The sequence below is a fragment of the Methylosinus sp. Ce-a6 genome (assembly GCF_009811655.1).
Taxonomy (GTDB): domain Bacteria; phylum Pseudomonadota; class Alphaproteobacteria; order Rhizobiales; family Beijerinckiaceae; genus Methylosinus.
Genome location: NZ_BGJX01000014.1, coordinates 1 through 57,671 on the forward strand (window position 1 = coordinate 1; position 57,671 = coordinate 57,671).

General features: G+C 63.7%; 48 protein-coding genes and 1 other RNA gene (1 of these 49 running past the window's edge). 22 read left to right on the forward strand and 27 right to left on the reverse strand.

All coding sequences use genetic code 11. The features are described 5' to 3' along the window. A partial coding sequence (locus Mspo_RS19705; protein WP_210252810.1) for a hypothetical protein occupies positions 1-272 on the forward strand: 272 nt, incomplete at its 5' end. Between the two features lie 46 nt (positions 273-318). Here the strand turns inward: Mspo_RS19705 and Mspo_RS10605 are convergent. The 4 genes from Mspo_RS10605 to ssrS all read right to left on the reverse strand — a co-directional run bounded on the left by Mspo_RS10605 (position 319) and on the right by ssrS (position 4,848). Then, complete coding sequence (locus tag Mspo_RS10605; protein ID WP_244613325.1) at positions 319-3,705, reverse strand: bifunctional [glutamine synthetase] adenylyltransferase/[glutamine synthetase]-adenylyl-L-tyrosine phosphorylase; 3,387 nt, start codon at positions 3,703-3,705, stop codon at positions 319-321. Positions 3,706-3,714: 9 nt separating this feature from the next. Beyond that, positions 3,715-3,984 (reverse strand): type II toxin-antitoxin system Phd/YefM family antitoxin, encoded by a 270-nt coding sequence (locus Mspo_RS10610; RefSeq protein ID WP_159729536.1) that lies wholly within the window; start codon positions 3,982-3,984, stop codon positions 3,715-3,717. Between the two features lie 88 nt (positions 3,985-4,072). Then, positions 4,073-4,666 carry a 5-formyltetrahydrofolate cyclo-ligase gene (locus tag Mspo_RS10615; protein ID WP_159729538.1) on the reverse strand — a complete coding sequence of 198 codons (594 nt, stop codon included), beginning with the start codon at positions 4,664-4,666 and terminating at the stop codon, positions 4,073-4,075. A gap of 26 nt (positions 4,667-4,692) precedes the next feature. Beyond that, positions 4,693-4,848: non-coding RNA, 6S RNA (ssrS, locus tag Mspo_RS10620), on the reverse strand. 156 nt (positions 4,849-5,004) lie between these two features. Here ssrS and Mspo_RS10625 point away from each other — a divergent pair. Together Mspo_RS10625 and Mspo_RS10630 are read left to right on the forward strand one after the other, a co-directional pair. Further along, positions 5,005-5,295 (forward strand): type II toxin-antitoxin system RelE/ParE family toxin, encoded by a 291-nt coding sequence (locus Mspo_RS10625; protein ID WP_159729539.1) that lies wholly within the window; start codon positions 5,005-5,007, stop codon positions 5,293-5,295. After that, the gene (locus tag Mspo_RS10630) at positions 5,289-5,606 is read left to right on the forward strand and encodes an XRE family transcriptional regulator (RefSeq protein WP_159729541.1); all 318 of its coding nucleotides are present in this window, start codon (positions 5,289-5,291) and stop codon (positions 5,604-5,606) included. The genes Mspo_RS10625 and Mspo_RS10630 overlap by 7 nt, the downstream gene beginning before the upstream one ends. Before the next feature lie 7 nt (positions 5,607-5,613). Here Mspo_RS10630 and Mspo_RS10635 read toward each other — a convergent pair whose 3' ends face one another. The 3 genes from Mspo_RS10635 to Mspo_RS10645 form a co-directional block, all read right to left on the reverse strand. After that, positions 5,614-6,354, reverse strand: coding sequence for a class I SAM-dependent methyltransferase (locus Mspo_RS10635; protein WP_159729543.1), 741 nt, complete (start codon positions 6,352-6,354; stop codon positions 5,614-5,616). Continuing rightward, positions 6,354-7,574 (reverse strand): tRNA 2-thiouridine(34) synthase MnmA, encoded by a 1,221-nt coding sequence (gene mnmA / locus Mspo_RS10640; RefSeq protein WP_159729545.1) that lies wholly within the window; start codon positions 7,572-7,574, stop codon positions 6,354-6,356. Before mnmA ends, Mspo_RS10635 begins: the two co-directional genes overlap by 1 nt. A 141-nt stretch (positions 7,575-7,715) precedes the next feature. Further along, the gene (locus Mspo_RS10645) at positions 7,716-8,420 is read right to left on the reverse strand and encodes a GNAT family N-acetyltransferase (protein WP_159729547.1); all 705 of its coding nucleotides are present in this window, start codon (positions 8,418-8,420) and stop codon (positions 7,716-7,718) included. A gap of 168 nt (positions 8,421-8,588) precedes the next feature. Between Mspo_RS10645 and Mspo_RS10650 the strand changes: the two genes are divergently transcribed. From Mspo_RS10650 to Mspo_RS10660, 3 genes are all read left to right on the forward strand, one after another. Continuing rightward, positions 8,589-8,801, forward strand: coding sequence for a hypothetical protein (locus Mspo_RS10650; protein WP_159729549.1), 213 nt, complete (start codon positions 8,589-8,591; stop codon positions 8,799-8,801). Positions 8,802-8,907: 106 nt separating this feature from the next. Continuing rightward, on the forward strand, positions 8,908-9,849 hold the full coding sequence (locus Mspo_RS10655; RefSeq protein ID WP_159729551.1) for a ribose-phosphate pyrophosphokinase: 942 nt from the start codon (positions 8,908-8,910) through the stop codon (positions 9,847-9,849). A 213-nt stretch (positions 9,850-10,062) separates the two neighbouring features. Further along, positions 10,063-11,571 (forward strand): acyl-CoA synthetase, encoded by a 1,509-nt coding sequence (locus tag Mspo_RS10660; RefSeq protein WP_159729553.1) that lies wholly within the window; start codon positions 10,063-10,065, stop codon positions 11,569-11,571. Positions 11,572-11,631: 60 nt separating this feature from the next. On the opposite strand, the gene Mspo_RS10665 is transcribed toward Mspo_RS10660, so the two are convergent. Next, entirely contained in the window at positions 11,632-12,681 is a 1,050-nt protein-coding gene (locus tag Mspo_RS10665) for a UDP-glucose--hexose-1-phosphate uridylyltransferase (protein WP_159729555.1), read from the reverse strand. A 14-nt stretch (positions 12,682-12,695) separates the two neighbouring features. Next, positions 12,696-13,901 carry a galactokinase gene (gene galK / locus Mspo_RS10670; RefSeq protein ID WP_244613327.1) on the reverse strand — a complete coding sequence of 402 codons (1,206 nt, stop codon included), beginning with the start codon at positions 13,899-13,901 and terminating at the stop codon, positions 12,696-12,698. A gap of 39 nt (positions 13,902-13,940) precedes the next feature. Here galK and Mspo_RS10675 point away from each other — a divergent pair, with 39 nt between their 5' ends. Continuing rightward, positions 13,941-15,917 (forward strand): beta-galactosidase, encoded by a 1,977-nt coding sequence (locus tag Mspo_RS10675; protein WP_159729557.1) that lies wholly within the window; start codon positions 13,941-13,943, stop codon positions 15,915-15,917. 210 nt (positions 15,918-16,127) lie between these two features. On the opposite strand, the gene Mspo_RS10680 is transcribed toward Mspo_RS10675, so the two are convergent. Together Mspo_RS10680 and Mspo_RS10685 are read right to left on the reverse strand one after the other, a co-directional pair. Next, entirely contained in the window at positions 16,128-17,018 is an 891-nt protein-coding gene (locus Mspo_RS10680) for an NAD(P)-dependent oxidoreductase (protein ID WP_159729559.1), read from the reverse strand. A gap of 19 nt (positions 17,019-17,037) precedes the next feature. Next, entirely contained in the window at positions 17,038-17,493 is a 456-nt protein-coding gene (locus Mspo_RS10685; RefSeq protein ID WP_244613344.1) for a dTDP-4-dehydrorhamnose 3,5-epimerase family protein, read from the reverse strand. Here Mspo_RS10685 and Mspo_RS19900 point away from each other — a divergent pair. After that, positions 17,461-17,613: a hypothetical protein gene (locus Mspo_RS19900; protein ID WP_244613346.1), complete on the forward strand. Its 153-nt coding sequence runs from the start codon at positions 17,461-17,463 to the stop codon at positions 17,611-17,613. The genes Mspo_RS10685 and Mspo_RS19900 overlap by 33 nt on opposite strands. On the opposite strand, the gene rfbH is transcribed toward Mspo_RS19900, so the two are convergent. From rfbH to Mspo_RS10715, 5 genes are all read right to left on the reverse strand, one after another. After that, the gene (gene rfbH, locus Mspo_RS10690; RefSeq protein WP_159729563.1) at positions 17,580-18,908 is read right to left on the reverse strand and encodes a lipopolysaccharide biosynthesis protein RfbH; all 1,329 of its coding nucleotides are present in this window, start codon (positions 18,906-18,908) and stop codon (positions 17,580-17,582) included. The genes Mspo_RS19900 and rfbH overlap by 34 nt on opposite strands. Beyond that, on the reverse strand, positions 18,901-19,992 hold the full coding sequence (gene rfbG, locus Mspo_RS10695) for a CDP-glucose 4,6-dehydratase (RefSeq protein ID WP_159729565.1): 1,092 nt from the start codon (positions 19,990-19,992) through the stop codon (positions 18,901-18,903). The genes rfbH and rfbG overlap by 8 nt, the downstream gene beginning before the upstream one ends. An 18-nt stretch (positions 19,993-20,010) precedes the next feature. Further along, positions 20,011-20,787, reverse strand: coding sequence for a glucose-1-phosphate cytidylyltransferase (gene rfbF, locus Mspo_RS10700; protein ID WP_159729567.1), 777 nt, complete (start codon positions 20,785-20,787; stop codon positions 20,011-20,013). 25 nt (positions 20,788-20,812) lie between these two features. Next, on the reverse strand, positions 20,813-21,805 hold the full coding sequence (locus Mspo_RS10705) for an FAD-binding oxidoreductase (RefSeq protein WP_244613329.1): 993 nt from the start codon (positions 21,803-21,805) through the stop codon (positions 20,813-20,815). A 433-nt stretch (positions 21,806-22,238) separates the two neighbouring features. Continuing rightward, positions 22,239-24,035, reverse strand: a complete 1,797-nt coding sequence (locus tag Mspo_RS10715; RefSeq protein ID WP_159729573.1) for a hypothetical protein — start codon at positions 24,033-24,035, stop codon at positions 22,239-22,241. A gap of 292 nt (positions 24,036-24,327) precedes the next feature. Between Mspo_RS10715 and Mspo_RS10720 the strand changes: the two genes are divergently transcribed. From Mspo_RS10720 to Mspo_RS10750, 7 genes are all read left to right on the forward strand, one after another. Continuing rightward, positions 24,328-24,747, forward strand: a complete 420-nt coding sequence (locus Mspo_RS10720) for a hypothetical protein (RefSeq protein ID WP_159729575.1) — start codon at positions 24,328-24,330, stop codon at positions 24,745-24,747. Between the two features lie 44 nt (positions 24,748-24,791). Further along, positions 24,792-25,751: a GDP-mannose 4,6-dehydratase gene (locus Mspo_RS10725; RefSeq protein ID WP_159729577.1), complete on the forward strand. Its 960-nt coding sequence runs from the start codon at positions 24,792-24,794 to the stop codon at positions 25,749-25,751. Positions 25,752-25,798: 47 nt separating this feature from the next. Next, entirely contained in the window at positions 25,799-26,827 is a 1,029-nt protein-coding gene (locus tag Mspo_RS10730) for a GHMP kinase (RefSeq protein WP_201281681.1), read from the forward strand. Between the two features lie 29 nt (positions 26,828-26,856). Further along, positions 26,857-27,420, forward strand: a complete 564-nt coding sequence (locus Mspo_RS10735) for an SIS domain-containing protein (protein ID WP_305847249.1) — start codon at positions 26,857-26,859, stop codon at positions 27,418-27,420. Next, entirely contained in the window at positions 27,417-28,643 is a 1,227-nt protein-coding gene (locus tag Mspo_RS10740; protein WP_201281682.1) for an HAD-IIIA family hydrolase, read from the forward strand. Before Mspo_RS10735 ends, Mspo_RS10740 begins: the two co-directional genes overlap by 4 nt. 84 nt (positions 28,644-28,727) lie before the next feature. After that, the gene (locus Mspo_RS10745; protein WP_244613331.1) at positions 28,728-32,621 is read left to right on the forward strand and encodes a glycosyltransferase; all 3,894 of its coding nucleotides are present in this window, start codon (positions 28,728-28,730) and stop codon (positions 32,619-32,621) included. Then, positions 32,618-33,880, forward strand: a complete 1,263-nt coding sequence (locus Mspo_RS10750; protein WP_159729583.1) for a hypothetical protein — start codon at positions 32,618-32,620, stop codon at positions 33,878-33,880. Before Mspo_RS10745 ends, Mspo_RS10750 begins: the two co-directional genes overlap by 4 nt. Positions 33,881-34,092: 212 nt before the next feature. Here Mspo_RS10750 and Mspo_RS10755 read toward each other — a convergent pair whose 3' ends face one another. From Mspo_RS10755 to Mspo_RS10765, 3 genes are all read right to left on the reverse strand, one after another. Further along, positions 34,093-35,559, reverse strand: a complete 1,467-nt coding sequence (locus Mspo_RS10755; RefSeq protein WP_159729585.1) for an efflux RND transporter periplasmic adaptor subunit — start codon at positions 35,557-35,559, stop codon at positions 34,093-34,095. Between the two features lie 135 nt (positions 35,560-35,694). Next, the gene (pstB, locus tag Mspo_RS10760; RefSeq protein WP_159729587.1) at positions 35,695-36,480 is read right to left on the reverse strand and encodes a phosphate ABC transporter ATP-binding protein PstB; all 786 of its coding nucleotides are present in this window, start codon (positions 36,478-36,480) and stop codon (positions 35,695-35,697) included. 104 nt (positions 36,481-36,584) lie between these two features. Continuing rightward, positions 36,585-37,313 (reverse strand): YjbE family putative metal transport protein, encoded by a 729-nt coding sequence (locus tag Mspo_RS10765; RefSeq protein ID WP_159729589.1) that lies wholly within the window; start codon positions 37,311-37,313, stop codon positions 36,585-36,587. Positions 37,314-37,574: 261 nt separating this feature from the next. Here Mspo_RS10765 and Mspo_RS10770 point away from each other — a divergent pair, with 261 nt between their 5' ends. Both Mspo_RS10770 and Mspo_RS10775 read left to right on the forward strand, forming a co-directional pair. Further along, entirely contained in the window at positions 37,575-38,009 is a 435-nt protein-coding gene (locus tag Mspo_RS10770; RefSeq protein WP_244613333.1) for a DUF5132 domain-containing protein, read from the forward strand. Next, positions 38,002-38,445 carry a hypothetical protein gene (locus tag Mspo_RS10775; protein ID WP_159729593.1) on the forward strand — a complete coding sequence of 148 codons (444 nt, stop codon included), beginning with the start codon at positions 38,002-38,004 and terminating at the stop codon, positions 38,443-38,445. The genes Mspo_RS10770 and Mspo_RS10775 overlap by 8 nt, the downstream gene beginning before the upstream one ends. 74 nt (positions 38,446-38,519) lie before the next feature. Here the strand turns inward: Mspo_RS10775 and metK are convergent, their stop codons facing one another. From metK to Mspo_RS10805, 6 genes are all read right to left on the reverse strand, one after another. Continuing rightward, on the reverse strand, positions 38,520-39,719 hold the full coding sequence (gene metK / locus Mspo_RS10780; protein WP_244613335.1) for a methionine adenosyltransferase: 1,200 nt from the start codon (positions 39,717-39,719) through the stop codon (positions 38,520-38,522). After that, on the reverse strand, positions 39,716-42,724 hold the full coding sequence (locus tag Mspo_RS10785) for an HAD-IC family P-type ATPase (protein WP_159729595.1): 3,009 nt from the start codon (positions 42,722-42,724) through the stop codon (positions 39,716-39,718). The genes metK and Mspo_RS10785 overlap by 4 nt, the downstream gene beginning before the upstream one ends. Positions 42,725-43,096: 372 nt before the next feature. Continuing rightward, entirely contained in the window at positions 43,097-43,807 is a 711-nt protein-coding gene (locus Mspo_RS10790; protein WP_159729597.1) for a hypothetical protein, read from the reverse strand. 185 nt (positions 43,808-43,992) lie between these two features. After that, entirely contained in the window at positions 43,993-46,338 is a 2,346-nt protein-coding gene (locus Mspo_RS10795; protein WP_159729599.1) for a glycosyltransferase, read from the reverse strand. 417 nt (positions 46,339-46,755) lie between these two features. Further along, positions 46,756-47,442, reverse strand: a complete 687-nt coding sequence (locus Mspo_RS10800) for a lytic transglycosylase domain-containing protein (protein WP_244613337.1) — start codon at positions 47,440-47,442, stop codon at positions 46,756-46,758. Between the two features lie 140 nt (positions 47,443-47,582). Then, a complete protein-coding gene (locus Mspo_RS10805; RefSeq protein WP_159729601.1) occupies positions 47,583-47,924 on the reverse strand; it encodes a hypothetical protein in 342 nt (113 codons plus the stop codon). Between Mspo_RS10805 and Mspo_RS10810 the strand changes: the two genes are divergently transcribed. The 4 genes from Mspo_RS10810 to Mspo_RS10825 all read left to right on the forward strand — a co-directional run bounded on the left by Mspo_RS10810 (position 47,911) and on the right by Mspo_RS10825 (position 52,221). Then, positions 47,911-48,462 carry a hypothetical protein gene (locus Mspo_RS10810; protein ID WP_159729603.1) on the forward strand — a complete coding sequence of 184 codons (552 nt, stop codon included), beginning with the start codon at positions 47,911-47,913 and terminating at the stop codon, positions 48,460-48,462. The two genes, Mspo_RS10805 and Mspo_RS10810, sit on opposite strands and share 14 nt — an antisense overlap. Before the next feature lie 432 nt (positions 48,463-48,894). Continuing rightward, the gene (gene gspD / locus Mspo_RS10815; RefSeq protein WP_201281683.1) at positions 48,895-51,141 is read left to right on the forward strand and encodes a type II secretion system secretin GspD; all 2,247 of its coding nucleotides are present in this window, start codon (positions 48,895-48,897) and stop codon (positions 51,139-51,141) included. Beyond that, a complete protein-coding gene (locus Mspo_RS10820; RefSeq protein WP_159729605.1) occupies positions 51,138-51,449 on the forward strand; it encodes a hypothetical protein in 312 nt (103 codons plus the stop codon). The genes gspD and Mspo_RS10820 overlap by 4 nt, the downstream gene beginning before the upstream one ends. A gap of 190 nt (positions 51,450-51,639) precedes the next feature. Beyond that, positions 51,640-52,221: an RNA polymerase sigma factor gene (locus Mspo_RS10825; RefSeq protein WP_159729606.1), complete on the forward strand. Its 582-nt coding sequence runs from the start codon at positions 51,640-51,642 to the stop codon at positions 52,219-52,221. A gap of 50 nt (positions 52,222-52,271) precedes the next feature. Here Mspo_RS10825 and Mspo_RS10830 read toward each other — a convergent pair whose 3' ends face one another. Both Mspo_RS10830 and Mspo_RS10835 read right to left on the reverse strand, forming a co-directional pair. Beyond that, positions 52,272-53,303 carry a tetratricopeptide repeat protein gene (locus tag Mspo_RS10830; protein ID WP_159729608.1) on the reverse strand — a complete coding sequence of 344 codons (1,032 nt, stop codon included), beginning with the start codon at positions 53,301-53,303 and terminating at the stop codon, positions 52,272-52,274. 62 nt (positions 53,304-53,365) lie between these two features. Continuing rightward, the gene (locus tag Mspo_RS10835) at positions 53,366-55,564 is read right to left on the reverse strand and encodes a glycosyltransferase family 41 protein (protein WP_159729666.1); all 2,199 of its coding nucleotides are present in this window, start codon (positions 55,562-55,564) and stop codon (positions 53,366-53,368) included. Positions 55,565-55,976: 412 nt separating this feature from the next. Between Mspo_RS10835 and Mspo_RS10840 the strand changes: the two genes are divergently transcribed. Continuing rightward, a protein-coding gene (locus tag Mspo_RS10840) for a substrate-binding domain-containing protein (RefSeq protein ID WP_159729610.1) crosses the window boundary here: on the forward strand, positions 55,977-57,671 show its 5' portion. The gene runs 93 nt beyond the window's last position; only the first 1,695 of its 1,788 coding nucleotides appear in the window; it begins with the start codon at positions 55,977-55,979; its stop codon lies beyond the right edge, outside the window.

The window sequence follows — 57,671 nt, forward strand, 5'->3', positions numbered from 1 at the left end:
TAAGGAGGCGTAAGGAGCAAGAAAGGCGAAACGGCAAAATGGTCGGGAACCTCGGACGGAACATTCCGATGCCTCAGTGCGCGCCGCAGCGCGTCATCCTGATGGGAATCCGTTCGGCGAAACCCCTTTGGGCCAGCGGTCATGCGCCGCGCGAACAGGCCGGATACATGACCGCTCCCAGCCGAGCCCAAACGCCGATCTTTTTTCTTGCGCAACGGGGGCCGTCCATACAGAGGCGCTTTTTGCGGCACGCAAAAAGCCTCGAAGGATGATCCAGGGCGCGCTTCGACCCTTCGAGACGCCGGCTTCGCCGGCTCCTCAAAGTGAGGGCGCTGTTTTGTTTTCGTCGCCGACAATGGACGCGAAGATCGCCCGCGTCGCGCGCTGCGTCTCCGCGATATGCGCTTCGAGCCGCGCGAGATCGGCCGCCTCGCCGCCGCGCAGCAGCAGCTCGACGAGTCCGCGCGGCGCCTGCGCCGGCTCGAAGTCGTTGTCGATGGAAAGCCGCAGCAATTGCGTGAGGCTCTGATAGAGGCGCGACGCTTCGATCAGAGCCGCCGCTTCATTGGGATCCATGAGGCCGAGCTCTGCGAGGCGCTCGAGCGCCGTCGCCGTCGTCGTCGAAAGACAGTCCGAATGTCGGCTCGCATGGCGAAGCTGCAAATATTGCGCGACGAACTCCACATCGATGAGCCCGCCCGGCGCCTGCTTCAGATCCCATAGGCTCTTCGCCGGCTTCTCGCGCGCGAGGCGCCGGCGCATGTCGGCGACGTCATGGCGCAATCTCGCTTCGTCGCGCGGGCGCGTCAGCGCGGCGCGGATCGCGGCTTCGACGATTCCCGCGAAATCGCGCGCGCCGGCGACGACGCGCGCGCGCGTCAGCGCCATATGCTCCCAGGTCCAGGCCTCATGCGCGTGATAATCCTCGAAGGCTCGAAGGCTCACCGCGAGCGGCCCCTTGCTTCCCGAAGGCCGCAGGCGGAAATCCACCTCATAGAGCAGCCCCTGCGCCATTGGCGCGGAGAGCGCGGCGATGAGCCGCTGCGTCAGCCGCGCATAATAGGCCGGCGCCGCGAGCGGGCGCTCGCCATCCGACTCGGCGTGCGGATCGGCGTCATAGAGCAGCATGAGATCGAGATCGGAAGCGGCGGTCATCTCGCGTCCGCCGAGCTTGCCCAGCGCGACGACGGCCGCGCGGCCGCCCTCGATGCGCCCATGCGCGCGAGCGAACTCCGCCTCGACGCGCGGCAGCAGAGCGGCGATGACGCATTGGGCGAGCCGCGCATAGGCGAGTCCCGCCTCCGCCACCGAGAGCGCCCCGGTCAATATGCGCACGCCGACGAGAAATTTCTGCTCCTGGCCGAAGATGCGCGCGGCGTCGAGCGCTTCCTCATAGCCGCGCGCATCAGCGAGGCTTCGCTCGATCGACGCGGCGAGCTCCGTTTCATCGGGCAGATGCGCGAAGAAGGCCGGCTCCAGCACGGCGTCGAGCACGCGCGGGCGCCGCGAGATGGTGGCGGCGAGCTTGGGCGCCGCGCCGAGGACCGCCGTCAGCAGATCGAGCAGCCGCGGATTGGCGACGAGCATGGCGAAGAGCTGCACGCCGGCGGGGAGGCCGGCGAGCAGCCTGTCGAAGGCGAGAAAGGCCTGGTCGGCGTTCTGCGTCGAAGCGAGCGCCTCGAGCAGCGCCGGCGTCAGCTCGGTGAGGCGCTCGCGCGCCTTGGTGGAGCGCGTCGCCCCATAGCGGCCGAAATGCCAGCCGCGTATCGTCTCCGTCACCGTCTTGTGATGCGCGAAGCCGAGGCGAGACAGAGTTTCGAGCGTGCCGGGATCGTCCTCGCCGCCGGTGAAGACGAGATTGCCGGTCTGCGACGAAAGCTGCGGCGCGCTCTCGAACAGGCGCGAATAGTGGCTCTGCACCTTTTCCAGATGCGCGACCAGCGCGCCGGCAAATTCCTCGAGCGTCGCGAAGCCCATCATGCGCGCGATGCGCAACGCCTCCGCCTCGTCGCGCGGCAGAACATGCGTCTGCTTGTCGGCGACCATTTGGACGCGGTGCTCGACGTCGCGCAGGAAGAGATAGGCGCGCCGAAGATCATCGCGCGCGCGCGGCTCGATCCAGCCGCTCGTCACGAGCGCGTCGAGCGTCTCCAATGTCGCGCGGCCGCGCAGCGCGGGATTGCGCCCGCCGGTGATGAGCTGCTGCGTCTGCGCGAAAAATTCGATCTCGCGAATGCCGCCGCGGCCGAGCTTGAGATCATGGCCGAGCGCGGCGATCTCGCCATGGCCCTTGAAGGCGTGAATCTGCCGCTTGATCGAATGCACGTCGGCGATGGCGGCGAAATCGAAATTCCTGCGCCAGACGAAGGGCGCGAGCTCTTTCAGAAAGGCTTCGCCGGCCAGAATGTCGCCGGCCGCCGCGCGCGCCTTGATGAAGGCGGCGCGCTCCCAATTCTGGCCCATGCTCTCGTAATAGGAGAAGGCCGCCTCGAGCGGAATGGCGATGGGCGTGGCGCCGGGATCGGGACGCAGGCGCAGATCGACGCGGAACACATAGCCGTCCGGCGTGATCTCGGAGAGGATGCGGACGACGCGCTTCGTCATCTTGACGAAGAGATCGACGTCCTCGCTCGGCTGCGCGACACGCGCGCGTGAGCGATCGAAGAGGACGATGAGGTCTATGTCGGAGGAATAGTTGAGCTCGAAGGCGCCTTCCTTGCCCATGGCGAGGAAAATCCAGCCGCAGCCGCGCTCGGGGCTGCGCTGATCATAGAGCTCGAGCTTGCCGGCCGCCGCGGCCTCGCGCAGCGTGAAGGCGATGGCGGCGGAGAGCGCGGCGTCGGCGAGGCGCGTCAGCGCGGCGGTGGCTTCGAGCGTCTCCCAGGCCTTGGAGAGATCGGCGAGCGCGACGATGAGCGCGCCCTCCTGCTTGGCGCGCCGCAGCGCGCGCATCAGCTCCGCCTCGTCGGCGACGCCCTTTGCCGCGCCCTGCGTCGCCGCGACGAGACCGGCGAGGCTCGCGTCCGGATCGGCCTCGAGCAGGCGCGCCAGCCGGGCGGGATCGCGCGCGGAGAGCTCGGTGAGATAGGGCGAGGAGCCGAGGACGCCGATCAGCAGCGCTCGGGCGTTCTCATGCACGGCGACAACCGCCGCGAGCGCGCCCGACGCGTCCCGCTCCAGCACGCGCGCGAGCGCGGCCTCGGCCTGCGTGGAATCGATCGGCTCGATGAGGCGGCGGGCGCGGGAGAGGAGGGAGGGGGCGGGACCAGTCTGCATCATCGATCTCTTCGACTTTTCATCGCGCGAGTCACCCGCGAGGCGCTGACTTGCCGCGCGGACTTGATCGAACAGGCGCGGCGGCAGAAAGCCGTAATCATAGCGGTCCGAATTGGGCCGCTTGCGGAGATCATAGCCCGGCCAGAGAAACTCGTTGCCTTCGCTGACGATGATCCAGGACCGCTCATCGTCGAGGCCGAGATGACGTTTGACCGCGGCTGGAGTTTCGACTGCGCTGCGGGGATCACGCGGCGCGCTATGGGTGATGGGCAGAACGGTGACGATGGTCGCATCGCCGGCTCGCTCGACGACGAGCACGATCACGCTCGGACGGCTTTTCACGCCTTCGTCGCGGCCGGCTTCATATTCGGATAACCAGAGATAGGAATAGGAGATGACGAGGCCGGGCTCGGGCGTCGGGATCGGCACGGCCCGGCGTCAGTCGCGGTCGAGCAAGTCATCGAGATGGCGGTGGCGCGCGTCCATCTGCGAGCGCGAGACGGCCTCGGCTGCTTCATCGCAAAGGTCTTCGGTCGCAAAAGCGCGACGGCGCGCTTTGAAGCGCAGAAATTCCTCGTATTCGTCAGGCCGCACGAAATAGCCGGTGACTTGGCCATGGCTCGTCACCGCCACCGCCTCGCGCTGCGCGAGCATGCGATAGCGCCCGAAATTGCGGGTAAATTCGGAGGCGGGCACGGATTCGGACATAACGGGCAAACCCTGTCGTTCGAGCGCAAATTACGTGAAAATCGCAAAACACGCAAAATATGATGCGCCCTTCGAGAAAGACGAGCCGTCATCCGTGAAAATCGATCAATTCCAGCTCCGTCAGCAGGAAATCGAGCTTCTGATCGTGCGGCTCGGTCGGCACGGCGTCCGTCTCCTGGCAGGCGTAGGCGACGCCGACGGCGACGATGCGATTCTTGGCGCGTAGCTGCGAGAGCGTCGCGTCATAGATGCCGCCGCCATAACCGAGCCGATAGCCCCTTCGGTCGAAGGCGGCGAGCGGCGAGAAGACGATGTCGGGATCGAAGGCGGGCTGCGTCTCGGCCGGCTCGGAGAGGCCGAAGGGCCCCTTCATCAGATCGTCGCCGGGCGAGAAGGCGCGAAAGGTCAGCGGGCGCTTCACCGCCGTCATCACCGGCAGAACGGTGGCGATCTTCGCCGCGGCCAGCGCCTCGAGCAGCGGGCGCGTGTTGAGCTCGCTGCGGATCGGCCAATAGACCGAGACCACCTCGCCGGTCTCGGCGGCGCGCGGCGCGAATCGCCGCACCAGCGCCAGCGCGCGCTCGACGACGGCGAGCGAGGCGGCATGGGCTTCGTCATGGGTGACGAGATCGCGGCGGGAGAGCGTCCGCCGGCGCAGCTCGGTCTTGGCGTCGACGGTCATTCTTCGAAGCGTCCGATATGTTGAAGCGCGGGCCGCGTGAGCCGTGGGACATCGATCCCGGGAACCTACAACGTAGGTGGGCGCCGTAGTGACCGAGCCCACGGGCAAGGCCAGGGACAGCTCCCTTGGAGATCGATAAGGCCCCGGGGAATTAAAGTCCGACACGCACCCCGCAGCGCCGCGTCGGTGAATGTAATCCCGCGCGGGCGGGAACGCCAGAGGCGGCGCGGCGATGCTTGCGCGTCTGTATCTTTTTTGATACAAAATTCCATTCGATGACTGAAGGTTTCCAGCCGATTCCTCTCCGCTTCTGGCGCACGATCGCCGGTCGAGAGCCGGTGCGCGATTGGCTGAATGAATTGCCGCTCGAGGACCGCCGCGCCATTGGGCGCGACATGATGAAAGTTCAGATCGGCTGGCCGGTCGGCCTGCCCTTGTGCCGAGCGCTGAGCGGAGGACTTTGGGAAGTCCGCTCGTCTCTTCCGAGCAAACGGGAGGCCCGCGTGCTCTTCGGCTTTCACGAGGGCGAATTGATCGCGCTCCATGCGTTCATCAAGAAGACACAACGCACGCCGGCGGATGGGCTGACGCTCGCGCGACAAAGGCTGAAAGAGGTCGCATCATGGTGACGAAAAAGAAAAGTCCCCCGGCGAGCGCCGGAGAAAATCCTCACATCGGCTCGACTTTCGAGAGCTGGCTGGACGAGCAGGGCATTCGCGAGGAGGTCACTGCCGCCGCGATCAAGGAGGTGATCGCCGCGCAGCTCGCCGCCGAGATGAAGAAGAAGGGAATCACCAAAGCGCGGATGGCCGAGATGATGGAGACGAGCCGGGCTCAGATCGACCGGCTGCTCGACCCGAGGAACAACAGCGCGACGCTCGAAACCCTCGTGCGGGCCGCGAAAGTCGTCGGCCGACGATTGCGCTTCGAATTGGTGTGAGCACGCCTCACGCGTGCGCGAACGGCCGCCGCGTCTCGCGATAGGGCCGGCGCGAGCCTTCGCCCCAGCGCGCCATACGTTCGATGCGGGTCAGCGTGAACAGGCCGAAGGGCGGCAGCACGCGCCGCTCGGTCAGCCGCATGTCGCGGCGCTGGTCGATCCAGTCGCCGATGATCGACCAGGGGAATTGCGGCCGCCAGCCGAGCGTCGCGGAAAAGCTCTCGCCGATGAGCCCCTCGAGCGCCGACATGGGCCAGTCCTGCGAGCTCACATGATTGACGAGCACGATCTCGCCGCCCGGCCGCAGGACGCGGGCGAGCTCGTCCAGCGTCTCCTCCGGATCGGGCACGACCGTCAGAAGATAGGGCGCGACGACGCAGGCGAAGCTGGCGTCGGCGAAGGCGAGGCGGCATGCGTCCATGCGGGCGAGGCCCACGATATTCGTGAGGCCCTCGCGGGCGACGCGCGCGGAAGCGCGCCTCAGCATGGGCTCGGAGAGGTCGACGCCGACGACGCGCGCGCTGTCGCGGAACATGGGAAGCTCGAGGCCGGTGCCGACGCCGACGTCCAGAACGCGGCCGTCGGCGCGGGAGGCGATCGTCGCCACCGCCCGCCGTCCGGGGCCGAGCATATTGGAGAAGACGAGGTCGTAGACGGGCGCCCAGCGCGCATAGGCGGCCTCTATCGCTTGGCGGTCGAGGCCACGCTCGAAGAGGCTGAATCCGGAAACGCCACGCGCGTCGCTCATCATGCGCTCCGGTCGAGTTCGAGCGCCCGCTCCGTCGCGGGCGCCGCCGCCTCGGCCTGGCCGATGAAGCCGCCGCCGAGCACGCGGGCGCGCTCGTCGCCGCGCTCGTAGAAGACGCAGGCCTGGCCCGGCGAGACGCCATATTCGCCGGCCTCGAAGACGACCTCCGCGCCGCCGCCGGCGAGCGGCCGCAACAGCGCTGGAGTCGGCGGCCGGGTGGAGCGCACGCGCGCCATGATCGGCAGGCCTTCCGCCGGCAGATCGGAAAGATCGCCCGCGCCGATCCAATTCACGTCGCGCAACGCGACGCGGCGCGTCTCCAACGCCTCGCGCGGCCCGACGACGACCTGCGCCTTGGCGGCGTCGAGCCGCACCACGAAGAGCGGCTCGGCGGCGCGGCCGGAGACCGCGGCGCCGAGGCCGAGGCCGCGCCGCTGGCCGATGGTGTAATGGATGACGCCACCGTGGCGCCCGAGCACGCGCCCGTCCACATGGACGATATCGCCGGGCACGGCCGCGCCGGGGGACAGGCGCTCGACGAGATCGGTGTAATGGCCGCTCGGCACGAAGCATATGTCCTGGCTGTCCGGCTTTTCGGCGACGTCGAGGCCAAAGCGCCGGGCGAGCTCGCGCACCTCGGACTTGGCGTATTCGCCGAGCGGAAAGCGCAGCATGTCGAGCTGCGCGCGCGTCGTCGCGAAGAGGAAATAGCTCTGGTCGCGGGCGGCGTCGAAGGCGCGGTAGAGCGCGCGGCCGCCGGGCCCGTCCACGCGCGAGGCGATGTAATGGCCGGTGGCGAGAGCGTCGGCGCCGAGATCCTTGGCGGTCTCGAAGAGATCGACGAATTTCACGAATTGATTGCAGGCGACGCAGGGGACCGGCGTCTCGCCGCTGGCGTAGCTCTGCGCGAAAGTGTCGATGACCGTCTCGCGAAACCTGGTCTCATAGTCGAGCACATAATGGGGAATGCCGAGCCGCGCCGCCACCTGGCGGGCGTCGTGAATATCCTGGCCGGCGCAGCAGGCCCCCTTGCGATGCGTCGCCTCGCCATGGTCGTAGAGCTGCAGCGTGACGCCGACGACGTCATAGCCCTCTTCGCGGAGCAGGCCGGCGACGACGCTCGAGTCGACGCCGCCCGACATGGCCACGACCACACGGGTCTCCGCTGGCGGCTTGGGCAGATCGAGGCTGTTGAGGAAGCTGGCGCCGGCCGTCGTCATCGTCTTTGGACCGTCCCGAGAGCGTTGCGCGAGACCCGCGGGCGGAATGCGTCAAATCCGCTCGAACGGCTCGCAATTGGTTGTAAACCATTATCCGTTCGGCGAGGCAATCCGCCCGATCCGTCCTCGGGGACGCGCCCGTCAGCTACTATCTGCCGCACGCGTCCGGCCGTTCAAGGCCGATAGCGGCGTTTTCTGGCGGCCGGCGCTGTCGAAATTGGCGGGGTCGAGAAAGGCCCCGAACGCCGCCTTCCGCGCCGGCCATTCGCTGTCGAGCATGGAAAACCAGGCCGTGTCGCGATTGCGGCCCTTCACGATCATATGCTGGCGAAAGAGCCCTTCCGGCGAGAAGCCGAGGCGGAGCGCCGCCGCCTTGGATTTTTCATTGGCATTGTCGCATTTCCAGACGTAACGGCGGCAGAAAAGCGTCTCGAAGGCGTGGGCGGCGAACAAATATTGCGCCTCCGTCGCCGCGGCCGTGCGCTGCAGCGCCGGCGAATAGAGCACGCCGCCCACTTCGATGGCGCGATTGGCCGGCTCGACGTTCAAATAGGCCTGAAAGCCGAGGGCGCGGCCGTCGCCATTGTCGAGCACGGCGAAATAGAGGGCGTCGGTCGCGGCGGCCATCTGCTCGACGGCGGCGCGGAAAGCGGCGCGATCGGCAAATGGGCCGATGAACAAGTAGCGCCACAGCGCCTCGCGCTCCTCCCCATGGGTGGCGGCATAGAGATCGTCGGCATGTTCCGGCGCGAGCGGAACGAGCGTCGTCAGCCGGCCGGAGAGGCGAGCGCGCGTCGGAGCGGCGAAGGACGCCGAGAGCGGAGCCAGCGACGGGGATCGTGACATTTTTGTCTCACCCTGGGAGCGAATGCGAAGCCCCCGCTCATACCCCATCGCAGTGGCACGGAACATGCCCTAGCTTCATCGAATCGAGAAGTCTCGACCGGCGACCACGCCGGCGCCGAGGAGGAGCGACGATCCCGAGGTTTTTAAACTCCTTCTGGGAGAAGGCCGATGCTCTATTCCGTTGTGATCCTCGTCTGCTCGCTGTCCGTGTCGCCGAGCGACTGCCGGCCCGAGACCGCGATCGACGTCGTCCAGGGCCCCAAGGTCGCGACCCAGTCGCAGTGCGGCTTCCTGGGCCAGGCGACGATCGCCCGCACCACGCTCGCGCCGCGCGAGGGGCAGGAGTATCTCAAGATCGTCTGCCGGCGCAGCCAAGCGTGACCGGCTCGCGGGGCGGCGCGCAGGTGTCATATTCCTGCCGTATTGTCCGACGGCCGCATCGCTGCTAAGAGGCCGCCGTGTCACGAAGTAAGGGTCGAGGCGGTAAATGGGGGCGATGAAAATTCTCGCAGGCAACTCCAACCGCGCGCTCGCCGAGACGATCGCCGCCTATGTCGGCGTGCCGCTCTGCCGCGCGCAGGTGCGGCGCTTCGCCGATATGGAGGTGTTCGTCGAGATTCAGGAGAATGTGCGCGGGCAGGACACATTCGTGGTGCAGTCGACCTCGGCGCCGGCGAACGACCATCTGATGGAGTTGCTCATCATGATCGACGCGCTGCGCCGCGCGTCGGCGCGCCGCATCACCGCGGTCATTCCCTATTTCGGCTATGCGAGGCAGGACCGCAAAGGCATTTCGCGCACGCCGATCTCGGCCAAGCTCGTGGCCAATCTCATCACCAGGGCCGGCGCCGACCGTGTGCTGACCGTCGACCTCCACGCCGGGCAGATCCAAGGCTTCTTCGACATTCCGACGGATAATCTGTTCGCCGCGCCGGTCATGGTCGCCGACATCAAGTCCCACGCCAAGCTTCCGAATGCGATGGTGGTCTCGCCCGACACCGGCGGCGTCGTGCGCGCCCGCGCTCTGGCCAAACGCATCGACGCCCCCCTCGCCATCGTCGACAAGCGCCGCGAGCGCGCCGGCGAGTCGGAGGTGATGAACATCATCGGCGACGTCTCGGGACGCAATTGCATCCTCGTCGACGACATCGTCGATTCCGGCGGCACTCTGTGCAACGCCGCCGAGGCGCTGCTCGCCGCGGGCGCGACCTCGGTCTCGGCCTATATCACCCATGGCGTGCTCTCGGGCGGGGCGGCCGAGCGCGTCGCCGCCTCCAAGCTCAAGGAGCTGGTGCTCACCGACACGATCGCGGCGACGCCCGCCGTGCGGGAGGCGAGGAATATTCGCTTCATTCCGATCGGGGCGCTGATCGGCGAGGCGATCGCCCGCACGGCGCGCGAGGAGAGCGTGTCGAGCCTGTTCGATTGAGGGGCGCGTTTCCTTCTCCCACTTGTGGGAGAAGGCGGCCCTCGCGTCAGCGAGGGTCGGATGAGGGCGCTCGTCACCCGCCGAGTCTGCTTCGTTTTCTCGGACCACGAAGATACAGCGTACGACGAGCCCTCATCCGCCCTCCGCTTCGCGGGGCCGCCTTCTCCCGCAGGCGGAGAAGGAGCGCGCGCGTTCTAGAGAGATTCGCGACAAATGATCGAGCCCGTCCCCGCCCGCTTCAACCTCGCGCGCTATTGCATCGCCGATCACGCGCGCGCCCATCCGGACAAGACGGCGATCGTCATCGTCGGCGACGAGGGCGAGAGAAGCTGGAGCTATGCGGCGCTCGACCGCGACGTGCGCGCGCTCGCCGCGGGCTTTCGCGGCCTCGGCCTCGAGCCCGGCGCACGGGTGATGATCCGCATGGGCAATGAGGCCGGCGCCGTCATCTCCTATTTCGCGTCCATCGCCGCCGGCTATGTCGCGCTGCTCGCCTCCTCCCAGCTCACTTTCGAGGAGGCCTCGTTTCTGCTCGAGGATTGCGGCGCTTCGGCGCTCGTGCTCGGCCGCGATTTCGAGACCGAAAATTTTTCGCGCGAGGGGGTCGCGGTTCTGCGCGGCGACGATCTCGCGCGGCTCATCGCCGGCGCGCCGCTCGAAACATATGCCGATACGCAAGCCGACGATCCGGCCTATCTCGTCTACACATCGGGCACGACGAGCCGCCCCAAAGGAGTGCTGCACGCCCATCGCGCGGCCTGGGCGCGCCGGCCCATGTATGCGCATTGGCAGGGCCTCGCATCCGGGGATGTGATGCTGCACGCCGGCGCGATGAATTGGACCTATACGCTCGGCGTCGGCGTCGTCGATCCGCTCGCCAATGGCGCCTCGGCGGTGCTCTACAACGGCCGGCCCGACCCCGCCGTCTGGCCGCGCCTCATCGAGCGCCATCGCGCGACGATCTTCGCCGCCGTGCCCGGCGTCTATCGCCAGATTCTGAAATATGCGGCGCTCGAGAAACATGATCTCTCGAGCCTGCGGCACGGGCTCACCGCCGGCGCCGCCCTCTCGCCGAGCCTGCTCGAGGAATGGCGTTCCCGCGCGAAGACCGAGCTCTTCGAGGCCTTCGGCATGAGCGAGATCTCGACCTTCGTCTCCAGCGCGCCGACAGTCCCGGTGCGGCCGGGCTCGCCCGGGCGTCCGCAGCCGGGGCGCGTCGTCGCCGCGCTGCCGCGCGAGGGCGGAACCGAGCCGCTCGGCGTCGGCGAGACGGGCGTGCTCGCCGTGCGACGCGACGAGCCGGGCTTGATGCTGCGCTATTGGAACCGGCCGGAAGAGGAAAAAGAAGCCTTTCGCGGCGACTGGTTCGTCTCCGGCGATCTCGTCGAATTCGACGCCGACGGCTATGTCTGGCATCACGGCCGCGCCGACGAGGTGATGAACGCGCTCGGCTATCGCGTCTCGCCGGCCGAAGTGGAGAAATGCCTGCTCGCCCATCCGCGCGTCGCCGATGCGGCCGTCGCCGAACGGCCCGGCCGCGACGATCAGACGATCATCAAAGCCTATGTCATTCCTCGCGACGGCGCGACGCTGGGCGAGGAGGACATTCTCGCCCATTGCGCCGAGCATCTCGCAGCCTATAAGCGGCCGCGACAGGTCGTTTTTCTCGATTGCCTGCCGCGCAATCGCAATGGCAAGCTGATGCGCGCGGCATTGCCCTAACAGCTTTCGTTTTGATGCGTTTCCGACGCCGAACCGGCGTCCACTTCGGCTGGAAACGCTCTAGGCGCCGGGCGTCACGGAGCCGTCGCTCTCCGGCAGCGCGCGCAATCGCCGGGCGGCGTCCTCGGCGGCGATGTCGCGTTGAGGCGAGCCGAGCATTTCAAAGCCGACCATGAATTTGCGCACTGTCGCCGAGCGCAGCAACGGCGGGTAGAAATGGGCGTGGAAGTGCCATGCCGGATGCGATCCGCCATCGCAGGGACGCTGGTGGAAACCCATCGAATAGGGAAAGGGGCAGCCGAAGAGATTGTCATAGCGCATGGTCAATCGCTTCAGAATGTCGGCGAGCGCCGCGACCTCATCGGCGCGAAGCTCGTCGAAGGCGCCGATATGTCGCCGCGAGAGCAGCATCGTCTCGAACGGCCAGCTCGCCCAGAAGGGCACGAGCGCGACAAAATGCGCATTGCCGCACACGAGGCGCTCGTCGAGCCTCTGCTCGAGCGCGAGATAATCGCAGAGCAGACAGCTTGTCTTGCGCGCGTGATATTGCTCCTGCGCTCTCGTCTCCTTGACGATCTCATTGGGCAGGCTGTGCGTCGCCCAGATCTGGCAATGCGGATGCGGATTGCTCGCGCCCATGAGCGCGCCGCGGTTCTCGAAAATCTGCACGTAATCGACGCCGTCGAGCGCGCCGAGACGCGCGCTTTCGTCGCGCCAGCTCTCGACGACGCGGACAATATCCGGGACCGCCATGCGCGGCAGAGCCAGATCGTGACGCTCGGAGAAACATAGGACGCGGCAGCAGCCGGGCTCGGCGCGAGCGACGAGGAGGCCGTCGATGTCGACATCAGGGGTCGACGGGGCGAGCGTCAGCGCGGGAAAGTCGTTGTCGAAGACGAAAACGCCCCGATAGTCGGGATTGCGCGCGCCATTCGCCCGCGCGTTTCCCGGACAGAGATAGCAGTCGGGATCATGCGCCGCGGCGGGCGTCGAGGCGATCTGCTCGACGCCGCCGAGCCAGGGCCGCGCGGTTCGGCGCGGCGAGACGATGACCCATTCGCCGGTCAGCGGGTTGAGCCTGCGATGCGAAGAGGCGTCGAGAAGCGACATTCCGTGCGTCTCGCTCACGTTTCGACGGGGCCGGCGCCGGGCGCTGGGAAGCAGCAGAACGCCGAAGGCGTCGCTCCGATCGCCTCGCCATAAGATTTGCGCAGGCTGGCGGCGACGCGCTCGGCGGCCTCCGCCTCGACGAGGCAGATCACGCAGCCGCCGAAGCCGCCCCCCATCATTCGCGCGCCATGGACGCCTCGAAGACCGCGCGCGATCCGGGCGAGGAGATCGAGCTCGGAGCAGCTCACCTCGTAATCGTCGCGCAGGCTCGCATGCGAGAGGTCCATCAGCCGTCCGCATTCGGCGAGATCGCCGACTTCCAGCGCCGCCGCCGCGCGCAGCGTCCGCTCATTCTCGCCGACGACATGTCGGGCGCGTCGGAAGACGATCTCCGGCAGATCGCCCTCTCGCCGCTCGAGCTGCTCGCGCGTGACGTCCCGCAGCGCGGCGATTCCGTCGATATGCTTCGACAGCAGCGCGACGGCGCGCTCGCACTCCTCGCGGCGGCGGTTGTATTCGCCATCGGCGATCCGATGGCGCGCCGTGCTGTCGCAGACGACGAGACGCGCGCTCGCCGGCAGCGGAATCGGCTTCGACCGGAGCGTCCGGCAATCGAGCAGCAGCAGGCGTCCCGCGACGCCGAAGCAGGACGCATATTGGTCCATCACGCCACAGCGCGCGCCGACGAATTCGTTCTCGGCGCGCTGGCATAGCTTCGCCAGCTCGAGCCGGTCGACGTCGAGACCGGCGATCCTCGTCAAAGCATAGGCGACCGAAACCTCGAGCGCCGCCGAGGCCGAGAGCCCCGCCCCCATCGGAAGATCGCCGTCGATCATCAGATCGGCGCCCTCGGACCGATAGCCGGCCCGTTCCAGCATGAGCGCGACGCCGCGCACATAATCGCTCCAATTCGCGGCGGGAGCAGGCGCGGCGTCGAGATCGAACTCGAATGTCTCGCCCATGGCGAGCGAATGCATGTGGAGACGACGATCCGCGCGCGGCGCGGCCGCGGTCCAGACGGCGAGATCGATCGCCGCCGGCAGCGCGAAGCCGTCATTATAGTCGGTATGCTCGCCGATGAGATTGACGCGGCCGGGCGCGCGAAAAAGCCGCGGAACGCGCGAGAACGTCTCTCCAAAGCGCGCCTCGAGCGCGTCGGCGATCTTCATACGGCATCCATCGCTGCGCAGCGTCACTCGAATGTCAAACAGAGGCAGCATGGATGCGCCGCATGGCAGTTCGATGACGAGGATTCTCCCATGACCTCGCAGAAGCTCGGCGTTTGCTACTATCCGGAGCATTGGGACGAATCGCTGTGGGCCGAGGACGCCGCGCGAATGCGGGCGATCGGCCTCCATCACGTCCGCATCGGCGAATTCGCCTGGTCGCGGCTCGAGCCGAGCCGCGGCTCATATGATTTCGAATGGCTGAGGCGCGCGATCGACCTCCTTCATAGGCATGGGCTCCGCGTCGTTCTCGGCACGCCGACCGCCACGCCGCCGAAATGGCTCGTGGACGAAATGCCCGACATGACGGCGCTCGACGCCGAGGGACGCGAGCGCAAATTCGGCTCGCGCCGCCACTATTGCTTCAGTCACGAAGGCTATGCGCGCGAGTGCGAGCGGATCGTCGAACGGCTCGCCTGTGAATTCGGCGCGCATCCGGGCGTCGCCGCGTGGCAGACGGACAATGAATATGGCTGCCACGACACGGTCGAGAGCTATTCGCCGGCCGCCTTGCAAGCGTTTCGCCGATGGTGCGCCGCGAAATACGGCTCGATCGACGCGCTCAACCGCGCCTGGGGAAATGTCTTCTGGTCGATGGAGCTTTCCGATTTCGATGAGATCGAGCTGCCCAATCTCACCGTGACCGAGCCCAATCCGTCGCATCGATTGGATTTCCGGAGATTTTCGTCGGACCAAGTCATCGCCTTCAACAGGCGGCAGACGGAGATCATCAGGCGACATTCGCCGGGACGCCCGATTCTGCATAATTTCATGGGCTCCTTCACCGCCTTCGATCATTTCGCTCTTTCGGCGGACCTCGACGCCGCCGCCTGGGACAGCTATCCGCTCGGCTATCTCGAACGCAGTCGGCGCGACGAGCATTTCAAGTCCCGCTATATGCGCGTCGGCGATCCGGATTATCAGGCCTTCCATCATGATCTCTACCGCGCCTGCGGCGGCGGCCGCTGGTGGGTCATGGAGCAGCAGCCGGGCGTCGTGAATTGGGCGCCGTGGAATCCCGCCCCGGCCGATGGCGCGGTGCGGCTCTGGAGTTTCGAAGCCTTCGCCGCCGGCGCCGAGGTCGTGAGCTTTTTCCGCTGGCGGCAGGCGCCCTTCGCGCAGGAGCAGATGCATGAAGGCCTGTTGCGGCCCGACAGCGAGCCGAATCGAGGCTTCGCAGAAGCGGCGCGTGTCGCGCGCGAGCTCGAAGCGACGAATGCGCGCGTCGAGACGCGGCGATCGCAGGTCGCGCTCGTGTTCGACTATGAGAGCGCATGGGCGTGGGAAATCCAGCCGCAGGGACAGGATTTCACCTATCTCGAGCTGACGCTCGCTTTCTATCGCGCGTTGCGGCGCGCCGGCCTCTCGGTGGATATCGTTCCGCCCTCGGCCGAAGCGATCGCCGATCGCAAGCTCGTCTTGGCTCCTGGCCTGTTCGCGCCGCGCGCCGACTTCATCGCGGCGCTCGCCGCCAGCGACGGCGCGCTGCTGCTCGGCCCTCGTTCGGGCTCCAAGACGCCGGATTTCCGTATCGCGACCCCAATGCCGCCGGGCGGCCTGCGCGCGCTGATCGACGTCACAGCGCGTCGCGTGGAGAGCCTGCGGCCGAGCGCGAAGATCGCCGTCGCCGAGCCCGGCGGCTTCGAGCATTGGCGAGAATATCCGGACATCGGCGAAAATGTTTCGGTCGAGCTCGCCTGCGCGGACGGCGAAGCCGCGCTCATGCGCTCGGGCGAGGTCTTCTACCTGGCCGGCTGGCCCGACGACGGGCTTCTCTTCGAGATCGTGAGAAGGCTGCTCGCCCGCGTGCAACTCGCGGCGTTGGATCTGCCCGAGCACATTCGCATTCGTGACAATGGCGAGACACGCTATGTCTTCAATTACGGCCGCGAGCCCGCCGACGTCTCCGAGCTCGTCCGCGGTCGACCGCTTGCGATGGGAGCCGTGACTTTGGAGCCATGTGGCGTCACCATCGCGCTCGCGCCGGATATAGACGCAGCGGGCGCGTGAGAGCCGCATCGGCAGGATGCGCTCGGCTGACCTCGGGCTGCCGCTCGATCCGGGGCCACGCCTCATCTCTCGAGCGGCCGCCGCCGAAAAGCTCATCCCTTCCTGCCGGGCGGCGCGGGTCCTGGGCGGCGTCGACAACCCCGCAGCCGCCATGAGCAGCCGGGCGTTTCTCGGCTGCGGAAGGGCAGGAAAAGACGATGACCGCTGATGTCACGCGGCCGTCTCGATGCCCTCCATGCGACGGATTCCTTCCTGCAAGGTAACCTTGGGAAGCCAACCTTCCGGCCGGAAACCGGTCGTCCAGGGAATCAGGGTCTCACGGGGACGATATGGCTGCCCGCCCCATTCGATCCGGATCGGTCGTCGGACTATGTCCGCATAGATATCGACGAGCTGGCGTAATGTGTAGCGCTGAGGATTGCTGACCGCGTAACAGTCTCGCTGGAGCGCGTCAAAACCCTCGATGACGCTTACATAGGCGTCGGTGACGTCGTCGACGTAGACGAGGTCGAGCAGTTGCTCGCCTGGCGACATCTTCAGAGTGTCGCCGGAAAACGCGTGGCGCCGCAGCAGATTGAAAAGCTTGGGGCGGGGATCGCCAGGGCCATAGGTGTCGAACAACTTCAGCGTCACCGCGCGCAGGCCCTTCGCCTCGACCCAGTAAGCGAGCAAATCCTCGAAGGCCTGCTTGGTGGCCGAGTAGAGGTTGACGGGAGAGTAGGGCTGGTCCTCGTAGTGCTGCCAGGAGGTGCCGGTGTTCACGAACCGTTTCACACCGGCGCATGACATGGCTTCGACGAGCTTGGCCGGCATGCCGATATTGCTGTCGACCAGCCGCTCGACATCTTCGGGCTTGTGCTGAGCGAGAAACAATGAAGCGACGTGGACGACCACATCCGGGCGGCAAGCGTCCAGCGCCGCCACAATAGAAGCGAGGCTGCCGTCGTAAACATGTACGGCGACATCCGTTGCTGCGTCGCCCAAAATCGACGTGTCGGACCCCGCTCGAACAAGGATCGACAATTGGCGCCCGTCATGAACCAAGCGTCTGGCGAGACGGCTGCCGATAAAACCGGTCGCGCCAGTGAGAAATAGCCTCATCCGTCCACCTTCCATCCATTCAGAACGGCGACACGAAATCGGTCAAAGACGGATGCTCGGCGTCGCGCCTGGAGACAATCGGATCGTCGACGCCCCAGTCGAAGCCGAAGCTGTTCCAACGAATGCCCCTATCGGCGGACGGCGCATGGATTGTGCTGGTTTTGTAAAGCATCAGCGTGTCGTCGGCAAGCGAGAGGAAGCCATGCGCGACGCCTTTAGGGACGTAGATTTCGTAGCAATTGTCACCGGACAACTCGACGGCGGCGCTCGCCCCGTAACCCGCTCCGGCGCGCAGATCGAGCAGCACGTCGAGCACACGCCCTCGCATGCAACAGACCAGCTTGTCGTGGTGATGCGGCGGGATTTGGAAATGCATCCCCCGTAGGACCCCCTTGCAGGAGGTCGTATAAAACTCCTCTCGCACCTCGAAATCGACGCCGAGTTGAGCGAACGTCTCGGCGTGAAAAGTCTTGATGAAGACGCCGCGATGATCCTCGAACCGATCGGCTTCGAGAAGGAAGCAGTTGGGAAAGAGCTCCTCGACGATTTTCACCGCGCCCCTCAGAAATTGACGCCGAGGAATGTCTCGATCTGACTGGCGGTGTATTCGAGCATGTCTTGCGACAGACCGGGGAAGACGCCGATCCAAAACGAGCTGTCCATGGTGAGGTCGGTGTTGGCGAGAGCCCCGACGACACGGTATTCGCGACCAATCATGTAAGGCTGGCGAATGAGATTGCCGGCGAACAGGAGACGGGTGCCGACGCCGTTCTGGTCGAGATAGCGGATGAGGTCGAGTCGCCTGATCCCGCTATTCGGCCGGACGGTGATCGTAAAGCCGAACCACGAGGGGTCGGATTTCGGTGTGGCCTCCGGCAGCATCAGGAACTCCGAACAGCTCTGCAGGCGCTCCTTGAGGAAGGCGAAATTGCGCCGGCGGGCGGCGATGAACTCGTCGAGGCGCTCGAGCTGGGCCAAGGCGCATGCCGCCTGCATGTCGGTAATCTTCAAATTGTAGCCCAGATGGGAATAGGTGTATTTGTGATCGTATCCCTCGGGCAGGTCGCCCAGCTTCCAGTCGAATCGCTTGTTGCAGGTGTTGTCCTTGCCCGGCGCGCAATAACAATCGCGCCCCCAGTCGCGGAAGGATTCGGCGATCGTCTTCAACACCGGATCATTGGTGAATACGGCGCCGCCCTCTCCCATCGTGATGTGGTGCGCCGGGTAGAAACTAACGGTGCCAATGTCGCCGAACGTGCCCACGAGCCGGCCATCGAAGGTCGATCCGAGCGCGTCACAGCAATCCTCGACCAGCCACAGGCCGTATTTCCTGCATATCGCCGTCACCGCTTCGACGTTGAAGGGATTGCCCAGCGTATGGGCGATCATGATGGCCTTGGTCTTGGAAGAGATCGCCCCCTCGATCAACGAAGCGTCGATATTGTGCGTGTTTATGTCGATGTCGACGAAGACGGGAACCGCGCCGAACTGCAGGATCGGATTGACCGTTGTCGGAAAGCCGGCGGCCACGGTGATGACTTCGTCGCCCTTCCGAATGGCCCGTTCGCCCAGCTTCGGCGAGGTGAGCGTCGAAAAGGCGACCAGATTCGCGGAAGACCCAGAGTTCACGGTGAGCAAATGGGCGACGCCGAGCCAGCCGGCGAGCCGGGCTTCGAAAGCGGCGTTGAAGCGACCGGTGGTCAGCCAGCCGTCCAGAGAAGCGTCGACCATCGCCTTCAGTTCGGCCGCGCCGATCACCTTCCCCGACACTTGGACCGGCGATCTGCCGGGCTCGAAGGGTTTGGGCGCATACACGGCATCGGCGTATTGCTGAACCAACTGAGCGATTTCCGCGCGCAGCGCGGCTGGAGACTTGGAAACATCAGCCATGGTCGGTCAATGCGCCTTCGATTTTTGGGGTGTGCACGAATTCCGAGATTTGACGGAGGCAGGCTTCGCGTGGATCGTCGCCAGCCAACCAGGACCGATGCCAAGCGACGATCTTTTCGAGAGCTGTATCCAGGGACCAACGCGGAGTCCAGCCGAGACGGATTCTCGCCTTGGAAATATCGAGCTTCAGGTCATGCGCTTCATGCGGATGCTCATTGGCGTCGATCTGGACGCGGCCGGAGCCCCATTTGTCGATCATACTGTCGACGATCCAGTCCACTGGCCGGGCGTCCGAGTCGTCGGGCCCGAAATTCCAGCCGTCGGCGAAGGCGTCGGCGTCGGCGTAAAGGCGCTGGGCCAGCTCTAGATAACCGGAAAGCGGCTCCAGCACATGCTGCCAAGGACGAGTCGATTTTGGACTTCGGATAATCACCGGCTCGCCTTTTTCAAAGGCGCGTAGGATGTCGGGAATCAGGCGATCGGGCGCCCAGTCGCCACCGCCGATGACGTTGCCGGCGCGCGCGGAGGCGAGCGCGATGCCGGCGGCCCTCATGAAGGAAGCGCGATAAGCGCTGGTCACGAGCTCGGCGCAGCCCTTGCTGCTGGAGTAGGGATCGTGGCCGCCCATGGGCTCGTCTTCCCGGTAACCCCACACCCACTCGCGGTTCTGGTAGCATTTGTCCGTGGTGACGTTGACGATCGACCGCACAGCGCCGATCCGGCGGGCCGCCTCGAGAACATGGACGACGCCCATCACGTTCGTCGCATAGGTCGCGACCGGCTCAAGGTAGGACTGACGCACCAGCGGCTGCGCCGCCATGTGGATGACGATCTCGGGCCGCGCGCGGTCGAAGGCGGCGGCGACCAACTCATAATCGCGAATGTCGCCGATCGTCGACGAGGCCAGCCCCTCGCGAACGCGCGCAGCGCGAAAAAGCGCCGGCTCGGTCGCCGGCTCCAGCGCCAAGCCGTGCAATTCTGCGCCCATTTGCTGCAACCATAGGGACAGCCAGCTCCCCTTGAACCCGGTGTGCCCGGTGAGCAGCACACGTCTACCCTTCCAGAACTCGGCATCTACCGCCATCGTCCGCTCCGATTTCGATCAACGCTCCCAGATCTTCCAGGGAGCGCGCCCGCTGGCCCACAGGGACTCGAGATGCTGCTTGTCGCGCAGCGTGTCCATCGGCTGCCAGAAGCCGAGATGCTCGAAGGCCATGAGTTGGCCTTGCTCGGCCAGCGCCATCAAAGGGGCCTGCTCCCAAACGGTCGCATCATCGGCGATGAAGTCCAGCACCGCCGGCTTCAGCACGAAGAAACCGCCATTGATGAGGCCGCCGTCGCCTTTTGGCTTTTCCTTGAAGTTGATGACAGCGCGATCGGCGATGTCGAGCGCGCCGAAACGCCCGGGAGGCGCCACGGCCGTCAAAGTGGCGGCGCGCCCATGCGCGCGGTGGAAGGCTATGGCCGCGGCGATGTCGAGATCCGCCACGCCGTCGCCGTAAGTAAAGCAGAAATCCTCTTCGTCACGAAGATATTTTCCAACACGCTTGAGACGGCCGCCAGTCATGGTGGCGTCGCCGGTGTCGACCAGCGTGACACGCCAAGGCTCAGCTCGACCATCGAGAACTTCCATCGCGTTCTTTTCGATGTCGAAAGTTATATCAGACATATGTATGAAATAATTTGCGAAGTATTCTTTTATAACATATCCTTTGTAGCCACAGCAAATAATGAAATCATTGATGCCGTGGCTCGAGTACATCTTGAGAATATGCCAAAGAATCGGACGACCACCGATTTCCACCATTGGTTTAGGACGTGTAACAGTTTCTTCGCTCAGTCGTGTGCCGAGCCCACCTGCCAAGATCACAGCCTTCATCGACGTCCATTCCTATCCAATGCCCTCAATCGGACGATGCAACGAATGCATCCGCGTAAAAATACCGGTGTGAGAGACCAGTGTCCATCAATATCTCGCGTACGCTAGAAATCATCGCCGTGGACCCACAAGCGTACACTACTGTATCGTCAAATTCTATCTTGGAAGACATCATAGCAGTTTGAACGTAGCCTCTGGCGCCATTCCACGTTTCGGCCGCCCGCGACAAGGTCGGCACAAATTCTATCTCCAGCGAGATTTCGCTGGGGTCCCAGAAAATCTCGTCCGGCGTCCGCGCTCCCCAGAAGAGAAGGATTCGGCGCGGGCGGCTCGCCGCCGGCCGCTCCGCGAGATTTTGGAGCATGGCGCGAATCGGCGCGATCCCCGTCCCGGTGGCCAGCAGCGCCAGATTTGTCGCGGAACTCTCTCGATAGTAAAACGAGCCCAGCGGCCCGACCAACTGGAGCAGATCATTCGCCTTGGCGTCCGTGAACCAATATCGGCTCATTGCGCCGTCGGCGACGTAGCGGATGTAGAGCTCGAGCATTCCATCCGGCCGCGGCGCGTTGGCGATAGAATAGCTGCGGGCGGGACCGCCTCTGCTCGAGAGGTTGATGTGCTGCCCGGGGAAATATGCGAAAGAACTATTCGGCGGCAGGCGCAGCGCCACATGGACGATGTCATGGCGGACGCGCTCGAGCGACTGGATGCGACACGGAAGGATGCGCTTGGGTGGCGGAAGGGCGCCGCCGAGATCGCAGACATCGAGCAAGAGATCCGAGGTCGCCTTGCGGACACAGAGAAGAACGACGCCGTTCTGGCGCTCGGCTTCATCGAGGCCGATCTCGGCGCCGATGGCGACTGACGTCCCTTCGACCACAGCGCTCTTGCATGCGCCGCATCGGCCGGTCTTGCAGCTGTGCTCGAGCACCGCCCCCTGCCGCAAAACACCCTCGAGCACGGTATCGTCAGCTTCGATCTCGAAAATTTTCCCGTTACCCAGCGTGACTGTCGGCATCTGATCCTTCCTATTCGAGGAAATCAGCGCTCGGCGCGTCGAAGCGCCAGCCGCACTCGGGCAGCGAAGCCTTACGCATCACACGGTGGGAAACGAGCGAATCCTCCGTCCCGACCGGCGAACAGACTTGAAGACTCCGTCTGTCCTTTCCGGCGTTTCGATGGGCCGACGTATTGCGCCCGAGATCGTAGCTGGTCAAGATGCAAATCCTTCGATCGCGTCGCAAATTCTGTTTCTGGACGCGAGCACATTCGCCCCTAGAGCATGTTCCCGAAGTGCGAAGCGGTTTTCGAAAAAGAACATGCGAATTCAAATAGGTCTGGAGCGCATTCGGACATGATTTGTCCGAATGCGCTCTAGTCACAAAGCGGACGAGGGGGGATCTCCAACGCCGAAAGCGCCCGAAAGGATCATGAGAATGTCGGACGCCGATTTACACCATATTCGGCTCGACAACGACCTCGATACTCGCCTCGATTCCAAACCACAACACCTCCTCGACAAGGAGGTCGACCACCAGGCGATATGCGCCGGGCGATGACGGCGCGTCTTGGTGAAATGAGTATCGGTAGTACTTTCTGATCTCCTGAATCAACTGGTGACGCGGCCAGTGAACTCCGAGGCTGTTTCCCTCTGCGTCGATCCAGCGCGGCGAAACCAGCAGCGGATGTCCGCCGGGATTCAGTGGAATCGTGACGCCGTTGCCATTTATTATCAGGACGTCGACCACGAATTTCTCGCCGACCGCGACCTTCTTCCCGCCGTGCACGATTAGTTTGATATTTGAGATGAATTCCGGATTGAAGAATTCGGTGATCGCCTGCGGCCCCGTCCCCTGCTGGCCCGAGCTGTATTTCTCAGGGTTATCGTAATAGTCCTCGACGTAAAAACTCGCCGGCAGACCCTTCTTGATCGTGGGGCGATAAATCTCGATCTCCGGAAACGGGAATTCGCTTATCCGCTTCCACCCCTCGGCCATGTCCACAAAATCGGGATCGTTCATGAGATCGTAGGTTTCGTGGAAACGTTCCTCGCCGACGACGGCGAGCGCATCCTGAAACCGCGGGTCGGCCAAGAATTCCGCATAGCGCTCCTCGACTGTGCAGGCCGTGTCCGGCAGCTCGTCGCCGTCCGTCCGCATTGGCGTTCTGAGATCATCATAGTCGGCCCGCGAAAAGTTTTCGACGCCAATCCGAAAGCCCTGCTGAATTATGAGATAGCTGATAGCGAGCGATTTCCAGTAGAATCTGAACGTCGAAAGAAAGTCGAGCATCTCTCGTCGCTTTATCCGCCCGCTCGCAATAAGAAAGATCGGTCCCAGCCAGTTCAGACGAAAGATATTTTGCACGATCGGAAAGCGCCGAAAGAATGGGTTCGCAAACCAGCGAACCTCGTTGAAGGCGCCCATATAGTGCATGAGAAACTCGTACTCCATCGAGAATCCGAGTATCTTCTCCATATCCCCTCGTTCTGCGAAGATAAATCTATCATTCAGCCAGAATGGAGCGTCGATCGAGCCGATCTTCCCGACCCACATTCTCTTCTCAAATGGAAAATTATCGAATTTTGCTCCGATCGAAAGATCCGATTTCTTGAGTCTATCCAAATGATCACACACGCTCATAGACGTGTTGAACGCCATGTCCAGCCTCGACTTGAACACGAACGAATTTTTCGGACATAGATCAAGCCCGACGCGCATTTGCGTCAATTGATGGAACGTATTATTTGGAGAATAGGCGTCGTCTCTGAAGTCTATCTCCACGATGCTTATGCCGGCATCTTCGATGACCTCTTTGAGAGCTCCGTATTTTTTGATCTCATTGGTCCATGTGACGATGAAGGCGTCATCGAGGATTCCGCGCGCCAAGCATTCCTTGGCGACCGCCGCCGCCTTGATGACATATTCAGGCTTGCGGACCTGACCGCAGTAGATAGCGTAAGTCGGCTTTTTCTCGGCGTCGTCCACCGGCAACCCCCTGGCTCGATCCTTATCAGTTCGCGATGGCGACGTGAAGCGGTCGGCGGATGCGACGCATCCGCGCGATAAATGCAGGAACTCGTTTTCGACGCCCGCACCCTCGCCTCGAACGATCCGCCGCACCCGCTGCGATGGTTTATTCCGCTCTGAACTCCGAATCTTCAGGCGCCGCGCTGGAAACAGGGAGCGTCCCCCGACAAGGCCGGGGCCTTTAGGGAGCGCTTCGCAGAACGGCTGACGTCCTATCATTCGCGATTTTGCACTCGCGGACTCGGGCTTTCATGCGCCCGCGCGTCGTCTGGCGCGGGCGCTCACCTTGCTCATGAACGGCGTCGATCCGGCGCGGTTCTCTTCGGCCTTCACCGCCTGGGCGCGAGGCATGGCCGAAGCGTCCCGAGCCCTTCGCCATAGACGGAAAATCCTCGCGCCGCAACCATGATCGCGCCGACGGCAAGGCCCCGCGGCATTGCTTTTTTTGCCGTCGCGACGACCAACCGTCTCGCGTTCGGCCGTCCGCGTCGAATTATGGAGGCGGTCGAGAATGAGAGCAACGAGCTTTCCGCCATCCCCGCCCTGCTCTGCTCTGCGCATCGACGCATTCGTCGCTCCGGACGAGGGCCTCGGCCGCATCGCGCAGCGCAGCGTCGGCGTTTTCGCCAAAATCGACTGTCTGAACGGCGCGCGGCGCTTTACGGAGCGGCGCCTGCCGAAGGTCGCGACGATCATTCGTGTCAAATCGCGCGTCGGGCTTGCCGACCACAGCCGTCTCGAGACCCGCGATCACATCTCCTCGGCCGATGTTTCGACCGAGCGCGCCCGCACGAGCATCGAGCTCCGCCGAAAGACGCTGGACGGCGTCACGTTATCTCGCCCCAGCCCTGGGCGCGACATCACGTCAATTTGGATCTGGAGCTTCGAAATGCGGTTTTCCAACCGGGGTTGCATATCGATACGCTTATGATTAAGAAATGAGAATCGTCGATATGGGCTATGGTGGCATGACGGATGACGAAATCAGCATTGGTGACCGGCGCTGCGGGGTTGATCGGCTCACATCTTGTTGAAACGCTGGCGGCGTCCGGCTCCACTGTCGTCCCGACCTATCATCGTCCGACGATGAACATCGCAGAGCTCGAACGGCAGTTCGAGATGATTCATCTCGACGTCACAGAGTTCCACGACGTGAAGGCGATCATCGCCGAGCGGCGTCCTCATGAAATCTACCATCTCGCGGCCCAGAGCCTGCCAACGGAGTCGTGGACCGATCCCTGGGGGACCTTCAAGGCCAATGTGGATGGGACGGTCAATGTTTTCGAGGCCATAAAGGCGATCCGTCAGAACGATTCGAGCTACGATCCGATCGTCGTGGTGGCGTGCTCGTCGGCTGAATACGGCGCATCGATGACGCCGGAGCGCGTTCCCGTCGACGAGGAAGCGCCGCTTCTGCCTCTGCATCCTTATGGCGTCAGCAAAGTGGCGCAGGACTTGCTCGCGTTTCAATATTGGGCCGGCTTCGGCATTCGGTCCATTCGCGCGCGAATTTTCAATTGTTCTGGCCCGCGCAAGCGCAACGACGTCGTGTCTGATTTCGGGGCGCGCGTCGCGCGCGTCTCGAAACATGGCGGAGTGATGCGCGTGGGCAATCTCGAGACGCGCCGCGCAATTATCGATGTCCGCGATCTCGTCGCCGCGCTGATGCTGCTCGCAAAAAAAGGGCATCCGGGAGAGGCCTATAACATCTGCTCGCCCCAAGTCGTTCGAGTTTCCGAAATACTCGAGACGTATATGGAGATTGCGGGCGCTGAAATCGCCTATGAGGTGGATCCGGCGCTTTTGCGTCCTACCGACGAGACGATAATTCTAGGTTCGACTAAAAAGCTGACCGAACATACGGGCTGGCGGCCAACCCGTACTTTGCGTGAGACGCTCGCGGATGTTTTCGATTATGAAGCACGCAACCTGTGAAGCCTAGAATGATTCCCGCTCGGGCGCTGCTCGCCGAAGCAGGCCCATTGACACGTGCGCGAGCGCCTCTGCGGCTCGGCTTGGCTGGCGGCGGCACCGATCTTTCTCCGTTTTGCGACGAATATGGGGGCGCCATTCTCAACGCCACCGTGGGGAAATTCGCGCATTGCTACATTCGAACGCGCGACGATGGGGCGCTCGTGCTGTGTTCGGGGGATCTCGACCGCACGGAGACTCACAAGTTCGGCGAGGAAATCGACGACCGCGACGGACTGCGCCTGCATCGCGGCGTCTACAACCGGTTCTTACGGCTCGGTCATCTGAAAGACTTCAGAGGCCTGAACATTTCGACCGCGACCGACGTTCCGGCGGGGTCGGGGCTCGGCACCTCCTCGGCGTTGGTGGTCGCGATGTGCGAGGCTCTGCGCGAGCTCGCCGACGCTCCGTTCGGGCTTTACGAGATCGCGCATATGGCGTTCGAGATCGAGCGAAACGATCTTACGCTCGCCGGCGGACGGCAGGACCAATACGCCGCAGCTTTCGGCGGAGTGAACTTCATCGAGTTCCTCGCGCAGGACCGAGTGATCGTGAACCCGCTTCGCGTGCGTGAACAAGTCTTGTTCGAGTTCGAGTCCTCGCTCATCACCTGCTTCACAGGCGTTTCGCGAGAGTCCGATACGATCATACGCGACCAGACGAGCAATATGCGGTTGCATGATGCGAGCGCCCTGAATGCGCTTCTCGAATTGAAGGAAGCCGCTCACCGCATGAAGAGCGCGCTGCTCGTCGGCGATCTGCGCGAAGTGGGCGACGTGTTGAACCAGTCCTGGCTGTCCAAGAAGAAGACCGCGACCACGATCTCGAACTCGCGAATCGAAACCTTGTTCGACGTCGCCCGCAGCGCGGGCGCTTATGCGGGAAAGGTGTCGGGAGCCGGCGGCGGCGGCTTTCTGATGTTGATGTCGGCGCCTGAAATGCGCGCGAACGTCCTGCGCGCCCTCAACAACGCGGGGGGCGACGCCAGCCCGGTCATCCTAACTGATTTTGGCGTTCAAAGCTGGAAGACCGACTCATGACCTTTCTAGATGCGCATATCGATGAATCCTTGCTGGCGCTGGCGTCGGCCAAAGAGTCCGCGGCGCTGAAAGACGGCGTCGCGCGGGCGGTCGAGGCGCTCACCGCCTGCCTGAAGGCCGGGGGCAAGATTCTGCTGGCGGGCAACGGCGGCAGCGCGGGCGACGCCCAGCATATCGCGGGCGAATTCTTGTCACGCCTCGTTTTCGACCGGCCTGCCCTCGCCGCTATCGCTCTGACGACGGACACTTCGGTGCTCACGGCGATCGGCAATGACTACGGATACGATAAAGTGTTCGAGCGTCAGGTGCTGGGCTTGGCGAACAAGGGCGACGTTCTGATCGCGATTTCGACCTCCGGCCGCTCGCCGAACATCCTCCGCGCCATGGAGGCGGGCCGCAAAGCCGGATGCGTCGTCATCGGATTCACCGGGGCCAATTCTGCGATGGCGTCGCTATGCGACGTCTGCCTCGAAATGCCGTCCACGTCGACGCCGATCATTCAGCAGCTGTACATGGTGATTGCGCACGCCCTTTGCGGCGCCGTCGAGGCCGACATGTTTCCCGACGCGGCGCGGGAGGCTGCCCAAAAATGAGCGACATGTCCGACCTGCAGGCCGTGGTGCTGTGTGGCGGACTAGGATCGCGCCTCGGCAGTCTGACCGCGCAGACGCCGAAACCGCTTCTTCCCGTCGGAGGCAAGCCCTTTCTCGAACGGCAATTGTTCGAGATCGCTCGGCATGGCGTGCGCAGGATCATTCTGCTGGCCGCCTATCATGCCGATCTCGTGCGTCAATTCGCCGAGCGCGCAGACTTTGGTCCATTGAGCGGACTCCAAATCGAAGTGTCGGTGGAGCCCGACCGCGCGGGCACTGGCGGCGCTCTTCGCAATGCGCTCGACAGGCTGGACGACGCCTTTTTGTTGTTCAATGGCGACTCCTGGTTCGACATCAATATTCTCGACCTGGCGACGCGCGCGCGCTCGATGCCAGAGGCGCTCGCCGCCCTTGCTCTGCGCGAAGTGCCGGACAGCAGCCGCTATGGCGCAGTCGCGCTCGAGGGCCCGTGGATCAGGGATTTCCGTGCAACCGGCTCGGCCGGGGAACCCGGCCTCGTGAACGCCGGCGTTTACGCGATGAAAAAAGAGCTCGTCGCGGGACTCGGGCCGAAATCGTCGCTCGAACATGATTGTCTGCCGGCTCTGGCGCGCGCTGGACGTCTGGCCGGTCATCGCTACGACGGTTTCTTCATCGATATCGGCACGCCGGAAACGCACGCCGAGGCGCAGCACAGCGTTCCTGCGCGCCAACGCCGTCCTGCCGTGTTTCTCGATCGCGACGGCGTGATCAATGAAGATTTCGGCCATGTCGGCCACAGCGAGAACTTCGTCTGGCGCTCGGGCGCGATCGAAATGATAAAGACCTTCAACGACCTCGGCTGGTTCGTGTTCGTGGTGACGAATCAGGCGGGAGTCGCCAAGGGCAAATACACCGAAGAAGACGTCGACGCCCTGCATCGCCATATGCGGGCGGAGCTCGCCATGATCGGCGCCTATGTCGACGACATCCGTTACTGTCCCTACCATGTGGATGGGATCGTCGCGCGTTACGCCAAGGAGTCGGATTGGCGGAAACCAGAGCCGGGCATGATACTCGACCTGCTCGACCGCTGGCCGGTCGCGATCGAGAGGAGCGCGATGATAGGGGACAAGGATTCGGACATGGAGGCCGCTCGTCGCGCGGGCGTGAGGGGCTTCAAAGTGGAAAGCGATACTCGGATCGAGACGCTCAAATATCAAATCGTGGACGCCTGCGGATGACGATCTCGATCCTGCCGATGGACGTCGGCGGGCTCGGTGAGCGCAAAACGCGGCCTACAGGTGGAACAGGTAACGAGCATGTCGATGGATGAAGCGCGCGTATTTCAATTTCATTCTGGATCGGCAGTCGGTGACGCTGTCACCAATTCCATGTTCTACATGCAAGAATTGCTCGAGGAATATTCGATTCCGTCTCGTATTTTCGTCGAGCATCGCGATCCTCGCCTCGCCGACCGACTGTCGCTTATCGGCGAGTTCCGTCCACGTCCGGACGACGTGCTCATCATTCATCATTCGATGGGACACGACATTCTGCCGATGCTCACGCATCTGAACTGCCGCAAGATTCTCCATTATCATAACGTCACCCCGCCGAGCTTCTTCGAAAGCGGTTCGTTCATCCGTCGCTATGCGGCCAAGGGCCTGCAGATGCTCGATGAGTTTCGCGATCATGTGCTGGGCGCCAGCGCCGACTCGAATTTCAATGCCGCCGAACTGCGCAGCCGCGGTTATGCGAATCCGGTCACGATCCCTGCTTTGCGCGATTACGCGCCGCTGCGCACACAGCCCTTCGATCCCGAACCGCATTATTACGAGACGCCTCGGTATCAGCTTCTATTCGTCGGACGAATTAATCCGAACAAGGGTCAGCTTCACCTTGTCGAGTTCATGGAGCGCTACGCTGACGCTTTCGAGTATCCGCTCCATCTGACGCTGGTCGGCCGGCTGAACGAGGCCGAACCCTATGCCCAGCAGCTGCTCGCCGCCGTCCAGCGCGCGAAATTGCAGGACCGAATAACCATCACCGGGCACGTTTCCGAAGCGGGTCTGCTCGGCCATTACCGAGCAGCCGACGCCTATGTTTCGATGAGCGAGCATGAAGGCTTCGGCGTGCCGCTCTTGGAGGCCATGGCTTTTGACGTTCCGGTCATCGCCTATGACACGAGCGCGATCGGCGACACGATGGGCGGCGCCGGCGTCCTGCTGAAATCGACGCGGCCGGCCGAATTGGCGGAGCGTCTCGACTGGCTGTTCTCCGATCGCCGAAATCGTCGCCATGTCCTGCGCGGCCAGCGTCGCCGATTGATGGATTTCGATCGCGCGAGCGTGGCCGCGAGGCTGGTCGACTTTCTCGCGCCGTTCCTGTCGGACTCGGTCAAGCCGGCGAGGCGAGAAGCGCTCGCGGCCGCCGAACGCAAGCGTCGCGACGAGAGCGCGACCGCGTCGAGGCAATATGTCATCGAAGGCCCGTGTGAGACCTCCTACAGTCTCGCCATCACCAATCGCAAACTGGCGATCGGCCTCGACCGGCGATCCGATTGCGCCGCCTCGCTCGTGCCGATGGAAGGCGTGCCCGGCTACCAGCTCCGCGAAGATGGCGTGCGGGCCAATCCTGAAATTATTCCTCTTCTGCAGCGCGCGACATTCAACCCCGAAGCAACGGTGGTGAGTTTCCGCAATATGTACCCCATGCGGCCTGCCGGCATGATGGGCGACTTCAGTCTATGCGGAATTTCATGGGAAGAGAGCGAGATCTCGTTACAACTCGCGCGCCTGATCAATCGCTACTGCGACGGCGTGGCGGCGCCGACCGAATTTGTCCGCCGCGTTTATCGCAACTCTGGAATACGGGTTCCGATGTCTCTTTACGGGCACGGAATCGATCATCTCGCCGATGCGCCGGCCAGCCCCAAGCGGTCGGACCGTCCATTTACATTTTTGCATGTGTCGTCCGGCCTGGCGCGCAAGGGCATCGAGGATCTGATCATCGCGTACTGCGCCGCATTCACGCGGCAGGACAATGTGCAGCTCGTCATCAAGACGTACCGCAATGTCACGAACGTCGTGGAACATTGGTATGACATGCTGATCAAGGACCGACCCGAAGCCCCCGTCGTAAAGATTGTCTTCGACGACCTCGATCAACATGCGATGTGCCGCCTCTATCAGAGCAGCGACGCAGTCGTGCTGCCCACACGTGGGGAAGGCTTCGGCTACCCGGCTGCAGAGGCGATGTTTTTCGGCGTGCCCTTGATCGTGACCGGCTATTCTGGGCAGATGGATTTCTGCGCCGAAAACAACGCCTACCTGCTCGACTACGACTTCGAGCTCACGGGAAGCCACCTCGGCGTTACGGAAGCCATGTGGGCAAGAGTCCGCATCGATGATCTGGCTCAAAAGATGCTCCACATGTACAACGGCACGCGAAAAGCAGAGATCGCAAATAAGCTTTCCAATGCATCAAAGAGGGCCACCGAAATGACGTGGGATTCTACGTCACAAAAGATCGACGACTTTGTGAAAGAGCTCGAACAGCGAAAATCCATCAATCGGAAACTCAGGATCGGCTGGGTATCGACATGGAACACAAAATGTGGCATCGCTAGATATTCTGATTTTCTAATATCGAACTTGCCTGAAGATCGTTTCGATATCAAAATTTTCGCCAATTATCTCAAAGGTTCGCGCCCGGACGAAGCAAACGTCGTCAGGAACTGGACCCACCGCGGAGAGCCCCTCGATGAAGTCGTAGCGGCAGCGCTCGCCGAGTCGTGTGACATCGTGGTGTTTCAATACAACTACGGCTTCCACACGCTCGCCGAGCTGGCCGACGCAGTGGAGCGCCTCGACAGCGCGGACATCGAGACACACATATTCTTCCACAAGACGAAGCCGACAGAGATCGATGGCGACACCGAGTCGATCGCCAATGTCGCCGCCCAGCTGAAAAAGGCCACGCGCCTCGTGGTGCATTCGGTCGAGGACGTGAACCGCCTGAAGGAGTTCGGCCTGGTCGACAATGTGGTCAAGCTCCCGCACGGGGCGATACGTCCCGTCCGTGTCGATCACATGTCGATTCGTCAATTGCTTGGATTTGGACAACGCCATCCAATCATTGGCTGCTATGGTTTCGTGACCCCGCTGAAAGGGCTTCACCAGTTGATACTGGCTTTTGCGATGATCGCTCGCAAGCAGCCGCACGCGCTCCTGATGTTGATCAATGCAGTCAACGACGATGAACCGTCGCAGGTCGAGAGCGAGCGTTGCCGCGTGTTGGTGGAGCAGCTTGGACTGTCCGACCGAGTCGTGATGTTTCCGGAATACCTGGACGATCAGGAATCGTTTCTACTCATGCAGGCGTGCGATGTAATCGTCTTCCCATATCAGGAGAGCGGCGAGTCCTCGAGCGCCGCAGTCCGCCACGGAATCTCCACCCTTCGGCCGATCCTGGCGACGCCGCTCCCGATCTTCGAAAATGTCGCATCCATGATCGAACGATGCGAGGACACCTCCCCTGCGGCGATCGCGATCGGCGTCGAAAAGCTGCTCGGGGATAGCGCGCGACAAGCCGAGCTGAGAGCGGAACAGTCCAAATGGCTCGAACTCCATGATTGGCGCGTCGTCGGCGAACGTTTCGCAAATATGATGATCGGTCTTTATCAGGACCGACACAATGTCTCGGTCGAACGAGTATCCCGTCCCCTCCTCGCCCGCGTCGATGACGCTGCGCCGGAATTCGAGGAGTGGATGATGGATCTGCCGGATCGCGCATTCGTCCAACTCGCCTATCAGCGCGTTCTCGGCCGCGATCCGGACGAAGCAGACTTCGGCGCCTCTATCCACGCGCTCGGCGCCGGTCAGGTCACGCGAGAAGAGCTGGTGGCTTCCCTGTATGATTCCGTCGAACGCGAGCAGGCGAGCGTCAACCCCACGTCGGACGAACGAAAAAGCGCGTGGAGCTTTTCAGAGCTCGATTCGGGCGACGATCAGGAATTCGTCGAGAGAGTCTATCAGCGTCTGCTGGGACGTGCGGCCGATGAAGTCGGCCTAGCGAACGCTCTGGGCTACCTTCAGGCGGGCGGGACACGGCGCCATATCGCGGAGTCGATACTCGGCTCTGACGAGTTCATGACGAGAAACAAAGCGATAATGATCGTTTTCGATTCCTTGCCCGCTGAAGAAGATGCATCCCGATGAACGACGACGCCACCGCCACGCATGACGGACCCATGAAATTCGAAAGCGCAGGTCGCGCCGAGAGTGTGGGCGCCGACTTGGAAGGTCTTCCTGCCGAAGCGTTGAAACGACTCTGGCCCGCTTGGCGAGACAGCAATCGTCTCGACGTTTCACGACAGGCGCTACGCGCCTGCGCGGCAGATTTGTCCTGGACGCACGGACCAAATGCGGTTTCGATCGCGCGTCGCATCGCCGAAGACTTTGTCACCTTCCCGGAATTCGAACTGGAAATCGACAATCGCGATCTGGCGAAAAAGATCGCCGGATTCGAGTCGGAGAACGCTCGGGCATTCAATGCGATTCTCGCTTTTCTCATCAACCCGCACGACAAACATTGCTTGGAAGAGGTGATACTCGAAGCCGCGCGGGCGAACGATGAAGATGCTGTTCGTAGATTGATGCGACGGTTGCTCGACTGCTCCGATTTCGGGTTGCACGTCACTCGCATTCTGTCGCGCCTTTCCGATGAGCGCCTCACATTACCGGTCGATGTCCTCGGGGCGATCGTACAGAGACTTCCGACTGGCGCAGGCACGCTTTCTGGACTCATGTTGCGAGAAGCGCTCGTGGAAGCGTTGGCGCCGAATGCTCCGCAAACCCTCGCCACTCGCAATATTCCTGCGACTGCGAAGTATCTGATCGACCTTGCCGAGGCGAAGCGGACAACGCGCGTCATTCGCCGCGAGACGACGCTGAACGAGGCGCTGATCGAAAAACTGGGGGCCGAGGTGCGGCGTCGGCTTGCCCCAATGGCGCCGAAGGAGACAGCAAACGAGAACAAGCCGCGCGTCAAACAAGAGAGCGGCGTCGTCGGCTGGCTCGAAGCCATACTGCAGTTCGGATCCGTGACTTTGCAGACGTCTTCTCTCCGATCGAACTACGCAAAGATCGGCTCGGACGGATTGCTCACTGCGGAGACACACCCGCTCGGCAGCGCCTTCCAATACGGTCCATACGTCACATTGCCGCCAGGCTATTACAGCGTGACGTTCATAGGCGAGATGACGACGCCGGCTGTAGCCGAATTTGTCGTCACCAGCGCTTTCAGCCAAAATGTGCTCGCGTCTTGCGCGATCGTCGCGACGGATTCTGTTCCGCTCGCCCAGCTCACATTCCTGCTGTCACAACGCGAGGACAATTGTGAGTTCATCATTCGCGTGAAATCATCAGCAGGGCGCGTCCGTTCGCGCGGCGTCGAAATCGATTGGCGGCCTTTGTAGTCGCCTCTCCCGGCGGTCTGCCGCCATATTTCCGCAGGCTTTGGGCGGACCGCGAGTTTTCGTTCAAGCGCATCTTCTGTGACGAGAGGCCTATGCTCGATCCCAGACGAGGCCGCACGAAGATCTGCCGCCCGTCCGTTCCGGCGGGGAAAACTCCGGCCGAATTGTCCGCTATGCGAGGCCTGGCCGCATCCTCGCGGCGCGCCCGATCGTCACGGAGATTCGGCTGCGTAGCTCGCCGCGCGGTCGGCGGCCTCGCGCCGGCCGGCCGATATTTTCAGCGTCGCCTTCATTCCCGACCTGAGCGAGAGATCCGCATTGGGCGCGTCGACGACGATGCGATCGCCCGCGGCGTTTTCGTCGGCGGAAACCCGAAGAATCTCGCCGACCTTTCCCTCGTAGACGCGGTTCGGAAATTCGTCGACGGTGAAAGAGACCTCGTCCCCGACCTTGATCCCGTCGATGTCCTTTCCGGTCAGATCGACGATGACTCGCACATCGGGACCAGAGGCGACCGAGAAGAGATCGCGCTCGTCTTTCGCCGAGCCGATGGTTTGGCCGGGCTCGACATTGCGCGAAGTGACGGTTCCGGCGATCGGCGAGAGGATCTCGCTGTCGGCGAGGCGGGCCTCGGCGGCTTCCAGCGCGACGCGCGAGCGCGCAGCCGCGGCTTCGTCGCTCGTCTTGCGCGCCTCCGCCCGCTCGAGCGCGAGGCGCGATTTCTCGAGCGCCTTGCGCGCCGCCGCGCGCCGCTTGGCGAGCTCCTGACTTTCGTCGAGACGCGCCTTCGCGTCGGCGATCGCGGTCTCGTCTTTGGCGAGCTTGTCGAGCGTCTCGGAGAGCGCAGCCCTTTCGCGATCGACGATCGATTGGAGGGGACGCGGGTCGAGTCGCGCGCAAATCTGGCCCGCCGTCACCTCGCCCCCCACATCGCAATAGACCGCCTCGACCTTGCCGGATGTCTTGGCTCTGATCGGCGTCGTCGCCGCGGCCTCGATGACGCCGGTCGCTTCCACGACGCTGATCGCCGGGCCGCGAGCGACCGGCGTCTCCGCCCGATGATCCGCGATCGTTCCACGAGTCGCCCAATAGAGGCCTCCGGTCACGAGAGCGAGCGTCGCGACCCCGGCGGCGATTTGCGGGATTCGATTGCGCTCATGCTTGCTCGACTCGCCGTCTGAAGGAGCAAGCGCCGCCGTCCCCGCGCTCGACGCTTCGAGATGGTCGGCGAGCCGACCGAGCACATCCTCCGCCGCTTCCCGTGCGCCGGATTGGACATGCCAATCCAAATTTTCCGGGGACTTGTGCAGGATCGCGCTCGTCACCACCGTCTTTCCGTCCTTTTCGGAAAAGGTCAGGGTTTCGACCGCTTCGGTCTGCGGGGCGCCGTCGTATCGAAATGTCTGCACCAGGCGCCGGGGCTCCTCGATCTCTCGATATTCGCCGCTGACCCCGTGCTGCTGGCCGTCCGCGCCGATCAGCACGATGCGCCATTTTCCATTCACGCGGAGATCGATGTCGCACTCGCATACGATCGAGCCGCCGGGACGATACCAGCATTTGACCTGCTCGGCCCGTGTCCAAGCCTCGAAAACCCGCCGGATCGGCGCATCGAGAACATATTCGAGAGTAATCTTCGGAGTTTGCGCTTCGATCGAAATTTCGGGCTTGCCTGACATGCCGATCCCTTGCCTTCTGTTTAGAGCGGCTTCCGATCCTTTTGGATCGAAAGCTGCTCTAATTTGTCGTTGGGAGCGAATTCTGGTCGCCCGAACGATTCCGTTCGAGCGGAAAGCGCTCTCGCGGTCTTCCAGTCAGCCGAAGCGGCCAGTGATATATTCCTGCGTTTTTCGCTGAGCGGGCGAGGTGAAGACCTTCTTGGTGGCGCCGAACTCCAGAAGCTCGCCGAGATACATGAAGGCGGTGAAGTCGGAGACGCGAGCCGCCTGCTGCATATTGTGCGTGACGATCGCGATCGTGAATGTCTTGGCGAGATTGTCGATGAGTTCTTCGATCTTGGCGGTCGAAATCGGGTCGAGCGCCGAGCAGGGCTCGTCGAACAGAATGATCTCGGGGCGGATCGCGACGGTGCGGGCGATGCACAAACGTTGCTGCTGACCGCCCGACAGACCGAGGCCGCTGGCGTGGAGCTGATCCCGAACCTCGTTCCAGAGCGCGGCGTCGCGAAGCGCCTGCTCGACGCGCGCATCCAGCTCGCTACGCCCGAGCCGCTCATAGACTCTGACGCCGAAGGCGATGTTCTCATAGATCGACATTGGGAAGGGAGTGGGCTTTTGAAACACCATCCCCACGCGCGAGCGCAACAGATTGACGTCTATGTCGGGTGACAAAACATCTTCGCCGTCGAGCAGCACCTCGCCCTCGGCCCGCTGGTTCGGGTAGAGGTCGTACATTCGGTTGAACACGCGCAGCAGCGTCGATTTTCCGCAGCCGGACGGCCCGATGAAGGCCGTCACTTTGTTGGTATAGAGCGGAAAGGAGATCGATTTCAACGCACGCGACTGGCCATAGAAGAAATCGAGACTTGCGACCGAGACCTTCGTCGGCAGCGGGGCATGAATAACCGGCATGGCGGTCATCTTCGCTCCTCCCCTTGGTGCAACGCCCGTACGAGCCGACCCGGATACCACGATCGTTGCGTGACATTGAGATGACCGGCGGCGGCGGCGCTCTCGAGAGCTCCTCACGATCTTGCCTCGGTCGCGGCTTTCGAAGCGCCGGGAGGCCGACGCCATCTCGCGAAGGTCACGAAAGCGGCGCCGATCAAGGCGATCATGACACCGGCCTCGGCCGGGGCGGCAGGCCCGAGCCTCCCTTCGACGAATCGCACGACGACCGGATCCGTGGCGATGGTCTCGCCGGCGATCCAGCCGAGCAATCCGGCGCCGACGGAGGCGAGGCTGCGGAATCGGTCGAGCAATTGGCCGAGAGCCGCGGCGCCGGCGAATACGAGAGGGACGCTGAGGACGAGCCCGCACGCCATTGCGACGAGATCATCCTGCCCGATGGCGGCGATCGCGACCACATTGTCGAAGCTCATCACCAAAGTGGCGACGGCGATCGCCCGCGCCGCCCGGAGGACGCCGTAGGTCGCGTCCAAGACCCGGCTGTCATCGCCCGGATCGGACAATCCGAGATTACACGCGATATGAAATAGCGCGGCGCCGGCGATGAGCCTCAGGAAGGGCGCCTGCATCAGAAACGACACGATCGCGATAAAAAGGGCCGTCAGCATCACGGCGACGCCGACGCCGAGCGCGACGCCCCAACGCCGCCGACGCGCGGGGAGCTCGCGGGCGGCCAGCGTGATCGCGACGACATTGTCGCTGGAGAGCAGGAAATTGACGCCGGCCACTTGAAGCGCGAGACCCCAGAACGACGGCTCCGCCAGTCGGGCGACGAGGGGCTGCATGGGATCCTTCTCGGTTCGAGGACGCCGGGAAATATGATATTAGGCGGGAATGATTTTTCGACTGTGACATTTTTCGACTGTGACAAGGGCGCGGCCCCGCCGCTCGAGCTTCGGAAAGCGTCGGCAGTTTCTTAAGGATCGCGGCAGAACTGGATGTGACGCTGTCGCCCTGTGGTCGGAGGAGCGCTCATGTGGCCTTTGGCGGGTTTCGCTTTCGGAGCCGTTGTCGGCGCGGTCGGGATCGCGCTTCGCGGAAAGGAGATGGCGCAAGTCGCGCGCCCCGGAGCCAAAGCGGTCATCAAGGCCGCGATGGTCGCGCTTCACGAAGCGCGCGTCCGCCAGGCCGAGATCGTCGAGCAGGCGGAGGATCTGTTCGCCGAAGCGACCGCCGAAGTCGCCGAGGAACGGACGGAGGATATCGCAGCGACGATCCGCGCCAAGGCGCAGAAGGCCGCCGAAGCGCGCAACGAGGAGGTCATTCGCCGCGCCGAGATCGTCGCCGCGGTCCGGTCTCTCTATGCGGAGTCGGCCGGGGAGCCGTCGAGCGACAGGCTGGCGGCCGTGATCGCCGCCGCCGAGGAGCGCGCTCGCGCGATCATCGAAGCGGGACGAACAGCGGGCGGCCCCGCCTCGGCCGAGACGATCGACCTCTCCGCGATCAAGCGAACGCGCGCGGGCGGCGCCGATCATGAGTGACGAGCTGCCGGTCGCGACCATTGTCCATACGATGAGAGGGCGCACGCGCCTGCGCCTCGCAGAATTGCGCGGCGACGAGAAATTCTTCGCCGACCTCGCGAAAAAGCTCGCCGGGATCGGCGGCGTGCGCCGGGCGGATCCGGCGCCGCTGACCGGCGGCATATTGATCTTTCACGACAAGCCCCTCGCCGGAATCGGCGAAGCGGCGGAAAAGGCCGGGCTGTTTCGCCTGCAGACCAATGCGAGCCCTTCCGTCGAGAAGCCGATGGAGCTGAATTTGGGCCCGCGCGAGGCCGCCGCCGCCGCCTTCGCTCTGGCCGCCGCCTGGCAAATCTACAAAGAGAAGGTTTTCCCGCCGGCTCTCACGCTCGTCTGGTACGCGGCCCGGCTCGCCGGGTTCCGCATGGGCGGCGAAGACCGGAGCCCCGACGAATAGAGCGTTTCCAGCCGAAGTGGACGCCGGTTCGGCGTTGGAAACGCGCGTCGAAACAAAGACTCTCGGTCCCCCGGTCAACGAGCCAGCGTTTCGGCGACATCCGTCGCCTCCCAGGGAAGATCGAGATCGGCGCGGCCGAAATGGCCATAGAGCGCGAGGCGGCGATAGAATCCGGCCGGGCCGGCCTGCGACGGAAGCGTCCTGAGCGCGAAACGGCGCTCGACGGCCGCCGGCCGAAAATCGAGCCGTTGCTCGATGAGGCGCGCGAGCTCGGGGTCCGGCATGGCGCCCGTCCCGAATGTCTCGACTGCGACGCTGAGCGGCCGGGCGCGTCCGATCGCATAGCCGAGATGCACCTCGCAGCGTTCGGCGAGCCGCGCCGCGACGATGTTCTTGGCGGCGTGACGGGCGGCATAGGCCCCGATGCGGTCGACGCGCGAAGGATCCTTGCCCGAGAGCGCCGCGCCGCTGTGGCGGGCGTATTCGCCATAGGTGTCGATGCCGTTCTTGCGTCCGGTGAGGCCGGCGTGACGGGCCGGCCCTTCGACATCGAAAGGCGCGCGGGGATTGAGGATCAGGTTGAACTCCGTCGCGGCGTCTGGACGCAGCGGGCTCTCGTCGAAGGCGCGGGTCGCGATCAGGCGCAGCCGCTCCTCGAGCTCGGCTCTGCGCTGCTCCGGCGAGACGACGGCGGCGATGGAGATCGTATGGACGCGCGCCGGCTCGCCGCCGCGATATTGCACCGAGACTTGCGTCTTGGCGTCGGGCGACAGCCAACCCGCATCTGCGCCCCTACGCTCCTCGTCGAGGGCCCGCGCGACGCGATGGGCGAAGCTGATCGGCGCCGGCATGAGCTCGGGCGTCTCGCGACAGGCGTAGCCGAACACATTGGCCTGATCCTGAGCAACGACGCTCTCGATCTCCGCATCCTCGTCTCTATCGGACGGAGGCGCCCGAAGATCGGCCGGAAGCTCCGTGAAGCTCGAGAGAATGGAGCAGCGACGCGCGTCGAAACGCCCTTCGACATAGCCGGCCTCGGCGACCACTTTGCGCGCGAGCGTCGGCAGATCGACGTCCGCCTCCGCAGCGAAGCGGGCGGCGAGAAAAATCACTCCCGACGCGATGGCGCATTCGACGATCGCCCGCGCCGCGGCGTCCTGGCCGAGGAAAGCGTCGATGGCCGCGTCGCTGATCTGGTCGCAGAGCTTGTCCGGATGGCCGGCGGTGACGGATTCGGAGGTGAAAATCATGTCCGGGACCATCTCGACCCTCATGATTCCGGCGCCGCGGCCCGCCGCGGCTCGGTCGGCAGAAGATTGCGGATCGCGTCATTGGCGGCGGCGGCGCCGATGGCGACGCCCGCTATGCCGAGCAATTCGCGTCCGCCGATCGGGGCGAGGCCCAGAACCCGTCGCGTGGCGGGAAAAAGCTGCGCCGCCGCCTGCGCGACCGTCGACAGAACGACGGCTCCCGCGAGCTTCCGGTTGGGCGATCGAGCCAGCTTGCCGGCGAGGCCTGCGCGCTCCGATCGGCAGTTCACCGCGTGGAACAGCTGGCCCAAGGTGAGTCCATGGAAGGTGATCGTGCCGGCGCGCGCGAAGCTTCGCGCCCCTCCGGCGAGATGGTAGGCGGCCAGAGTGCCCACGCCGATCACCGCGCCTTCGAGGAGAAGATATCGGAAATCGGCCGGCGTCAGGATCGGCGCGCGGGGATCGTGAGGAGGCTGCTCCAGAAGGCCGTCTTCCGGCTCCTCGAGGCCGAGGGCCAGAGCCGGCAGAGGCTCGCCGGCGATGTTGAGCCAAAGGAGCTGCGTCGACGTCATGGCGACGCCGCCATCGAGCAGCGCCGCCCCCAGCATGACGAAGGTCTCGGACACGCTGGTCGAAATGAGATAGCGCAGAACCTTGCGGATGTTCGAATGCGTCGCGCGCCCGAGGCGCACCGCTTCGACGACGCCGCCGAGATCGTCGGAGACGAGCACCATATCCGCGACCTCGCGGGCGACGTCCGTTCCCTCGCCGCCCATGGCGATGCTGATGTTGGCGGCGCGCAGCGCCGGGCCGTCGTTGACGCCGTCGCCGGTCATGCCGACGACGCGTCCGCCATTCTGCAAGGCTTTGACGATTTTGAGCTTGTCGACCGGGCTGACGCGCGCGAAGACCTGCGCCTGACCGGTCAGCGCCGCCAACATGTCGGGAGAAAGGGCGGCGATCTCGCCGGCTTCGAGCACTCTGATGTCGCCGCCGTCGCCGAGGTCCAGTTTCCGCGCGATGGCGAGCGCGGTGGCGCTCTGGTCCCCCGTGATCATGACGGAGCGGATGCCGGCGCGATGGAGCTGCTGCAACGCGGGCCGAACGCTCGGACGGATCGGGTTGATGAGGCCGGCGAGGCCGAGCCAGACGAGATCGCGCTCGTCTCGCGGATCGCCGCCGGTTTCGCAGATCGCGACCCCGAGAACGCGCAGCGCCCGCGCGGCCATGCGTCCATTGGCTTCGCGGATTTTCGCGCGCGACGGGTCGTCGAGCGGCGCGACGCCGCCTTTCGTCGCCCAGCTCGCGCAGCGCAGCAGCACCTCGCCCGGATCGCCCTTCACGCAGAGCAGCCGAGCCCCGTCGTCGCGCTCATGCAGCGTGCTCATGCGCTTGCGATTTTCCGAGCGCGGCGCGCCCGCGACGAGCGGCGCCTCGCGACGCAGCGCCGCCACGTCGACGCCGAAGGCCAGCGCCGCCTCGAGCAGCGCGCTCTCGGTCGGCGTTCCATCGATTCGGCAACCCTCGCCCTCGGGGCGCAACACGGCGTCGCTGCACAGAGCCGCGACCTCGAGCAAGCGCTTCGTCACGGCGGCCGCCGTGGGGGCGGCGTCATCGTCGCCATCGACGAGACGCCCGCCTTCGAAGGCCAACAGCAACCCATCCGCGTGGATGGCGACCGTCTCCATGCGGTTTTCCGTGAGCGTGCCGGTCTTGTCGAGGCCGATCACCTCGACGGCGCCCAGCGTCTCGACCGCATCGAGCTTGCGCACCAGCACGTCGCGACGTCGCATGTTCTCGACGCCGAGCGCCAGGGTCGTCGTCGCGACGGCCGGCAAGCCTTCGGGGATCGCCGCGACGATGAGCGAGATCGCATTGCGAAGCATGGGGACGAAGGCGTGCCGGCGAGCGAGCCCTATGCCGAACACCACGCCGCAGACCAGCGCGTTGATGAAGATCAGCTCGCGTTCGACCTCGTCGAGCTGGCGCTGCATCGGCGTCTCCGGCGGTTGCAGCGAGCCGAGCAGACGCTGAACGCGGCCGATCTCCGTCGTCGCGCCCGTCGCGGTGACGAGCGCGGTCGCAGAGCCGCCGGTCACCGCCGTTCCGCGATAGAGCATATTGCGGCGCTCGGGCAGACCCGTGTCGGCGCGGAGCACCCATTCCGCCGTTTTCTGCACCGGAACGGCTTCGCCGGTGAGGGCCGATTCATTGACGGAGAAATCGTCGCAGAAGATCAGGCGGGCGTCCGCCGGAATCAGCATTCCACGCTCGAGCGAGAGAATATCGCCGCGCACGATCTCCGCGGGGTCGAGGAGGACGCGCGCGCCGCCGCGAAGCGCCGAAACCCGATGGGGAGAATAGTCCGACAGGCTTCGGATGGTCCGTTCGGCTCTATGTTCCGTCGCCGTAGCGATGCTGGCGTTCAGCAGCACAACGGCGCCGATGACGGCGGCGTCGACAATTCCTCCGGTCATGAGCGAAAGCGCCGCCGAGCCGACGAGGAGGAAGACCGGCAGGCTGACCATCTGATCGCCGAAAATGGCGAGCGGCGAACGCGGCTTCACGCGCGGGATTTCATTGCGCCCATGGACCGCCAGACGGCGCGTCGCCTCCTGCGGGTCGAGACCCGCCTCCGCGCTCGTCGCCAGCCGCCGCGCGGCGTCGCCGGCCGTCATCGCATGCCATTGCAGATCGACCGATTCGTCAGCGGCGACGGCGGCGGACAGGGGCCAGGCGAAAGGCGCTCGCGCCGCATCGAGCTGCGGCTCGGCGACCGCGTCTTCGACGGCCTGCAGAATTTCCCGGATCGACGCAGGCGCGGAGAACTCGACGAGCACGGTGGCGGTCAAGGCGCTCGCGCGCGCAGACGCCACTCCGGGACGCGCGAGCAGCGCTTTCATCACCGCCTCGACGCGCGAGTCTCGCCCCGCGAGGCCGAAATGACGAATCCTCACCCGGCCGGGGACCGCGCGATGGACGATCTCCGCGCGAGCCAACGACAGAGTGGGGTTCACATGCGCAGACATGGCGATTTCGTCCGAGTTTCGGCGGCCGCGCCCGAACGCCCGCGGTCTCGTAGAGTATCAGTTCATATGCCTTCACAAGCAACTCCGGCCGCCCCGATCTCGACATCGGCCGCGGAATCGGGCGACGACGGCCAGTCGTTCGCATCGTCCGCGCCGCGCCTGCGCCATCTCGAATGGATTCACGATATGCTGCTCGGCCCCGAAACCTCGCCCCGGCGCAATTCGGCACCGCTTTCGCGGCCGGGCTCGGCTCGACCGTCAAGGACCAAGGACGCCGCGTCGCACGCCGGCGTGGACTCCGCCGCAATTCGCGAGTTCTTCCGGACCGTCCTCGATCAGCGTCTCGTCTCGACCATGTCGCTCGCGCATCGATCAGGTTTTCGTCAATATGATCTTGTTGATGCGAGCGTAGATCGGACCCGTCCATTCGGAGGCGATCCGAATTTCCAATTCGACGTCCGTCGGCTTCACTTCCAGCCTGTGACGGAACGCCGCCCTTCCGGAGAACCGGATCTCGAAGAGCTTGCGGAGCCCGGAATTCGACGTGACGTCCAGCAGCAGCTCTCCATCTCCCGCGATGTCGATGTCGATGTCCATCGCATAAGCCCCAGCCGCAAAATCGCGGCGCGGACCATATAAAACGAAGCCGGGCGAGATCATCGCATAACCGTCGGCGGTCTCGAGACCGCTGAAGAACATTCTGTTGCCGATGAGCAATCCGACATCGGAATGATGCGCGGCGATCAGATATCCGCCTTCGTTTTCCCGAGCGAGCATGACCCTATTCCCCTTTTCAGAGCCGAGCGACAGATTTGAGTTCGAAAAATAGTCTCGCCAGTCGATCCGGTCGTCGAAGGTCAGACCGCTGTCGAAACGACACATATAATCGGGGAACATATCGTCCAATGCGCTTTCGCTCGCACAGGCGAGTTTGATCGTTCGGTGATGCCGCGGTTCGGTCCGCGAAAGAAGCTCGTGCAGCAGCTCGTCGCGGAATCGACGCTGTTTTTGCTTCGATCGGATCGATGCCGCGAAATCGCCATAAACGGTTTTCGTGGCATAGGTCCTCGGAACGATGCGCAAGAGAGCGAGCATGAATTCCGTCGTCGTCATTTGGAGCGCCTGCCCCCGCTCATGGTAGCGCGCCGCGACGCGTCGATCGGGGACGCCGTAGACCGCTTCAAAAAAGCGCTCGATCTTCTCCAGCGTCCCGAGGCCGATCAGGCTCGCGAGATGGAAATGCGGGGATTCGATGAGTTTGGCTCCGCTCATAGACGTTCCCTCTGCATGTCGCGTTCACGAAGCTCGATTTCGACGATGTTGAACAGCCGCATTCGTATCCTTGCCCAGGAATGCGCCTCTACATATTCGGCTTGAGCGCGCCTCTTGGAGCGCGCCATTTCGGCGTTCGAATAGAATCGGCACATGGCGTCGGCGATATCGACGGGCTCGAATCCCCCGGTCGAGAAGCAGATGCCGCCCAGATCGCCAAAGGTCGAAACCGGCGTGCACAGAAGCGGGATTTGTAGACCCGCGACTTCCCTCAACGCGCCGCTGGCGCTCTCCGCATTCGGTCGATAGGAAAAGACGAGGAGGTCGCATTTGGACAGGCGTCGGCGCACCTCGTCCAGCGGCAGCATGCGAAAGTCCAACTCGACGACATTCTCGAGAGCCAAGCTTTTGACCAACGCCATCGCCCGGAGCGCATAGTCGATGGTCTTACGTTCATCGGTGATCGAATGCAAAAGCGTCGCTTTGACGTTCGGAACTCTCTTTCTGAGAAAGTGCAGCGCGAGAATATTTTCGAGTATGCCCTTGTGCGGCATGCAAAATCCGAAGGAGCCGATATGGAAATCCGATCCGATCGTGTCGTCGGCGGGATCTGGCGTCGCCTTTTCCTCCTCGGAAACCGCCGCGGTAAAATTGGATATGCCATGTGGAACGACGGCGACCCGCGTCGATTGCGCGAGCTTCGGCAATTCCAGAACGTCGTCGAGAGTGTGAACGAACAGCCCCGACAGTCTGGAAAGCGAAGCCGCGACTTCGGTGAGCGCGGCGCGCGCCCCTACCGTCGAATGAAGCTGAACGAAGACTTTGATATTTCTTGCCCGGTCGGCGCGCAGCGCATCGACGATGAAGGCCAGATCCGACCAGCTCAAAATTCCGGGATGATGCTGAATGAGCACCGCCTCGAAATTCGATCGCAGGAGATAGTCGCAGAGCCGACGGACGCCGGATCGGCTGCGCGTCCACACCCGCGTCACAAAGGCTTCGTCTTCGGTGATCCGCCCGACGTCTTCGGCGACGACGGTGACGTCGAACCCCTCCGGCAGGCTTGCGATCAAATTGCCCGTGTAGGTCGCTATTCCGCAATCCTGGCTCCAAGTGCTGACGATCGCCGTGCGTCGAGGTCCGCGCGCCTCGCGCGACTTTCCGACATGCTTCGTCACGGCTCGAAGAAAGCGGCGCGCCACCTTGTCCCAACGATAGAGATCACTCACGCGCCGCCGGGCCGCCGACGTTCTGGCGTGAATTTCCTCCGGGCTCGCGAGATACACGGCCCGCATCTGCTTCTTCAGTGAGCCCGGATCGGGTTCGAACCAGAAGGAGTTGCGAAGATTCATATGGGTCGCGGCGGCGGCGGCGTGCGATCGAATGGGCCAGCAGGTCGTTTCGTCGCAAAAGTCCGATTGCCCTCCGGCGTCGGTGACCACGACCGGGAGATCGAGCGCCATCGCTTCGGCGGCGGGCAGAAGAAAACCTTCGCCCCGGCTCGGCGCGACGAGGCAGTCCGAAGATATATATAATTGGTACAATTCTGCGGGGGACAAATTCGCTTTCACGAGCTCGATGGATCGCGGGATCGCGCCGCCTCCGAGATCGATCAACAGCCGCTCGATCTCATTATGCGGATTGTCGAAGGTCTTGATGACGAGCCGCACGTCGGTCTCGTCTCTGAATTCTTCGAGAAAGCTTCGCACGAGAACATCCGCGCCCTTGCGCGGAAAGCAGGAGGACACGTGAAGGAACTGGAAAGGCTTCGTCCTCGCGGCCTTCGGCCGTTTCGGCGCTCTCGCCAACATGTGATCCATGCCGTTTCCGATGACCTCTATCGGAACGACGACGCCGGAATTTTCGAGCGCCTCCTTGCTATAGCGCGAGGTGACGCAAATGAGATCGAGATCGCGGTTGAACTGCTCGACGAATTGCGGCGGAAACTCGCTCTCCTCCCATGCGTAGCAATGCAGGACGCGGAAGCCGGCTCTCATATGGCCCGTTTCGGGAGGCCAAGTGTTGAGCGTGTGAATCTCGACGCCGGCAAAATCGGGATCAGCGACGAAGACGTCTTTGACGCGAGCGTCGGCATTGAACAGCTGGTCCTGCGCCAAGCCGGCCTCGGACGAATGAAGGCGAACGTCATGGCCCATGTCGAGAAGGGCGCGGGCGAAGCATCGATTCACGATAGCGAGGCTGTAGTCTCCGGCGAAGACCCCTTCCACGAGAATGGAGCGCTTCGGTTCGGTCGCGGACGGCGTCTCGCAATCCAAGAAGCTTTGCGCCGCGGCGGGAGACATCGACGCATGAGCGTCGCGCGACGGCCTCAAACGCTCCATCCAGCTCGTTTCCGATCGGAAAGGCCTTCGCAACGCGTCGGATGCGCGATCCCTCGGGCTCAATTCATGGATCGGGCGTCCCTCTTGCCAAAAGACCACCGAGACATTTCCCGACGAGATGTCCTTGGGCAGGAGGTCGAGAGCGATATCGAACCCGCAATTGGCGGAGGGATGGCCATGATCGGCGACATCGGGCCGAAACTGCGTCGCGGGACCGACCGCGACGACCCGACCGCGGACGAGGACGGCGATCGAAACGGGCCGATCGGGAGCGCGAAGATCGATAGCCCAGCCACGCGCGCGGGCTATCGTGAAATCATCGATATGGCCGATATATCGAGCCGATCGGCGGAGGGACAACGGTACGAAGTTCACTGTTTCACGCTCCCTCGCTTTATATCGCGCGTCTCACGAACGTCATCGCAGCCGCACCGTGTTGGCGCTCGCCTCGACGGCGAGCCGGTCGAAACCGATATTGATCGCGTCGAGGTCGAGCGGCGCCTGTTGCGGAACGGAGAGGCAGGCGCGACGGCAGCGCGCGCCCGAGAGGGCGAGCAGACGTCCCGACGACGATCGGGGCGCATCGCCGAATGTGGCGACGGGCACGACGCCGGTCACCGGATAGCCGCGTGCGATCAGCTTTGCGCGCACGGCCAGACAATAGGCGACCGATCGCTGAGAAAACCGAGTCTCGCCATGGCCGGCCCGATATTTCATCACGGCTGTGCAGAGATCGCCGCCCGCGCGCCGCCATGCGCCGGCGAGGTAAGTCACGCCGTAGCGTATATTCGTCTCGGGGACCGCGAGCGCGGATGCGGATCCGACGAAGCCGAGCATCTGCGCGGTGGAGGGCAGCACCTGCATCAGGCCGATCTCGCCCGACGATCCGATCTGGCCGGGATCATAGCCGCTCTCCACCGCCATCACAGCGTCGGCGACTTCCGCCGGCAGGCCGGCGCGTCGAGCCTCCCGTTCCGCCAGCGCACGATAATCCGCCGCCGAGCGGAGCGTCCCCCGGGCGTTCCGCTTTTCGTCCGCGCTGGACGACGCGGCGCCCGTCGGGCCCGGCTCCGCGCGCGCGAGACGGACGTCGACTGGTTGCAACGGCGGCTCGGCTTCGGCCGCTCCGGAAACATTCGATGCGCTCCATGCCGTCGCGCAGCCGATCGCCGCCGCTGCGCGAAAAAGCGAATACCGTCGTGAGCGCCGCGCGTCGCGGCTCATTGTCTCGAATCTCGTCACGCTCAGCTTTTTCCTTGCACAGAGAGCGCGAGATGAAGCGGCTGCAATAGGTCGGCCGGGGGCGTCGCGCCGACGGATTTGCGCATGAGAAGCGGCCTCAACTCCGCCGCGCCGGAAAAGCTGGCGCCATCGAACTCGACGCGCGCGATCTCTCCATTCTCCAGAACCCAGACCCGCACGACGAGAGTCGTGGTCCCGCGCTCTTCGAGCGAGACGCGAAACCGGCGAATAGGATCGTCATCCTGCGCGAGCCAGGCTTGCAGCCGCTCCTTGACGACGAGGGCAAACTCCCTCCAGGCGACCGGCGCGTCCGTTGAACGGAGATAGGTCGTGGTTTGCGCCACCGCCGGAAACGAGATCGGCGCGACCGCCGTCATCATGACGAGACCCAATCGCCGCACGACGACATCCCATATTTTCCGGAGCGCAGATCGCCTAAGCCATGTCATTACACAATCGCTTTTCCGAATGAGCCGGGACAGCGCCGAGGCAGCCCTCATAAAGACAGACGATCCACGACCGCCGAACCCGAAGCTCCGCAATGTCGAAATGCATGAGATTTTTTTCGGCCGTCGGGCGGGCTGCCCGGTCGCGGCGCGTCGCCGGCTCGGCTCGGCGCTCGCTGGCGATTTGATGTTCGCTTCTTCGTCTCGGAATCCTGCCGGTTTGGTTCGGCCGCACGAAGGCGCGCGCTTCTCTTTCCCCGCCGAGAACGCCGACTGGCGTGAGGTTCGCCAGTTCGCGCTTGAAGCGCTGAGGGGAGTCGCACCGGATCGAAGCGAGTGGGCCGGCGGTCGGCGGGTCGGAAAGATCGCCGAAGCGTCTTTGAAAAACGCGCGATCGGAAGGTTCCGGTCCAAAGACCGACGGCGACGCCGGATAGGCCGCGTGGCCGCCCCCTCCCCGATCGCCGGTCGAAAGCGCTGCGCCCTTGGTCTGCCGAGCGGCGCGTCCTTCGACGCCCGCGCGCCCCCGAGATATTCTGTGAATTGGAGGATATTCATGAGATGATCGGAATGAACCTAGATGCGTCGCGTTTTACTGCTCGACGTGAGACGTTTCATTCCACATTTGCTGCAGATGATTTCATATACACGTTAAACGTGTCTTATACGCGTCATACGCGCATGGCAATCGGATGACCGCAGCTCCGCTGTCGTTCGCTTGTTTCATGTTTCCTCGGAGTAACATCGTGCCGCGTCGCTTTGGTCAGTGGCTCCGAGGCTCCGGGGGGCTTTCGCGGCTCGGTCGGCTCTGCTTCGCATTCATCTTCCCCGTCGTGACGCTCGCGGGCTGCTCGTCGAACGAGCAGCTGATGGGAATAGGCCCCGGCGACGCCGTCGACGCGATACGCGACAAGGATCTGACCGCTCGCTTTTCGGCGTTTTCGGATCGCGTGCGCCATGTCGCGCGCGCCTCCGCTCCCAAGCTCTTTCCCGGAGAGGCGAGCGCCGCCGAGAGCGCGCGGGGAGGCGAGGGATTCACCGCGCTCGCCGCCGAACCCGACGCCGCGCGAGGCGACTCCGTCGAGGTGAATTTCGAGCAGGCCGACATTCAGACCGTCGCCAAAGCGCTGCTCGGCGACGCCCTCGGCCTCAATTTCGTGGTCGATCAGCGCATCCAAGGCCCCATCACGATCGTCTCGGCGAGTCCTATTCCGCGCAAGGACATTCTGCCGGTGTTCGAGAGCGTGCTGCGGATGTCGAACGGCGCGCTCCTGCGTGACCAAGACATCGTGAGGATCATGCCGGCCAGCGACGCGACGGGGTCCGGCGCCGTCACCTTCGGCGGCGCGGAACCCGGCTTCGGCGTGACCATTGTCCCGCTTCGCCATGTTTCCGCGACCGCATTGGTGAAGGCCGTCGAGAATTTCGTCGTCCGGCCGACGGCGATCCGCGCCGATTCCGCTCGCAACATCGTCCTCATACAAGGAACGTCGAGCGAGCGGCGCGCGGCGCTCGACGTGATCGCGGGATTCGACGTCGAATGGCTGCGCAATCAATCCGTCGGTCTCTATCCGCTGAAATCGACGGCGCCCGACACGATCATTCGTGAGCTCGATCGAATCTTCGAGACGTCGGAGAATGGCCGGGGCTCCAGCCTCGTCGGCTTTCAGCCGATTTCGCGCATGAACGCCGTCATGGCGATCGCGCGAACTCCAAGGACGCTGGAGCGCGTGACGCAATGGATTCGGCGCCTCGACCGCTCCGACCCGACGGGCGCGACCGTTCGCGTCTATCGACTCGAAAATGGCAGCGCGACGAAGATCACGAAAATACTGAATGAAATATTCGTCGGCAAAGGCGCCGGCGCGACGAGCGACTCCGCATCCAGTCAGCTCGCTCCCGGAACGGCCGCCACGCAGACGAAGCTCGACCAGCTTTCCGCCGGCAGTTCTTTCGGAAACGGCGCCGCGGGATCGGGCGTGGGCGCTCAACGCTCCGTCGGGGCGGGCCCCGCGGCCGGCGGCGGCCAGCTCGCCGCCGCCTTCGAGACATTCGGCGAAAAAAAGGACGCGGACGCGGAGCTGAAAGGCGAAGCGGCGGCGACATCGACGGCCGGCGCGCTGCCGAAAGGCATGTTTCAGCATGTTCGCATCACCGCCGACTCCAGCAATAATTCCGTCGTGATCTTTTCCAATCAGGAGGATTATCGCGTGATCGAGCGCTCGATCCGCGAACTCGACCGTCCCCAGTTGCAGGTCGCGATCGAGGCGACCGTCGCGGAAGTGTCGCTGACCGATCAGCTGCAATACGGCGTTCAATATTATCTGGGCGGCAAATCGAGAAACAATGCATCACTGGCGAATGCAGATGCGAGACCGAGGCCCCCATCGGACTCGTCTTCCTCTTCCGTCACCTCCGCCGTCGCCAACCTCGCGCTGCAACGGGTTCTTCCAGGGTTCAATCTTCTCCTCGGCCCGGAGGCGCAGCCCCATGTCATTTTGAACGCGCTTTCGACTCTCACGAGCGTCAAGGTGCTGTCGGCGCCTTCCTTGGTCGTCACCGACAATCAGCCCGCATTATTGCAAGTCGGACAACAAATACCCGTCTCAATGGGCTCCGCGACCGTTCTCTCGAGCTCCAACACCATCGTCAACTCGATCCAAATGCGCGACACCGGCGTGATCCTGAAGGTTTGGCCTCACGTGCACGCCAATGGAATGGTTCAGATCGAGGTGGAGCAGGAGATCTCCAACGCCATCGACCCCAGTTTGACGCCGACCATCTCGCAGCGGCGCGTGCATTCGACCGTTTCCGTGGCGAGCGGCCAGACCGTCATGCTCGGCGGCATGATCAGCGAACAGGAGAACGATAGGATCGACGGACTCCCGGGCCTGCGCCGCATCGCCTATCTGGGCGATCTCTTCGGCAACACGGACAGATCCAAAGACCGCCAGGAAATCATCGTTTTCATAAAGCCGCAGATCATCCGAAACGGATTCGACTCGCGAGGCGTCGCGGAGGAGTTTCTCTCTCGGCTCGACACGATGCGCAGCGTTCGCCGCGACTCGACCGAAATTTCGTTGGATTCCACTCGCGGGCGCAGGATCGTCAAATGAGCGACGACGACGGCGTTCCCGGTTTTTCGCTCTCCGCTGCGGCGGCCGAGTTCGACGACGCTCCGCGCAACACGCTCGTCGCAGCCGAGACGTCGCTCGTCGCGACCATTTCTTTTCTGTTCCCGCCCGGTTCGGAGGCGGCCGCCTCGACGAGCCTGGAGGCGACGACATCCGCTCTCGCAACGGTCTGGATGGCGCGCTCGCGAAGAGCGCGCGACTCTCGGAGTGAGAAATTACCTTTCGGCGTGTTCCTGCGCCCCTCGCTTTGGCTCGTTTATTTCACATCGCTCTTTCCGAGCGGAGGATGACGGCGAAATTTCCGAGGGAGACTGCCATGGCCAATTCCAGGACGGTCGTTGTCCTTTCGGCGAATGCGTCGGTCGAGCCGCCGCTGAATCGAAGAACGCGATTTCGCGTCGGTTCGACCGTAGAAATCACTTCGAGCCGCGAGCTCGCGCCATCGAAACTCCGCGCGCCGACCGCTGCGGAGCGGGTTCGATGACGGTCGAAACCAGCCGAGCGACGCTCATCAACCTGCTCTTGGCGGGATATGACGATCTCAAGAAACGGCTCGCGCGGCGATTGGGCTCTTCGGACATCGCCGCAGATATTCTGCACGACACTTTCGTGCGGTTGAACTCCGATGTCAAAATCGGACCCGTCACGAGCCCGGAGGCCTATCTCTTCCGCATCGCAATGCGGATCGCCGCCGATCGGCGCAGAGCAGAAAGCTGGGATTCGGTGGAATCTCGACTTTTCTTCGACATCGCCGATGATACTCCAGATCCGGAGCGGATCGTCGAGGCCCGTTCAGATATCGAAGCGCTCAAGCGCGGGCTCATGGAGATGCCGCAACGGCGGCGCGACATATTGATCGCCGCCTCGATCGAGGAAGTGCCCTATTCGGTTCTCGCAGAGCGATTCAATGTGACCAGGAGGACGATTCAGAACGAGTTGAGGCTCGCTCTCGTCCACTGCTCGAAACTCTTGAATCGCGCTCCTGCGACACGCATGCCGCCGCGGCGCCGTCGCAAATCCGAGGCCGGACAGAACGAGGACGCCGACGGAGATCTGGCCTGAACGACGCCAATGACGCGTCGTGCGGTCGAATTATGCGCGTGAGACGAGGCTCAGCGGCGGCGGCCGAGCGCCAGAGCGCATTGCGCGAGACCGAGCCTCGCTCCTTCGACGCCCGGCGAGAGCGCCGCCGCATGCTCGAATGCGATTTCCGCGCGATCGTATTTTTTCAGCGCCATGAGCGCCTCGCCGAGCGACACGTAGAATTCTGCGGGTCGACGCTGGTCGATGCCGATGGCGTGAAAGAAATGCTGGATCGCTTTTTCGGGTTCGCCGATTTTTTGCAGAGCGATGGCGTAGGAGGCATGAACCGCCGCGCTTTTGGGCTCCAGCGCGATGGCCGCCTCGAATTGAGCATGCGCCTCGCTTCTTCGATCGCCGGCGAGATAGGTTTCGGCGAGCGCGAGAATGGCCGAGGTGAATTGCGGATCGGCGTCGATCGCGCTGAGGAGGAGCTGTTCGGATCGCGACAGATCGCCGAGCCTGCGCTCGAGCGCGCCGAGCCCGCATAGCGCGCGGCTCTCATTCGGCTTCCGTCCCAAAATAAATTCATAGATGCGTTTCGCCGGTTCGCCGTCGACCTCGCGCCTCGACGCCTCCATGAGCAGAGCCTCGTGTAAAATGGCCTCTTCGGCCTCCGGCAGCTCGCTGATTTCGACAGGCGTCGCTCCGTCCAAGAAGGTCGCGAGGGCCGACGCCTCGGAATGATCCGGCGCGAGCGAAAGCGCGTCGGCGACATTGGCTTTCGCGAATTCATAGAGACCGAGACTTGCGAAGGCCCTGGCGAGGCCCACGCGCCAGTCGGCGTAACGCTGGTCGAGCATGAGAGCGGCGGAGAAGGCCGCCGCCGCGGAAACCGGCCGATGCTCGAGCAAGAGCAATCCCAGCCGCGCATGAGCGTCCGCGTTCCGCGGATCGGCTTCGATCGCAATTTTGAAGAAAGCCTGCGCCGCGTCGCCTTGCCCTTTGCGCGCGGCGATCACGCCACGCAAATAGGCCATCGGACCTTCGGCCTGGGGGTCGTCGAGCAAGGTCGCGAGCAGCACGTCCGCGCTGTCGAGACGATTCTCGTCGATCAATTTCATTGCTCGTTCGAGGATCGCTCTGACATAGTCGGGATGTCTCTCACGATGAATCTGCGTCGTCGTCATCGCGCTACACTCGAATGGGAAATATTTTCGGCGGGCGAGCCGCTCGCGTGCGCGCGGGAAGAAAGATCGCCTTCGCGAGGAATCGAACACCACTCGCGCCACAGACGCAAAAGTTCGTTGGAAAGATTCTGCCCGAAGCGAAGCTGATCGTTCAGCGGCGATGCGGCGACGCGATCACGCAATCCGGCGCGAAGCGAAGCGAGCTCGTCGAGCGCGCTCGACCAGCGAACGGCGGATGCGACATATTCGTCCACCGAGCGGCAACAGAACTCCGCGAGGCCGGCGGCGGTGAGATGGGTCGCAGAGTGGCGGCCGGCGAAAGTGTCGCCGACGAAGGTGACGGTGGGAACGCCCATCCACATCGCCTCGAGCGTCGTGACGCCGCCCGAATAGGGAAACGGATCGAGCGCGAGATCGATTTGGCCATAGGCTTCGAGCAGCTTCGATTGCTCGGTTTCGCCGACGAGCTCGACGCGCTGACGAGACAGACCGGCGTTCTCGAAAATGCGATAGAGCGCGTCTCGCGTGGCGGTCTCGTTCAATCCGCCATAGACGAGAAGAATGCGCGAGCCGGGGACCCCATCGACGATGCGCGCCCAAGCGCGCGCGACCTCGGCGTTGAGCTTCGCCGGCCGGTTGAAGCAGCCGAAAGTGAAGACGTCCTTTTCGCTCGCGGGTAGCGGCGCCACATCCGGAGGATCGGTCGGCGGATGGTAGCACACATAGCAGTCCGGCAGCCGGATCACGGGCTCCATATAAAATTCGTCGTCCTCCGCGGGCGCTTCGATCGGATCGGCGATGAGTCCGTCATAGGTGTCGAGACCGATCGTTCCGACATAGCCCGCCCAGCTCAGCTGAATCGGAGCCGCGCGCCGCGCGAACAGGGAAAGGCGATTGCCGGCGGTATGCCCGGCGAGATCGAAGAGAATGTCGATCTCGTGCTCGCCGATCAAATCGGCGAGCGCATCGTCGTCGAGGCCGGACACGTCGCGCCAGAATCGGGCCGACGCCTTGTAGCGCTCGCTGAAATCGTCGTCTTCGCGTTTCTTGTCGGTCTTGTAGCAATAGATCTCATAGCCGAAAGCCGCGAGCTGCTCGAAGGCGCGCAATGTGAGGTAGGCGGCGGCGTGCCGATGGAAGTCGGCGGAGACGAGGCCGATCCGCGGCTTGCGCGCAGGTTTTGGCTCATTCGTGAAATCGAGCCGATCACGCGGCGCGACCCGATAGAGCGCGCCCCAATTCCGGTGCGCTTCGAGCAGCTCCCGTTTCGTCACGCCGGGCTTGTGCTGAAGAGCGAAGAGGAGCGTCCCGGCGATCTCGGCGCTCGCGGGATTGAGCGACCCGGCATGACGATAGGCAACCACGGCCTCTTCTATGCGGCCCTGTCCGAGCAGGCCGAAGCCGCGGCTGACATAGGGCTCGGGCCGCAACGGGTCGAGCGCGATGGCGCGTTCGATATGTTCGAGGCCGAGTTGAAAGCTGCGATGATTGATGAGGAATTGCCCGAACATATATTGCGACAACGCCTCGTTCGGCGCGAGTTTCGCCGCCATTTCGAACAGCCGTCCGGCCTGCTGCTCGCGCGCCTCCTTGCCGAAGTTCACGCCGAGCTCGATCAGCGCCCTGAAATTCTCGCTGTCGAGGGCGGCGGCCGCCTGCATGTCGTCCGCCGCCTTGTCGTATTCGCCATTCATCACGAAGGCGAGGGCGCGCGTGCGATATGCGTCCGCATAGACGCCGTCGAGCCGCAAGGCGCGATCGAGGGCCTCGATCGCCTCCTCCCGGCGGTTCACATTCAGCAGCGCGAGCCCGAGGCTGTATTGCGCGAGCGGCAGGTTCGCGTTGCGCGACAATCCGCGCTGCAAGAACGGTATGCCTTCTCTCGGGCGCCCGGTGCGCGCGAGGCATGTGCCGATTTCGGCGAGCGATTGCGCATGCTCCGGCGTGACGAGGAGCTCGAGGCGAAATGCGTCGATCGCATCTTGAAAACGATCGAGACGACATAGAGCGACGCCGCGCGCATATTGATAGCCGGCTTGGTTCGGAGCGCATCGCGTCGCATCCTCGAATGCGCGCAGGGCTTCGCGCCAATGGCCGGCGCGGGCATGTTCGAGGCCACGCGAATGACATTTGCGCCCGCGTGCGATTTGCGCCGGCGCGATCTGCGTCGCCGCGCTCGCGCCGTCAGCGGCCATCGCGACGACTCCGAAAAACGCGCGCTCCGCGCCCATGCTCGCGCGAATGATCGCACGCGCCGGCCCCGACTCCTCCGCCATTTTCGCAATTCCTCTCAAATGAACACGTTCGGATGACGCATGATGTATAGAATAGGAGCGAAGGCGTTCGCGAACTTTTTTTCTGCGTCTGCGCCGAATTATTTTCTTCGCGATTCGGGCTCGAACGACGTCTATTGGTTGCAAGGCGGCGTGAATGCGGCAATCGAAGAGGAAGCTGTCGTAGAGGCTACGCGTACTACTACAGATATCCTCTCAGCAACGTCGAACGACTGTTACAGTAGCGTCATTTTACAGTCATCGAAACGGCCTCTCGGCGAGAGGCCGAACCCTTTCGCGCGGCCTTGCGCAATAATCTCGTATGGAGATGACAATGTCAGCGATTTCCTTCGGCAAACGCATTCTCAATGGAAGCTCGGCTCTCGCGCTTTCGTCTATCGCCCTGCTCGGCGTCCAGCCGGCCTCGGCGGATCCGTCGGAAGGCATTTTCGGCGGTGGCAGCACGCTCGCTTCGCTCGCCCTTCGTCAGGAGTTCGACTGCTGGGCCGATCATGTCGTGAAGGCCACGGGCCCGAGCACGGCGGTGGGCGGCAGCTGCTTTCCGGGCGTCGCGACGCTCGGTCTCTATGCCGGCGTCGGCAGCGGCAATGGCGCGCGCGCCTATATCGCCAATCGCGCCGATCATCTCGCGCTCGGCTCGTTCCCGTCGGCCATCAACTTTCCCGCCGTGCCGCCGGAGTATAAGGATGGCAGCATCGCGTCGCCGAGCTATCTGACGAGCTATCCCTATCCGCATATCGATTTCGGCGCCAGCGACTCGCCGCTGGCGTCCAACCTTCTCAGCGGCCTCACCGTCACCACTTACACCGTCACTTGGGGCAGCACGACGGTTACGGCCGCCGTCGCGGGCTCGGCGTCCTACAACAGCGCCAATTGGGGCGCGCCGATCCAGCTGCCGCTGTTCGAAGCGCCGGTCGCCGTCGCGATCAACGTGCCGACCTCGGGCACGAACGGCTGGACGATCAACTCGCAGACGACGCTCGGCGCCGCCGGCGGCGCGATCCAGCTCTCGACCGCGCAGGTCTGCGCGATCTTCTCGGGCCTCGTGACCAATTGGAACGACACGACGACCAACATTCCCTATCTGCTGAGCAACGGTTCGACCGGAACGCAGAAGTTCTCGGACGACAACAGCGGCGTAGCCTATCACACGAACAAGGCGATCACCATCGTCTATCGTTCGGACGGCAGCGGCACGAGCTTCGTCTTCACCAACTATCTGAAGAACGTCTGCCCGCTGCTCGATCCGAGCAACACCTACGGCTATCAGTCGATCTACAACACCAGCGTGCTGCCCAACAACAACTTCACGCAGCTGATCAACAAGGTCACGGCCTATGGCCGCGCCTTCGCCGCCACCGTCGGCGCCGACGGCAGCGACGCCGTCGCGGCGGCGATCGGCAATTCGTCCGCGAACGACGGCCGCATCGGCTATCTGAGCAACGACTTCGTTCAGCCGTATAACCCTGTCTCGTCGACGGCGCCCTATGGCGCGAGCCTGCAGAACGACTATCTGCGCTTGCATCAGGTCTACCACCCCGGCCAGTCGGGCGATCTGGGCTCCGCGCAGAACTTCATCGCGCCGACGCCGACCAGCGCCGACGCGGCCTGGGCGGCTCTGAACACGACCCATGGCGTCACGCTGTCGACGACCTGGACCTTCAACGATTATAACATCTATGCGAAGACCTTCCCGGCGAACACGAACCTGCCGGGTTCGCCCACATCCGGCAATCCGGGCTTTGTCGACATCGGCGGCCGCTCCATCCTCCCGCTGGCGGATGGCGCGGCGGCCTATTCGCTGGTCGGAACCGCCTATGGCTTCTTCTACAGCTGCTATGGCGACACCACCTCGCCCTACGCGATCACCGGCTCGTCTCGCGAGAGCAAGATCAAGGACTTCTTGACGTGGTTCTACAATGTCGCCGGCACGAAGCCGTCGACTGGCATTCTGAACAGCCGCGGCTTCGGAGGGCTTCCCTCGGCGTGGGTCTCGAACATCAATGCC

Bases quoted from the DNA above. Each gene is read 5' to 3' on its own strand.
- Mspo_RS10635 (WP_159729543.1), bottom strand. From the start codon at position 6,354: ATGAGCGACGCGCGTGGCGTTTCCGGATTCAGCCTCTTCGAGCGTGGC.
- Mspo_RS10615 (WP_159729538.1), bottom strand. From the start codon at position 4,666: ATGACCGTCGACGCCAAGACCGAGCTGCGCCGGCGGACGCTCTCCCGC.
- Mspo_RS10795 (WP_159729599.1), bottom strand. From the start codon at position 46,338: ATGGAGCGTTTGAGGCCGTCGCGCGACGCTCATGCGTCGATGTCTCCC.
- Mspo_RS10715 (WP_159729573.1), bottom strand. From the start codon at position 24,035: ATGATAGGACGTCAGCCGTTCTGCGAAGCGCTCCCTAAAGGCCCCGGC.
- Mspo_RS10665 (WP_159729555.1), bottom strand. From the start codon at position 12,681: ATGTCGCTTCTCGACGCCTCTTCGCATCGCAGGCTCAACCCGCTGACC.
- mnmA (WP_159729545.1), bottom strand. From the start codon at position 7,574: ATGACGACGGCCGGCGCCAGCTTCCTCAACAGCCTCGATCTGCCCAAG.
- Mspo_RS10825 (WP_159729606.1), top strand. From the start codon at position 51,640: ATGACGGTCGAAACCAGCCGAGCGACGCTCATCAACCTGCTCTTGGCG.
- Mspo_RS10750 (WP_159729583.1), top strand. From the start codon at position 32,618: ATGAACGACGACGCCACCGCCACGCATGACGGACCCATGAAATTCGAA.
- Mspo_RS10835 (WP_159729666.1), bottom strand. From the start codon at position 55,564: ATGGCCGCTGACGGCGCGAGCGCGGCGACGCAGATCGCGCCGGCGCAA.
- Mspo_RS10775 (WP_159729593.1), top strand. From the start codon at position 38,002: ATGAGTGACGAGCTGCCGGTCGCGACCATTGTCCATACGATGAGAGGG.
- metK (WP_244613335.1), bottom strand. From the start codon at position 39,719: ATGAGGGTCGAGATGGTCCCGGACATGATTTTCACCTCCGAATCCGTC.
- galK (WP_244613327.1), bottom strand. From the start codon at position 13,901: ATGCTGCCTCTGTTTGACATTCGAGTGACGCTGCGCAGCGATGGATGC.
- Mspo_RS10645 (WP_159729547.1), bottom strand. From the start codon at position 8,420: ATGTCACGATCCCCGTCGCTGGCTCCGCTCTCGGCGTCCTTCGCCGCT.
- Mspo_RS10765 (WP_159729589.1), bottom strand. From the start codon at position 37,313: ATGCAGCCCCTCGTCGCCCGACTGGCGGAGCCGTCGTTCTGGGGTCTC.
- Mspo_RS10770 (WP_244613333.1), top strand. From the start codon at position 37,575: ATGGCGCAAGTCGCGCGCCCCGGAGCCAAAGCGGTCATCAAGGCCGCG.
- Mspo_RS10675 (WP_159729557.1), top strand. From the start codon at position 13,941: ATGACCTCGCAGAAGCTCGGCGTTTGCTACTATCCGGAGCATTGGGAC.
- Mspo_RS10830 (WP_159729608.1), bottom strand. From the start codon at position 53,303: ATGAAATTGATCGACGAGAATCGTCTCGACAGCGCGGACGTGCTGCTC.
- Mspo_RS10630 (WP_159729541.1), top strand. From the start codon at position 5,289: ATGGTGACGAAAAAGAAAAGTCCCCCGGCGAGCGCCGGAGAAAATCCT.
- gspD (WP_201281683.1), top strand. From the start codon at position 48,895: ATGGGAATAGGCCCCGGCGACGCCGTCGACGCGATACGCGACAAGGAT.
- rfbH (WP_159729563.1), bottom strand. From the start codon at position 18,908: ATGGCTGATGTTTCCAAGTCTCCAGCCGCGCTGCGCGCGGAAATCGCT.
- Mspo_RS10720 (WP_159729575.1), top strand. From the start codon at position 24,328: ATGAGAGCAACGAGCTTTCCGCCATCCCCGCCCTGCTCTGCTCTGCGC.
- Mspo_RS10725 (WP_159729577.1), top strand. From the start codon at position 24,792: ATGACGAAATCAGCATTGGTGACCGGCGCTGCGGGGTTGATCGGCTCA.
- rfbF (WP_159729567.1), bottom strand. From the start codon at position 20,787: ATGAAGGCTGTGATCTTGGCAGGTGGGCTCGGCACACGACTGAGCGAA.
- Mspo_RS10660 (WP_159729553.1), top strand. From the start codon at position 10,063: ATGATCGAGCCCGTCCCCGCCCGCTTCAACCTCGCGCGCTATTGCATC.
- Mspo_RS10785 (WP_159729595.1), bottom strand. From the start codon at position 42,724: ATGTCTGCGCATGTGAACCCCACTCTGTCGTTGGCTCGCGCGGAGATC.
- pstB (WP_159729587.1), bottom strand. From the start codon at position 36,480: ATGACCGCCATGCCGGTTATTCATGCCCCGCTGCCGACGAAGGTCTCG.
- Mspo_RS10680 (WP_159729559.1), bottom strand. From the start codon at position 17,018: ATGAGGCTATTTCTCACTGGCGCGACCGGTTTTATCGGCAGCCGTCTC.
- Mspo_RS10705 (WP_244613329.1), bottom strand. From the start codon at position 21,805: ATGCCGACAGTCACGCTGGGTAACGGGAAAATTTTCGAGATCGAAGCT.
- rfbG (WP_159729565.1), bottom strand. From the start codon at position 19,992: ATGGCGGTAGATGCCGAGTTCTGGAAGGGTAGACGTGTGCTGCTCACC.
- Mspo_RS10745 (WP_244613331.1), top strand. From the start codon at position 28,728: ATGGATGAAGCGCGCGTATTTCAATTTCATTCTGGATCGGCAGTCGGT.
- Mspo_RS10650 (WP_159729549.1), top strand. From the start codon at position 8,589: ATGCTCTATTCCGTTGTGATCCTCGTCTGCTCGCTGTCCGTGTCGCCG.
- Mspo_RS10755 (WP_159729585.1), bottom strand. From the start codon at position 35,559: ATGTCAGGCAAGCCCGAAATTTCGATCGAAGCGCAAACTCCGAAGATT.
- Mspo_RS10740 (WP_201281682.1), top strand. From the start codon at position 27,417: ATGAGCGACATGTCCGACCTGCAGGCCGTGGTGCTGTGTGGCGGACTA.
- Mspo_RS10820 (WP_159729605.1), top strand. From the start codon at position 51,138: ATGAGCGACGACGACGGCGTTCCCGGTTTTTCGCTCTCCGCTGCGGCG.
- Mspo_RS10610 (WP_159729536.1), bottom strand. From the start codon at position 3,984: ATGTCCGAATCCGTGCCCGCCTCCGAATTTACCCGCAATTTCGGGCGC.
- Mspo_RS10655 (WP_159729551.1), top strand. From the start codon at position 8,908: ATGGGGGCGATGAAAATTCTCGCAGGCAACTCCAACCGCGCGCTCGCC.